Here is a 56,011-nt window from a genome sequence, read left to right on the forward strand (position 1 = left end):
GTCGCGAGGATCTGCGCCAGGCCTTTGCCCGTGCCGCCATCCTCTCCAACGAGAAATTCCGTGGTGTGCGTCTCAATCTGCAGGAAAACCTGCTGCGCATCACCGCCAACAACCCGGAACAGGAAGAAGCCGAAGAGCTGCTTGACGTACAATATGCCGCTGGCGAGATGGAGATAGGCTTCAACGTCTCTTATGTGCTGGACGTGCTGAATACGTTAAAATGTGACCAAATCCGGGTCAGTCTGAGTGATTCCGTCAGCAGTGCCATTATTGAGGATTTTGACAATCAGGATGCTCAGTATGTGGTAATGCCGATGCGGATCTAGTCGTGTCTCTGGTCAAACTCCAGCTCAGCGACTTTCGCAATATCCAGCAAGCCAGTCTCAAGCTGTCACCCGGCCTCAACATCCTGGTCGGGTGCAATGGCAGCGGCAAGACCAGCGTGCTGGAAGCCATTCACTACCTCGGTCTGGGGCGCTCCTTTCGCACTCACCTGACCGGGCGGGTCATCCGCCAGGGGGAGAGGGCGTTTACCCTGTTCGCCCAGTGCGAACTGGAGGGGCGCCAGGTCCCCATCGGTCTCGCCAAGGACAAGAGTGGCGAGACCCAGCTCAAGATTGCCGGGGCCCAGGCCCAGCGTCTGGCCGATCTGGCCGAGCTGCTGCCGGTGCAGTTGATCCATCCAGATGGCTTCAATCTGCTGACCGGCGGGCCCCAGGCTCGCCGGGCCTGGCTCGACTGGGGCGTTTTTCATCAAGAGCCGACCTTCTTCGCCCTGTGGGGTCGAGTGCGGCGCCTGCTGAAACAGCGCAATGCGCTGCTGCGCCAGAGCACCCAGTATCGCCAGCTGGCGTTCTGGGATCAGGAGCTGGTGCGATTGGGGGGCGAGTTGGCGGCGTTTCGCGCCAACTATTGTCAGGCTATTACGCCCCTGATCAAGGAGATGACGGCGGACTTTTTGCCGGAATTCGATATCAGCCTAGGTTTCTATCGGGGCTGGGAGAAGGATACCCCCCTCAACGAGTTGCTGGAGGCGGGATTTGAGCGGGATCGGTCGCTGGGCTATACCGGCGTCGGTCCACAGAAAGCCGATGTGCGCCTCAAGGCGAACGGGGTGCCTGCTCAGGATATTTTGTCCCGGGGTCAGTTGAAGTTGCTGGTCTGTGCCATGCGGCTGGCCCAAGGGCTCTATTTGAATCAACATAGCAGCCGTGGCTGTATTTTTTTAATTGACGATTTTGCCTCTGAGCTGGATGTCGAGAAGCGTCGTTTGCTGGCCGCAAGGCTGAAGCAGTGTGCGTCCCAGGTGTTTATCACCGCCATCGACACCGGTCAGCTCGCAGACATGATGGATGCGAATGACTGCAAGTTGTTCCACGTGGAACAAGGCAAGATCTCCGAAACGTTAGAGAAGGCAGAGAGTAAGCTATGAGTGAAAATACTTACGACTCCTCGAATATCAAGGTACTGAAGGGCCTGGATGCGGTCCGCAAGCGCCCGGGGATGTATATCGGCGATACGGATGATGGCTCGGGCCTGCACCACATGGTGTTCGAAGTGGTCGATAACTCCATTGACGAGGCGCTCGCTGGCTACTGCTCCGAGATTCAGGTCAAGATCCATTCCGACGGCTCCGTCTCCGTCCGCGACAACGGTCGTGGCATTCCGGTCGATATTCACCCGGAAGAGGGCCGTTCCGCTGCCGAAGTCATCATGACGGTGCTGCACGCCGGCGGCAAGTTCGACGACAACTCCTACAAGGTATCCGGTGGTCTGCACGGCGTGGGTGTCTCCGTCGTAAACGCCCTCTCTGACAAGCTGCTGCTGACTATTCGTCGCAACGGTCACGTCTACGAGCAGACCTATCACCTGGGCGAGCCACAGGCACCGCTCAAGCAGATCGGTGATGCCACCACTACCGGAACCGAAGTGCGCTTCTGGCCGAGCCCGACCATCTTCAGCGACACCCTGTTCCACTACGAGATCCTGGCCAAGCGCCTGCGCGAGCTCTCCTTCCTCAACTCCGGCGTCTCCATTCGTCTGATGGATGAGCGTGATGGCCGTGAGGCTCACTTCTGCTACGAAGGCGGCATCAAGGCGTTCGTCGAGTACCTGAACCAGAACAAGACCCCGATCCACCCGAAAGTGTTCCACTTCACCACCGAACAGGACGGTATCGGCGTCGAAGTTGCCATGCAGTGGAACGACGCCTATCAGGAAGGGGTGTACTGCTTCACCAACAACATACCGCAGCGGGATGGTGGCACCCACCTGGTGGGCTTCCGTACCGCGCTGACCCGTACCCTCAACTCCTACATGGACAAAGAGGATTACAGCAAGAAGGCCAAATCTGCCGCCAGTGGTGACGACGTGCGTGAAGGTTTGATTGCCGTTATCTCCGTCAAGGTGCCGGATCCCAAGTTCTCCTCCCAGACCAAGGACAAGCTGGTTTCTTCTGAAGTGAAGACTGCGGTCGAACAGGCGATGGGCGAGAAGCTGGCCGACTTCCTGCTGGAAAACCCGGGCGATGCCAAAATCGTGGTCAACAAGATCATCGATGCGGCCCGCGCCCGTGAAGCGGCCCGCAAGGCCCGCGAACTGACCCGCCGCAAGGGTGCGCTGGACATCGCAGGTCTGCCCGGCAAGCTGGCGGACTGTCAGGAGAAAGACCCGGCGCTCTCCGAACTCTACATAGTGGAAGGGGACTCTGCGGGCGGTTCCGCCAAGCAGGGTCGCAATCGTAAGAACCAGGCCATCCTGCCGCTCAAGGGCAAGATCCTGAACGTGGAGAAGGCCCGTTTCGACAAGATGATCTCCTCTCAGGAGGTGGGCACCCTGATCACCGCACTGGGCTGCGGCATCGGTCGTGACGAGTACAACCCGGACAAGCTGCGCTATCACAACATCATCATCATGACCGATGCGGACGTCGATGGTGCGCACATCCGTACCCTGCTGCTGACCTTCTTCTATCGTCAGATGCCGGAAATCATCGAACGTGGCTATGTCTACATCGCCCAGCCGCCGCTCTACAAGGTGAAGAAGGGCAAGCAGGAGCAGTACCTGAAAGACGAAGATGCGCTGCTGCAGTACCAGACTGCCATGGCGCTGGATGGTGCGACCCTGCACGTCAACGAGTCCGCCCCGGCCATCGGTGGTGAGGCACTGGAGCGTCTGGTCAACCAGCATCGCGCCGTGACCCACCTGATCACCCGCATGTCCCGCCGTGCACCGGAAGCCGTGCTGACCCAGCTGATCTATCAGCCGGAACTGAACGAAGCCCTGCTGACCAGCGAGAGCGATCTGCAGGCCTGGTGTCAGAGCATGGAAGCTGTGCTCAACGAGAGCAACCAGGGCATCCAGTACCAGATGCAAGTGCGTCGTGACGAAGAGCGCAGCCTGTTTGTGCCGCACGCCGTGGTACGTCAGCACGGTGTCGACCGAGAATATCCGCTCAGCTACGACTTCCTGCAGTCCGGTGAATACCGCCAGCTGGTCTCGCTGGGCAAGGAGATCGCCAACCTGATCGAGGAAGGTGGTTACATCAAGCGTGGCGAGAAGGTGAAACCGGTCTCCAGCTTCGTTGAAGCGGTCGAGTGGCTGATGAACGAAGGCAAGCGCGGTATCTACATCCAGCGCTATAAAGGGCTGGGCGAGATGAACCCGGATCAGCTGTGGGAAACCACCATGGATCCGGAAGCCCGCCGCATGCTGCGTGTCACCATTGATGACGCCGTCGGTGCCGACCAGCTCTTCTCCACCCTGATGGGGGATGCAGTAGAGCCGCGTCGCGACTTCATCGAGACCAACGCCCTGCGGGTGGCCAACCTCGACGTCTAATTCGACGCATCAGTACGATATTAAAAAGCCGCTCCCTGTGAGCGGCTTTTTGTTTTCTGGGCGAAGGAAGTGGCACGTTCCACGTGGAACATTGAACCCGATTACCCCAGTTCAGGTGCAGGGCAGTAGAGGCGCAGACGATGGCCGTCCGGATCGAGGGCCATGCAGGTGTAGCCAAACTCCATCCGGGTCGGTGCCTGGATCAGGGTAAGCCCGCGTGCCTGCCACTCCGCAGACTGGCGATCGACGGCTGCATCATCGGGGAGGGCGAAGGCCAGCTCCATGGCCCCGGCAGTTTGGGTCACAGCGGGTTCGACCGTGGCGCTGGACCAGAGTGCCAGCCTGGCGCCTGACTCGAACACGAACATGGCAAAGGTGGGGGACTCTTCCACCGGTGAGCGGCCGAACAGCTCGCGGTAGAAGAGCGCATTGCGGGTCGGGTTGGCAACATAGAGGATGGTGAATTGGGGGACTAACATGGTGATGCTCCTTGCTGGTGAGATGGCGCATCGGCGCCGACCCCATCAGCATGGCGCCGCCTGCTGTCAGTTTCTGTCAGCAATGAATCTGGGTTGCGGGATCTGCTGGCTGGCGCGCCACTCCTTGAGCAACCGTTCCCGACTGCCAGGATAAGGTTGCGCCTCCAGTCGCATCGCGTTGATCCTGTCCACCCGAAAGTGGCGAAAGCCCTGGCGCAGCTCGCACCAGGCCACCAGTACCCGCACCTGATCGAAGTAGCCGAGGGCGAAGGTCCAGACGGTGCGCTCCGAACTCTCTTCCTTGTGATCCCGATAGTTCAGGGTCACCTTGCGCTGCTGGCGGATGGCGCTGCGCAGCGGAGCCTCATCGACGGGGCTGTCACCGCGAGCGGTGCCGATCAGCAGGGCATTGGCATGCAACTGTTGGCGATAATCGGCGGGCAGCACGGCCTCTATCTTGGCCAGCGCGCTGCTGGCGGCGGTGCTGAGGGCATGATCGGCATGGGCCGCCACCCAGCGTGAGCCCAGTACCAGCGCATCCAGCTCCTCTTCGCTGAACATCAGCGGCGGCAGCATGAAGCCGGGGCGCAGCACATAGCCGATACCCGCTTCCCCCTCGATGTGGGCGCCCTGTGCCTGCAGGGTGGCGATATCCCGATAGAGGGTGCGCAGACTGATGCCAAGCTGGCTGGCCAGCTCGCTGCCGGTAATGGCGTAGCGGTGGCCGCGCAGCAGTTGCAGCAGGGCCAGCAGGCGTTCGGAACGGGACATGATGTGACTCCTCAAGATCTCCGCTCAGGGTGCCATGTTTGTGGTCGAGGGAGAAAGCCCAATGAGGAAAAAGCCTGCAAATGGGCGGAGAGAAGATTTTTCGATCAGAGCCCTTGAAAGCCGAAAGCGGGCCCCTATATAGATAACAAGGCCGGAACGCTCGACAGAGGTTTCGACCAGGCGCCCGTCCATCAGGAGGGCAAACAATCCGTTATTGCTCAAAAGAGGATAATACTATGCGTTCTATCGACTTTTCTCCGCTCTATCGTTCTGCCATCGGTTTCGATCGTCTGGCCAATCTCATCGAATCTGCGGCCAGCAATGGCAATGCCGGTTATCCCCCCTACAACATCGAGCAGCTGGGTGACAGCGACTACCGCATCAGCATGGCGGTGGCGGGCTTTACCCAGGAAGAGCTGGAGCTGAGCTTCCAGGAAAATCTGCTGACGGTGAAGGGCAACAAGCAGGCCGATACCGAGCGTAACTACCTCTATCAAGGCATAGCAGAACGTGGCTTCGAGCGTCGCTTCCAGCTGGCCGACTATGTGCGGGTGAAGGGCGCCGACCTGAAAAACGGTCTGCTGCACATCGACCTGGTGCGCGAAGTGCCCGAGGCGATGAAGCCCCGCAAGATCGAGATCAACGGCTGACAGCCTGACCTCGTTGCATTGTTGATGTTTCCCGGGTGCCGATTGGGCCCGTGGAGAGTAAACCCTGTTGCTTTATAGAAGGATAGGATCATGCGTAACCTCGATTTTTCTCATCTCTATTCCAATGCCGTCGGCTTCGAGCGGATGGCCCGTGAGCTGGAAGGCCTGTTCGATCAGAAGACCTCGGCCTACCCCCCGTACAACATCGAAAAACGCGATCACGACAGCTACCTCATCACGGTTGCCGTGGCCGGTTTCGATCGCAATGAGCTGGAGCTGGAGACCGAAAACGGCACTCTCAAGGTGAAGGGGCGCAAGGTCGCCTCCATGGGCGAGCGCCAGTTCCTCCATCAAGGGATCGCCGAGCGGGACTTCGAGCTCGCCTTCAAGCTGAGCCAGCATGTAGAGGTGCAGGGTGCCAAGCTGGAGCATGGCCTGCTGACCATAGAGCTGGCCCGCGAGCTGCCGGAGGCGCTCAAGCCCCGCGCCATCCCCATCGGCAAACCCGAGCAGCTGGCGCTGCCCGGCTAAACAGTACCGCTGACCAGCTGATAGAAGAGAGGCCTGCATTTGCAGGCCTCTCTGTTTTTGTATCGCCGAACTGGCTTAGCCGGCGTAGAGGGTGTTGATCTCGTCAGCCAGGATGGCGATGCCGCGGCGCACCAGCTCCTCGCTCTGGGAGTAGTTGAGGCGGATGCACTCCCGGCTGTGACGCCACTCGGGATCGTCGATGCCGGGGAAGAAGTAGTGGCCCGGCACGATCAGCAGGTTCTTCGTCTTCAATCGCTCATACAGTTCCTGGCAGTGGATCGGCAGGTCTTCGAACCAGAGCCAGAGGAAGAGGGCGCCTTCCGGCTTGTGGATGTGGAAGCGCGGATCGGGGATGGCCTCGCGCAGCAGCTGCACCGCCAGCTCCGCCTTCTGCCGATAGAAGGGTTTCACCACCTGCTCGCTGAGGGCGATGATCTCGCCGCTCTCGATCATCGGAATGGTGATGGCGGGGCCCAGACTGCCCGGTGCCAGATTGATGATGCCGCTCAGGTTGGTGATGGCCTGAATGATCTTCTCGTCGGCGATGACGATGCCGCAGCGGGTGCCCGGCAACCCCAGCTTGGAGAGGCTCATGCAGAGGATGGTGTTGGCGTTCCAGAACGGCTTGGCCTCGCTGAAGATGATGCCAGGGAAGGGGACGCCGTAGGCGTTGTCGATCAGCAGCGGAATACCCTTGTCGCGGGCGATCTGATCGAGGTGCTCGATCTCTTCGTCGGTCAGCACGTTGCCGGTCGGGTTGGTGGGGCGGGAGACGCAGATCACCCCGATGTCGTCACCCACCTGCAGGCTCTCGAAGTCCACGTGATATTTGAACTGGCCGTCTGGCAGTTTCTCGATGGTGGGCTTGTAGGCCACGAAGTAGTCGTCTGCCAGTGCCGAATCGGCATAACCGATGTACTCGGGGGCGAGCGGGAACAGCACCTTCTTCTTGCGGCCATCGGCAAATTCGCCCGCCAGCAGGTTGAACAAATAGAAGAAGGCGTTCTGGCTGCCGTTGGTCAGGGCGATGTTGCGGGCGGAAATCTCCCAGCCCAGCTCCTTGCTGAGCAGGGCCGCCAGCGCCTTGGTGAACCTGTCCTTGCCCTGGGGGCCATCGTAGTTGGCCATCGCCTTCACCAGCTCACCGTTGTCGAGCAGGCTCTTGGCCTCGGCCTGAAAGCGTTCCAGCATGGCGGGGATGGGGGCCGGATTGCCGCCACCCAGCATGATGGCGTCCGGATTGGTCAGCCCCTGATTAAGGTCATCCATGAGTTGGGTAATACCGGCATGGCGAGTGAACTTCTCGCCGAACAAGGAAAATTCCATTCGGTGACAGATCCAGAGTCAGTTACGGGGGAGCTAGCACCATAGCTCAGTTTAAAAGCGAGTGTCGATCAAAAAGATGGGACGTTCCACGTGGAACAGCAGGCAAAATCTAGTGTGGTGAAAATAACCACTTGTTGGTTCAATCCTGACTACAGGATGTTTTCCAACTGGCGCCATTTATTATCTAAAAATAATTAATTTAAACAAAATCATGTTGTTATAGATGTGGCACAACAATTGGAATAGTTATCTGGTCATCTCAACCACACCGGAGCACACCAGATGAAAATCCTGATCGCAACCTTGATTGCCAGCAGCCTGAGCCTGAACGTCATGGCCGACGAATACCCCAGACCCGAACTGGACAGCGTCAAGCTGGAGCAGGAAATATTGGCCCAGCAGCAGCAGGCCTCCCATGCCGTGGTGGCGGAAGCCATTCACAACCTCAAGCCGCTGGCGCTGGATACCCTGGTGGTGGAGGCGAGCTCGGCCGATGCGACTCATCCCGAGAGTTGAGATAGCGCAAGGGGGTCTGCCCCGTGTGTTGCCTGAAGAAGGCGATGAAGGCACTGTCGCTGGCGAACTCCAGCGCAGCCGCCACCCGACTGATGGGCTCGGCTTCGGCCAGCAGCTCCAGCGCCCGCAGCAGTCGCCACTGCTGACGCCAGGCCTGGTAGCTCATACCGGTCTCCCGCATGAAGATGCGGCCTATGGTCTTGTCACTGGCACCCACCCGTTCGGCCAGCCGGTTGAGCCGATCGGGTAGGGCATCGCCCTGTTTCACCTCCTGCAGCCAGCCCGCCAGACGCACGTCTGACGGCAGCGGCAACTGCCAGGATTCCCGCGGCGCTTGCGTCAGCTCCTCTTTCAATAGTGCCAGCGTGCAGGTCTGCTCTGCCTCCGGCTTGTCCCACGGCCAGAGCGCCATCCGTTCGATGATCTCCCGCAGCAGCGGGTTGACCGCCAGCACCGCCATCTCGACCGGCAAGCCGGGCTCCGGCTGGAAGTAGAGGGAGCGATAGGCCACCACCCCGCGCATCAGCACCCGATGGGGCAGACCCGCCGGCAACCAGGCGGCCCGCGTCTGCGGCAGCAGGCAGACCTGATCGTCCAGCTCTATGGTCATGCAGCCGGCCTGGGCGAACAGCAGCTGATGGCGCCTGTGCTGATGGCGGCCAGAGTCGTGCCAGCCGAGGGCGGCGGCGATCCCGATGGCACTGCCGTCGTGCTGGTCCGGATCAAAAGGGTGATCGGGAAGAATAAAGGCCATGTGTCCGATTCTTGATGTTTATAGTCCTGCTTATTGTAATCGGACAATCGGCGTCACTCTAGAATGACGGCCTCTAGTGAAGGAGGTTTGTCATGAACAACAAGTTGCCACCGCTCTGGCTGGTGGTCGGACTGATGATGTTTCCGCAGATAGTGGAGACCATCTACAGCCCGGTACTGACCCATATCGCCACTGAGTTTCGGGTGAGCGAGGGGCAGGCATCCCAGACCCTGTCGGTCTATTTTCTGGCGTTTGCGGCGGGCGTGGTTTGCTGGGGTCGGTTGTGCGATCTCATCGGGCGGCGCCCAGCCATGCTGGCGGGCCTGCTGACCTATGGCGCCGGCACCCTGCTGGCGTTGCTGGCCACCCAGTTTGAAACCCTGCTGCTGGCCCGGGTCATTGCGGCCTTCGGCGCCGCCGTGGGTTCAGTGGTGACCCAGACCATGCTGCGCGACAGCTATCAAGGCAGCGATCTGGCGCGGGTCTTTTCGGTGATGGGCATAGCGCTCTCCCTCAGCCCAGTGCTGGGGCTGGTGAGCGGCGGCCTGCTGGCCGATGGTTTTGGTTATCTCGGGATATTTGGCGCCCTGCTGGCACTGGCAGTCGGCTTGTTGTTGATGGCCTGCTGGCAGTTGCCGGAAACCCGGCCGATCACCACCCAGCGAGTGGCACTCTGGCCGCTGGCATGCCGGATGGTGCGTGATAGCGGCTTGTGGCGCAGCGCCGCTTTGGTGGCCCTGTTCAACACCATGCTGTTCGGCTACTACAGTCTGGCGCCATTTCTGTTTGCCGGGCTGGGGCTGAGCGCGGGCGAGTTTGGTTACTCCGGTATCGTGCTGGCACTGGCGACCCTGGGGGGCAGTCTGCTCAACAAGCGTCTGTTGGGGCTTGGCTGGTCGCCTGCCTCGCTGATCCGGCTCGCCGCCGTGTTGGCGCTGGGCTCGGGTTGGCTGGTGTGGGCCAGCCAGGCTTCACTCTGGTTTCTGCTGCCCATGACGGGAGTGGTAGTGGCGTTCGGGCTGGCGATCCCCAATGTGCTGAGCCAGGCGTTGCTGGCCTATCGGGAGGTGGCGGGCAGTGCTGGCGCCCTGTTCGGGCTCGGTTACTACCTGTTGCTCAGCCTGGGGTTGGCGGTTGCTGCCAGCTTGCAGGATCTCGGTCTGCTGCTCGGTGGCTGCGGTCTGTTGGCCCTGTGTTGTTGCTGGCGTCGTTCCACGTGAAACATCAGCTGCCGATAAAGCGGTAGCCGATGCCGGATTCGGTCTCGATAAGGGCGGGGTCTTGAGGGTTATCCCCCAGCTTCTTGCGCAGGCTGGCGATGACGATGCGCAGGTAGTGGGTGTCCTCCTTGTGGCTCGGCCCCCAGATGTCGTTGAGCAGCTGGGTCTGCAGCACCAGCTTGCCGGGGTGGCACACCAGCGCCTGCAGCAGGGCGAACTCCTTACGGGAAAGGGCCACCTCTTCCTCCCCCAGGGTGACCCTGTGGCTGCTGCTGTCCAGGGTCAGCCCGCATTGGGGGAAGTGGCGCTGCTCGCCACTACTGACCCCGGCCCGCTGGCGCAGCAGCACCCGGATACGGGCCATCATTTCACCGACGCCGAACGGCTTGCTCATGTAGTCATTGGCTCCGGCATCCAGCAGGCGCACCTTCTCCTGCTCCGAGTCCCGCGCCGACAGCACCAGTACTGGATGCTGATGGTGCTCGCGAATGGCCTGCAACACCTGAAGACCATCCCCATCCGGCAGGCCCAGATCCAGGATCACCAGGTCGGGGTTGAGGTGGCGATACTGCGCTAGCCCCTCGTTGACGCCAACGGCCTCGCTGACCTGATGACCTTCGGCGATCAGGCTGATCCGCAAAAAACGGCGGATGGCCGCCTCGTCATCGATGACCAGTATGTGAGCCATTCAACCTCCAGCTCGCTGATGAAAAAGGGCGGCGACCATCAGGCCGCCGGTGCGTTGAGGGCCAGCGGCAGAGAGATGCGCATGCAGGTACCGTTGCCGTTGGGACCGGAAAAGGCCCAGATGCGGCCCCCATGGACCTCTATCATAGCGCGGGAAATGGCGAGGCCAAGCCCGGTACCACGGCTGCCGCAATCACCGACCGGCTGGGTGTAGAAGAGGTTGAAGATCTTGTCGCGGTCCGACTCGGCGATGCCAACCCCGATATCGATGATGTCGATGATGAGGTCGGGGTCCGCCAGCATCACCTTGAACTCGATGGGGGTGCCGGCCGGCGAGTAGCGGGAGGCGTTGTCGAGGATGTTGACCAGCACCTGCTCGATCAGGGCGCCGTGCACATAGAGCCGGGGGATCTGCTGATCGAAGTGCACCAGCAGCTTGTGCTGGCGCCAGGAGGAGTCGAGTCGGCGGCGGGCATTCTCCACCAGATCCGCCAGATCGACCCAGTCCCGTTTCAGCTGGAAGTCGGGTGAGCCGATGCGGGTCATGTCCAGCAGGTTCTGCACATAGCTGTGCAGGCGGCGCGCCTCCTCCTGCACCGAGTGCAACAGCTCGCTGCGGTCTTCGCTGCTGATCCGGTCACCATATTCCAGCAGGGTGCTGCCGGCCCCCATGATGGTGGCGAGCGGCGTCTTCAAATCGTGGGAGACAGAAGAGAGCAGGGCGGCGCGCATCCGGTCGGTCTCCGCCTGCAGCTGGCTGTCGGCCAGCCGCTCGTTGAGATCGATCCGCGCCAGCGCGGCGCGGATATCGGTGAGCAGCGCCTGCAGCTGATGCTCGGCCGAAGAGGCGAGCGGATTGGTCAGCAGTATGCCCAGCACCAGATCATCGCTGAGGTGGTGGTACTGGGCCTCGGCCGCGTTGAGGGTGGCGGTGTGGGCGCCAGCGCTCTGCTTCTGGGCCAGACACCAGTCGATGGCCGCCTTGTCGGTCTGCCCCGGCTTGTGCTCGGTCGAGCCGGCCCAGTACTGGTAGTGCCGATCGAGGGCAAACACTGGCTGGCCCAGCGCCAGCGAGATGGCCTGGCTCCCTTGCCTGAGCACCTCGACCGGGCTGCTGGCGGTGGCCAGCCCCTGGCTCAGGGAGAGCAGGGCGTTGCCCAGCTGCTGGGTCTCGCGCAGGCCGACCAGCTGCTGGCGCTGACGGGAGGCGAGCCGTCCGGCCGTGATGCCGACGATGAGCAGCACGAACAGGGTGAGCAGGTCGCTGTGGCTGGCGACGCTGAGGGAGAAGTAGGGGACGGTGAACAGCAGGTTGTGGCCGACGAAGCCCAGCACGGCGGCCAGGATGGCGGGCACCAGGCTGGTGGTGAGCGCGGTGGCCAGCACCCCCAGTACGAACAGCATGGGCAGGGAGGCGGGCGGCAGCCAGTGGGAGAGTCCCCAGACGGCGGCCGAGGTGGTCCCCATGATGACCACCGCCAGCAGGCTCTGGCGAATGTCCTTGGGGTGGAGCGGCTGCCACTTTAGGCCGGGTTTGCGCTTCTCTGTGTCCACCAAGGTGATCTCGAGCCCCTGCGCCTGCCTGAGCAGATGCTGCACCAGGGAGCGGCGCCACGGCGCCTTGTGAGGTTTGCCCAGCAGCAGTTGCGACACCTGCTGCTGCTCGGCCGTCTCCAGCAGGGCATCGGCCACCGACGGGCTGGAGAGGGTCAGCACCTTGGCCCCCAGCTGGGAGGCGAGCGCCAGCGCCTGCTCCTGTTCGGCGGAACGCTGCCCCTTGCTGTCGACGTGCACCACCAGCCAGGGCAGCTGACGGCGCTGGGCGAAGCGGTGGCCGTAGCGCACCAGGGCGGCGCCGTGCTCGTCGCCGAGGCAGACCATCAGCTTGCCCCGCAGTGGCAAGGTGGTCTTGCCGGCGGCCTGCCACTGCAGTTGCAGATCCCCCTCCACGTGGCTGGCGGCGGTCTGCATCGCCAGCTCCCGCAGGGCGGTCAGGTTGTTGAGGGAGAAGAAGGACTGCAGGGCGGCCTTGGCCTGGTGGGGCACATAGACCTTGCCCTCCTTGAGGCGGCCGAGCAGCTCCTTGGGGGGCAGGTCGATCAGCACCAGGCTGTCGGCCTCCAGCAGTACCTGGTCGGGCAGGGTCTCCTTGACCCTGACCCCGGTCAGCTGCCACACCAGATCGTTGAGGCTCTCCAGGTGTTGCACGTTGAGGGTGGTGTAGACGTCGATGCCGGCCCCGAGCAGCTCCTCCACATCCTGCCAGCGCTTCTCGTGGCGGCTGCCGGGGGCGTTGCTGTGGGCCAGCTCGTCCACCACGGCGATGGCGGGTTTGCGGGTCAGCAGGCCGTCCAGATCCATCTCCTCCAGCCGCTGCTGGCGGTGCAGGTGCAGCTTGCGCGGCTGGATGGCTAGCTTGTCGAGCAGGGCCAGGGTCTCCTGGCGACCGTGGGTTTCCACCACCCCGATCAGGATGTCGACCCCCTCCCTGGCCTGCTCCCGCACCGCCTGCAGCATGGCGTAGGTCTTGCCCACACCTGGGGCCGCGCCGAGAAACACCTTCAGCTTGCCCCTGTGCTCCTGTTCCAGGCTTGCCAGCAGGGCGTCCGCCCTCACTTCATCACGCATCCCCGCGCTCCCGTTGCATCGGCCGAACCGCGGCCGTGACCTCATTGCTCATGCTTGTCCCCGTTGTCGAACGAGAGCCTTCCCGAACGGCAAGGAGCGCCCTCAGGCGCCCTTTTGATGATCGAGTTGCAGGTTCAACTGGAGAATGTTGACCACCCGCGGGCCAAGGATACCAGCTTGTGTCGCCGACTTGACCAGCTCCGTCAGCCGAACGGGATCCAGCCCGCGTTGCCCGGCAACCCGCTCCACCTGAGCCAGCACCGCATCGAGCGGCAGATGGGGATCGAGGCCGGAGGCGGAGCGGGTCAGCAGGGCGGGGACCCTGGCCTCCGGCTGCGCCCTGGCCGCCGCTGCGGCAAACTCGGCCCGCAGCGGCGAGCTCATTCCCAGGTTGCTGGCGCCGCCACCTATGGTGGCGAAGTCGCTGGCGGAGGGGCGGGAGTGGAAGTAGTCGGCCCGCTCGAACTTCTGGGCCAGCAGGGCGCTGCCGACCACCTGCTGCTTGTCGTTGGTGAGCAGGCTGCCGTTGGCCTGCCAGGGGAAGAGCAGCTGGGCCAGCCTGGTGACGGTCAGCGGATAAGCCACCCCCAGCAGCAGGGTCAGGGTCAGCAGGGTTCTGATTGCTATCATGATTTTCTTGCTCCAAATACGTTGGTTGGATGCGGGTCTGCCCCGCATCCGGTGATGCCGTTACACCAGCCCCAGGCCGGTGATGACCAGGTCGATCAGCTTGATACCGATGTATGGGTGCACGATCTGGCCGTGGATACCATCGCGCTGCGTTTTCATCACACCAGCCCCAGGCCGGTGATGACCAGGTCGACCAACTTGATTCCGATAAAGGGCACGATCAGACCACCGACACCGTAGAGCAGCAGGTTGCGGCGCAGCAGGCTGGCTGCCGTGCCCTGCAGGCTGACCCCGCGCAGGGCCAGCGGCACCAGCGCGACGATGATCAGGGCGTTGAAGATGATGGCCGACAGGATGGCGCTCTCGGGGCTGCCCAGCTGCATCAGGTTCAGCGCCCCCAGCTCTGGATAGGCGGCGATGAACAGGGCCGGCAGAATGGCGAAGTACTTGGCCACGTCGTTGGCGATGGAGAAGGTGGTCAGGGCGCCACGGGTCACCAGCAGCTGCTTGCCCACCAGCACCACGTCCAGCAGCTTGGTGGGGTTGGAGTCGAGATCCACCAGGTTGCCTGCCTCCTTGGCGGCCTGGGTGCCCTCGTTCATGGCCAGCCCCACGTCGGCCTGGGCCAGCGCAGGGGCGTCGTTGGCGCCGTCCCCGCACATGGCCACCAGCCGGCCGTCTGCCTGCTCCTGGCGGATGTAGGCCAGCTTCTTCTCCGGTGTCGCCTCGGCGATGAAGTCGTCCACCCCGGCCTCGGCGGCGATGGCGGCGGCGGTCAGCGGGTTGTCGCCGGTGATCATCACGGTGCGGATCCCCATGTGGCGCAGGATCTGGAAGCGGGCCTTGATGCCCGGCTTGATGATGTCCTTGAGGAACACCACCCCCAGCAGCTTCTCGTGGGTGCAGACCAGCAGCGGGGTGCCGCCCTGGCGAGCTATGCTGTCGACCGACTTGAGGATGGGCTCGGGCACCGCCTTGCGATCGAGGGAGAGGTAGCGCAGCACGGCATCCACCGCCCCCTTGCGATAGTGATGACCGTTGCGATCCAGCCCGCTCAGCCGGGTCTCGGCGCTGAAGGGGATCAGGATGTCGCTCTCCAGCTGGCTCGGTCTGGTGTGGCTCTTGCCCGCCAGGGTCAGGATGGATTTGCCCTCCGGCGTGTTGTCACCCAGCGAAGCCAGCATGGCAGCTTGGGCCAGCAGGGCCGGATCGATACCGGGGGCCGGGATCAGTTCATCCGCCATCCGGTTGCCGAAGGTGATGGTGCCGGTCTTGTCCAGCAACAGGGTGCGCACGTCGCCGGCGGCCTCCACCGCCCGGCCCGACTTGGCGATGACGTTGAGCTTCACCAGCCGGTCCATGCCGGCGATGCCGATGGCGGAGAGCAAACCGCCGATGGTGGTCGGGATCAGGGTGATGAACAGGGCCAGCAGGTAGAGCCTGGGCACCTGGGTGCCGTTGTAGTCGAGGAACCAGGGCAGGGTGGCCACCACCAGCAGGAAGATCAGGGTCAGTCCCACCAGCAGGGCGTCCAGCGCCATCTCGTTGGGGGTCTTCTGGCGCTTGGCCCCTTCCACCAGCGCAATCATGCGATCCAGGGTGCTTTCGCCCGGATTGTTGCTGATGCGCACCCAGATCTCGTCGGAGACGACGGTGGTGTTGCCGGTCACGCCGCTGCGGTCGGTGCCCGACTCGCGGATGACGGGGGCGGATTCCCCCGTGATGGCAGCCTCGTTGACCGAGGCGATGCCGGCGACCACTTCGCCGTCGGCGGGGATCATCTCGCCGCTGCGCACCAGCACCAGATCGCCCTTGCGCAGGCTGGTGGCCGGCACCCACTCCCCCTTGTCATCCTGCGGATGGGTGACCCGGCGCGCCCTGAGCTGGCTCATGCCCGCCTTCAGGCTGTCGGCCCGTGCCTTGCCGCGCCCCTCGGCCAGGGTCTCGGCGAAGTTGGCAAACCAGAGGGTGAGCCAGAGCCAGGCGGTCAGCTGCCAGGCCAGTGAAGGGGCGACGCCGGAGACAGGCTGCCCCAGCAGGGATTCCACGCTGGCCATCACGGCCGCCAGCCAGAGGGTGAACAGGATGGGGCTGCCGAGCAGCGCCCTGGGGTTGAAGCGATAGAGGGCTTCCACCATGGCCTGCATGATCTGTGATTTCTGTTTCTTGCCCTTCACCTTGAGGGTGTCGGTGCTCATTGAAGCGGACTTGCTCATTGGAAAGCTCCCAGCATCGAATAGTTGACCACGGCGATCAGTGGGGTGTGCAGCATCAGAAGGCACCTCCCAGCAGGCTCAGGTGTTCCGCCACCGGACCCAGCGCCAGCACCGGCAGGAAGGAGAGGCCCCCCATCAGCAGTACGGTGACGATCAGCAGGGTGATGAAGAGCGGGCCGCTGACGGGGAAGTCCCCCTCGCTTCGCTCCTGGCGCGGGGCGCGGGCCAGCTGGCCGGCGATGGCCAGCACCGGAATGATGTAGCCGAAGCGGCCAAGCAGCATGGCCAGCCCGATGGCGATGCACTGCCAGTTGTCGGCGGCGGCCAGGCCGGCGAAGGCGGAGCCGTTGTTGCCGGCGGCCGAGGCGTAGGCATAGATCAGGCGGGACAGGCCGTGGGGGCCGTCGTGCCCGATGACAGTGGCGGAGTCCGGCATCAGCAGGGTAATGCCGCCGATCACCAATACCCCGACCGGCATCACCAGCATGCTGGCGACCACCCATTTCATCTCGGTGATGCCGAGCCGTTTGCCCAGATAGGTCGGGGTACGCCCCACCATCAGGCCGCACAGGAACACGGTCAACAGCACGAACAGCATCATGCCGTAGATGCCGGAGCCGACCCCGCCGAAGATGACCTCGCCGAGCAGCATGTTGATCATGCCGACCATGCCGCCGAGAGGTGTGAAGCTGTCGTGCATGGCGTTGACCGAGCCGTTGGAGGCGCTGGTGGTCGCCACTTCCCAGATGCTGGAGAGCAGGGGGCCGAAGCGGCTCTCCTTACCTTCCCAGTTACCGGCCATACTGCTGGCGTCAGTGGTGAACTGGGCGAGGGTGGGGTCCGGTTTCAGCTCCTGGGTGATGGAGACGAAGAGCCCGATCACCATCATCAGGGTCATGGCGACGAGGATGGCGCGGCTGTGGGCCTGGTCCTTCACGTAGCGACCCAGGGTGCAGACCATGGCAGCGGCCAGCGTCAGCAGGGCGACCATCTCCAGCCAGTTGGAGAGGGCGGTCGGGTTCTCGAACGGATGGGCCGAGTTGACGCCGAAGAAGCCGCCGCCGTTGGAGCCGAGCTGCTTGATGGCGAGCTGGGAGGCCGCCGGGCCGAGCGGCAACAACTGCTCCTGGCCTTCCAGCGCGTGGAACGGCAGGTAGGCAGACAGGCTCTGGGGTACCCCCTGCCAGACCAGCAGCAGCGCCAGGATCAATGCCATCGGCAGCAGCACGTAGAGGCAGAAGCGCACCAGATCCTGCCAGAAGTTGCCGAGGTGGGTGGTCTGCTGGCGGGCGATGCCGCGGAACAGGGCGATGGCGACAGCGGCGCCGGTGGCGGCCGAGACGAAGTTCTGGGTGGTGAGCCCTACCATCTGGCTGAAGTAGGAGAGGCTGGCCTCGCCGGAGTAGGCCTGCCAGTTGGTGTTGGTCATGAAGCTGACTGCGGTGTTGAAGGCAAGTTGCCAGTTCAGCCCGGGCAGCTGTTGCGGGTTGAGGGGTAGCAGCCCCTGCGCCAGCAGGATCAGGAACAGCAGGCCGAAGCCGGCACCGTTGAAGGCCAGCAGGCTGAGGGCGTAGGACTTCCAGTCCTGCTCGCGCCCGTCCGTGCCGCAGCAGGCCAGGGTGGCGCGCTCGACGGGAGCCAGCCAGCGACTCTTGCCCTCAAATACCCGATACAGGTAGTTGCCAAGCAGAGGCGCCGGCAGCAGCACCAGCAGTACGAACGCGACGGGATAGATGATCTCTTGCCACATATCCGGTTCCTCACTCATGGGTACGCGCGAGGGCGCGCAGCAGATAGCCCGCGAGGGCGAGGACCAGCAGCAGATATAGCCAATTCATATCGACTCCATTGGTGTAATTGACGACCAAATGGTAGGAATAACCGGCGTAAAGGCGCCATAAAGCCGGATTTGGCAGGCGTAAAATCGGCGTAAAAAAGCAGGTGTGGGCGCTATTTGGGGGAGGGGAAAGATCGAAAAACCCGGCCTGAGCCGGGTTTGGTAGCAAGTCGTTGAGACTCTGATATGCGGTTAGCGCATGGTGACAAACTCTTCCGCGCTGGTCGGATGGATGGCAACGCAGTTGTCGAAGTCCGCCTTGGTGGCGCCCATCTTCATGGCGACGCCGAAGCCCTGCAGGATCTCGTCCATGGCGAAGCCGATGCCGTGCAGGCCAACTACCTTCTCTTCCGGGCCGACACAGACCAGCTTCATCCGGGTAGGCTGGCGATGCTGGGTCAGCGCCGAGTACATGGCGGTGAACTGGCTGCGGTAGACCTTGACCTGATCTTCACCATATTCGGCGACGGCTTCCGGCTCGGTCAGCCCTATGGTGCCGATGGGTGGGTGGCTGAACACCACTGTCGGCACCAGATCGTAGTTGAGGTGCTCGTTCGGCTTGTTGTTGAACAGCCGCTCGGAGAGACGACGGCCCGCCGCGACGGCCACCGGGGTGAGCTGGATCCGGCCAGTGTTGTCACCCACCGCATAGAGGTTGGCGACGGCGGTATTCTGGAACTTGTCGGTCGGGATAAAGCCCTTCTCATCGAGCGTGATGCCGGTGGCGGCCAGGTTGAGGTTGTCGGTGGCTGGGATACGGCCGATGGCCCAGATCAGGCAGTCGACGGTGAGGTGGCGACCATCTTCCAGCTGCAGGGTCAGGCTCTCATCGGCGTTCTTGACCACGGCTTTCGGAATGGCGTGGGTGTGCAGCTTGGGCCCTTCCTGCGCCATGATCTCCACCAGAGTCTCGTGGATCATGGGGTCGAAGTTGCGCAGCGGTGCGTGCTTGCGTACCACCAGGTGGGTTTCGGAGCCGAGCGCCTGCATCACGCCGGCGATCTCCACCGCGATATAGCCGGCACCCACCACGGCGACCCGCTTGGGCTGTTCTTGCAACTCGAAGAAGCCATCGGAGTCGATGCCAAGTTCGGCACCCGGAATGGCCGGCACCTCGGGGCGGCCACCGGTGGCGATCAGTATGTGATCGGCACTGTACTGCTCGCCGTTCACCTCGATGGTGTTGCTGCTGACGAAGCGGGCGAAGCCCTTGATGACGGTGATCTGGTTCTTGCCCAGCACGTTCTGGTAGGACTGATGAATGCGGCCGATATAGGCCTGGCGGGACTCGACCAGCTTGGCCCAGCTGAAGTGGTTGAGAGTGGTGTCGAAGCCGTAGTCGGCGCCATATTTCAGGGCATCGGCGATCTGGCCGGCATACCACATGGCCTTCTTCGGCACGCAGCCGACGTTGACGCAGGTTCCACCCAACTCTTTGGCTTCAATCAGGGCAACTTTCTTACCGTACATGGCAGCCCGGTTGGCCGAGGCGATGCCGCCGCTGCCGCCGCCGATGGCGATATAGTCAAAATGCTGTGCCATTGCGAGGTTCTCCGCTCATTAAGAATGCAATCACAGCATGATGGGGATAAAGCGGCTGGCTCACAAGAGCCAGCACTCAGTTATGTTGGATTGGCAGGCGAATATGGAACTGGGCACCTTGCTCCGGTTCGCTGATGCAGTTGATGCGACCACGGAGCAGCTGCACTACCAGGTTGTAGATGATGTGGGTGCCAAGACCACTGCCGCCATGGCCCCGCTTGGAGGTGACGAAGGGATCGAAGATGCGGGGCAGAATGTCGGGCGGGATACCGCGGCCGTTGTCGCTGTAGTCGATCATCAGCTCTTCACCCTGCTGCTCCACCTTGATGGTGATCTTCTTCGGCTTGTCCCAATTCTCGAAACCATGGTTGATGGAGTTGAGGATCAGGTTGGAGTAGATCTGGGTGAAGCTGCCGGGGAAGGAGAAGATCGACAGCTTGGGATCGCACTGGATGTCCACCTCGCACTGGGCCTTCTTCAATTTGTGGCCGAGGGAGACCACTACCTGGTGCAGGTTATCGGCGAGGTTGAAGTTGTAGCGAGCCTCGGAGGATTGATCGACGGCCACCTGCTTGAAGCTGGCGATCAGCTCGGAGGCGCGGCGCAGATTGCCCTGCAGCAGCTGCATGGACTCATCGAGGTTGACGGTGAACTCGTTGAGGTAGGAGCGGGAGAGCTGTTTGGCCTCGATGTGCTGCTTGAAGTCGGCTACCCGCTCCTGCAGGTAGGAGGACGCGGTGACGCTGATACCGATGGGGGTGTTGATCTCGTGAGCCACCCCGGCCACCAGCGAACCGAGAGAAGCCATTTTCTCAGACTCAACCAGAGTCTGCTGGGCTTGCTTCAGGTCGTCGTAGGCCTTGCCAAGCTGGTCGTTGGCATCGCTCAGGCTGCGGGTGCGCTCCACCACCTTGCCTTCCAGCTGTTCGTTGAGCTGGCTGATTTCCCGCTCGATCTTCTTGAGGCGGGTGATGTCATAACCGAATCCGATCAGATACTTGAGGTTTAATCCCTCATAGAAAGGAGCGAAGGTCCACTGCAGCACCAGCTGGTGGCCCTGCTGATCCTGCATCATGACCTCTTTATCCTCGATATAGCCCTGGCTGGCGAGGGTCAGTGCCAGCTCCTCCTGCTGCTCCTTGCTGACGAACAGATCCAGCCAGTTGTGATGCAGAATCTCCTGCTGGTGATAACCGGTCAGCATGATGGCTGCCGGATTGATGCTGGCGATGGAGAGATCCGGCTTCATGCAGCAGATAACCATGTTGGCCGAGTTGATCAGGGTGGCGGAGAAATCCCGCTCCTGTTGCAGCTGTTCCGCCGCCTGATGGCGTGCGGCAAACTCGTCGTTTAGGCGGGTTCGCATCTGGTTGAGGGAGGCGACCAGAGTATCCAGCTCGTCAGGATTCTTGCGGGGCAGGGGGCGGCCTTCCAGCTCCAGCTCCATGTCGAGACTGTCCAGAGTGAATCTCTGGGCGTAGTGAACGATGCGATTGAGGTGTCTGACCACCATGTAGTAGATGATGGTCAGGATGCAGAATGAGACCACCAGGGTTTTGATGGTTTGGCTGACCAGGATCAGCACGGATTTTTCGATGAGGCGCTGGTAGATCTGCTCGAGGGAGGCGGCGACGAACAGCTTGCCGACCACCTCATCCTGGTAGGTGAGGTTGAACTCGCGGGAGATGTCGTAGCTCGGGCGCTCTACCCCCTGGGTCAGCAAGGGCACTTCGGTGTTGCCGAGCATCTCCTTGACCATCACGAACTGCATGTTGGGCAGGTTCATGATCCCTTCGATCTGTACCTTGACCTGCTCTTCGTCCAGGTTCCACAGGCTGGCGGCGATGGGCTGCAGGAAGGAGGCCTCAATCTGGCCGATGCTGTCCTCGATAACGGCCACATCTTTGCGATAATCCCAGGCGAGCTGAAGCGCCGTGATGATCATGGCCAATACGGTACTGCACACCAGAATATAAGAGAGCAGGCGGTATGAGAGCCCGTTGCGGCCAACGGCCTTGGCGGTCTTTAAGAAGAGTCCTGACATGGCGTCCTTGCGGTCTGGATGCGGTGTTGTTTAGTTTAACTGCTTCATGTACTTGTGTCGTCATTCCGGCGTGGCGTACGACCACTCCCGTGCTGCGTCCAACTTTCACGGAGGCTAACTCATCTGCTGCCGCCATGCTGCAGCATGGGGTCGCTTTTGTGACACAAGGATGAAAGAGGGCTCTTTTGCAGGAAATCGGGAGTCCGCTTTGTCCGTCCAGCAAAAACCCCGGCTTGGACCGGGGTTTCGATTATTCGCCTTTGGGGCCGAGCTGTTGTTCCAGCTGTGCCAGCTTGGCTTCGAGAGCGGCCAGTTTTTCCCGGGTGCGTAGCAGCACCTTGGTCTGTACGTCAAACTCTTCACGGCTGACCAGATCCAGCTTGTTCAGCTGGGCTTGCAGTACCTGACGAATTTTCTTGTCTGCCTCTTCACCCATGCTGCGGATGCCGGGGGGCAGGGCGTTGTGTACCTGTTTGGCGATCTCTTCCAGTTTCTTCGGGTCGATCATGACGTTCTCCTCAATCGTTGGCGGACATTCTACCGACAATTGCCTCGCTTTGCCGAGATCGGGACGGCGTTTGTTTATGTCAAATCGACTCAGGCTGGTTTGTGATGGCGATCCAGCCAGCCTTGCAGCAGACCCACCAGCAGGCCGACCAGATGAGCTGTGTTGGCGGTGTTGCCGAGCAGGTCGAAGAAGCCGAGGGCCAGCCAGAGTAGCATGAAGCCCATCAGCGCCGGCGGCATGACGAGGCCGCAGGCCGGTTGTAGCTTGCTGCGCATCCAGCTGTAGCCGAGAAGGGCATAGACCACGCCGGAGAGGCCGCCAAAGCGCGGACCGCTAACGAAGAACTCGGCGATGTTGGGTAGGGCGGCACCGACCAGCAGCAGGATCAAGAGCTTGCCGCTGCCGAGCCGTTGCTCAATCTGGCCTCCCAGATACCACCACCAGAGCAGGTTGAACACCAGGTGCAGTACCGAGAAGTGGATGAGGGCCGGGGTAAAGTAGCGCCACGCCTGCCAGTCGGTGAACTGGGCCAGGGTCGGGTGGAACGCCAGCTGATCGAAGATCGGCAGGCCGATGGCATCCAGTCCGTAGATGGCCAGGCAGGCGATGATGACCACCAGGGTCAGCGGGCCGGCCTGATGGAGGAAATCGGTGATCGGATCCGTCATTCCCTTGCTGTAGTCGATGCGGGCATCAGCCCGGCCGGATTGCCAGGAGGCCTCCATGTAACGGGGGTGGGTCGGCTCGGCCAGGAAACGCTTGACCTCCTGCTGGGCCTGGGCGAGGCGCTGCTCGTCCGCCAGCCAGACCGAGACACCAAGCTCGGACTGGGTCAGCTCGCACGAGATGCCCAGGGTGGCGAGATAGTCCACCAGCGCCTGGGCCATGCGGGCGTTGTCGAGCACCAGCAGCTGGATCATGCCTCGCCCGCCTCGACGGGGAACTCCCTGCGCCAGGCCTCGAAGCCGCCATCCAGGCTGTAGACCTCGTCGTAACCCTGTTGCAGCAGGTACTGGGCCGCCCCCTGGCTGCTGTTGCCGTGATAGCACATCACGATCACCGGGGTATCGAAGTCCACCTCGTTCATGAAGTGCACCAGGGTGCCATTGGTGAGGTGGAAGGCGCCGACCGCGTGGGCCGCCGCGAAGGATTGCGGGTCGCGAATATCGACCAGGCGGGCGTCACCGGCGGCGAGCTTCTGGTGGGCATCATGGGCACTGATATGGGCAAACTGGTCCATTGACATGTCCTGCGAATAGGTGGATTACCGGCCAGTGTACCGCAAGCCGGCGCCGCCGCTAAGCCCGCAAAGTGTCGGGTTATTGCCGCCGGCGATCGCAATTTCCTTCAATATCGTGCCGGAGCGGATGGCTAGGCTGGAGGCTCACTCTCTTGTTGGAAGGTATGCCATGGAAATGAGTCTGTTGCTGTCGATGGCCGGGTTTGCCCTGGCCATGTCCATCTCGCCCGGCCCGGTCAATCTGGTTGCCCTCGGCAGCGGAGCCCGTTACGGCTTTCTTGCCAGCCTGCGCCACGTGGTGGGGGCGACCCTGGGTTTCATCCTGCTGCTCCTGCTGATGGGGCTGGGGCTCGGCGCCGCCCTGTCGCAATGGCCGGTGGCGAGTGACGCCATTCGCTGGGGTGGCATCCTATTTCTCTGCTACATGGCCTGGCAGCTGGTGGCGGACAAGGGGGAGCTGGAGGAGGGGGGCGGAGTACCTCCCGCCATTTGGTACGGCGCCCTGATGCAGTGGCTCAATCCCAAGGCCTGGCTGGCGGCCAGCATGGGGATGGGAGTCTATGGTGCCGTCGGTGGGAGTGGGCAGATGATGCTGTTCACCGGTATCTATCTGGTTATCTGCCTTTGCTCCATCGCTTGCTGGGCCTATGTCGGCAGCTATCTGCAGGGGCTGCTGCTTTCCCCGGTCCGGCTGCGCTGGTTCAACAGGGCCATGGCGTTGTTGTTGCTGCTCTGCGCCGCCTATCTGGTGTGCTAGCCCGGCCGGGCCAGCTGACTGCGGTAGTGACCTGGGGTGGTGGCGACCCGCCGTTTGAACTGACGCTGGAAATGGGCCTGATCGGCAAAGCCGCTCGCCAGTGCCACCTCCGCCAGCGGCTGTCCCTGGCGCAGCAGGGTACGGGCGTGGCGGATGCGTTGATCGAGCAGATAGGCGTGGGGCGTCATGCCGTAGTGGCGGCTGAAGCTGCGCACGAAGTGGGACGGGGTGAGGCTGGCCACTGTGCTCAGCTGCTGCAGGGTCAGCATGCTGGCGCTGTCGTCTTGCATCAGCTCGGCTGCCCGCTGCAGGTGTTGCGGGGGGCGATCATCCCAGGTCGCCGGCGTCAGCCTGGCCAGCAGCTGGCGACTGAACTGGTGGCAGGCCACCTCCCGGACCAGGGAGTCATCCTCTTGAACCAGCTGGCGGTAAAGGCGCTGCAACCCTTGATACAGGAGGGGATCCCGGCTGGCAGTCATGTCGAAGGGGCGAAATTCGCTGCCCAATCCCGCCTCCTCCTGCTGGCTGCGCAGCCATTCCGTATCGAGATAGAACATCAGATAGGACCAGGGCTGGTCCGCGACCGGGTTGCAGGCGTGCACCTCTTCGGGGTTCATCAGCACCAGGCTGCCGGTGCTGACCTCCTGTCTGTTGCGCTGGTTGAGATAGTGACTGTGGCCACCGGTGATGGCGCCAATGGAGAAGTGGGGGTGGCTGTGCTTGTCGTAGCAGACGCGCCGGCCATCCTGTACCGCTCGCGCCTCGATAAAGGGCAGCGCAGGGTGCCCCCAGAACTGGTGGTGATCCTGCGCTGCCTTTTGCCTGCTCATCGGCCAGCCATTCGGACACGTTTGCCACGCGATCGCGTGACGGGTTGGTTCGGCGCTGGCCGCTGCAACTGGCTAGCCACCCAGATAGGCCTGACGCACCGCCGGGTTGGCCAGCAGGGCAGCCCCCGTGTCTTGCAGCACCACGTGGCCGTTTTCCAGCACATAGCCGCGGTCGGCCAGCTTGAGCGCCTGGTTGGCGTTTTGCTCCACCAGGAAGATGGTCATCCCCTTCTGGCGCAGCTGCTCTATGGTGTCGAAGATCTGCTGGATGACGATGGGAGCCAGCCCGAGGGAGGGCTCGTCCAGCAGCAGCAGACGCGGCTTGCTCATCAGGGCGCGGCCGATGGCCAGCATCTGCTGCTCGCCGCCGGACATGGTGCCCGCTCGCTGTTCCAGCCGCTCGTGCAGTCGCGGGAACAGGGTAAACACCTGATCCAGCAGGGCGTGTTGCTCGGACTTGTCGACGAAGAAGGCCCCCATCAACAGGTTCTCCTCCACCGTCAGGCGGGCGAAGATGCGGCGCCCCTCCGGCACCACGGCGATATCCTTGCGCATAATGCGGGCGGTGGATAGCGAGTCTATCTGCTCCCCCTCGAACCAGATGGAGCCGCTGCTGGGCTTGGGTTCACCGCACAGGGTCATCAGCAAGGTGGTCTTGCCAGCGCCGTTGGCACCGATCAGGGTGACGATTTCCCCCTCTTTTACCTCGACGCTGACGTCGTGCAGCGCCTGGATCTTGCCGTAGTGGGTCGATACGTTGCGAAGTTCTAACATCGTGACTCCTGTGTTTACGATTCGCCCAGATAGGCCTTGATCACCGCCGGGTTGTTGCGGATCTCATCCGGTTTGCCGTGGGCCAGCGGGGTGCCCTGGCTGACCACGAAGATGCGGTTGGAGATGCCCATCACCAGCTTCATATCGTGCTCAATGAGCAGCACTGACACACCGAACTCGTCCCGCAGGTTCATGATGAGCTCGTTGAGCTCGTCGGTCTCTTTCGGGTTGAGGCCCGCGGCCGGCTCGTCCAGCATCAGCAGCTCTGGACGGGTCGCCATGCAGCGGGCGATCTCGAGGCGACGCTGCTGGCCGTAGGCCAGGTTGCCGGCGGCGCGGTTGGCGAGATCCTTGAGCCCCACCTTGTCGAGCCAGAAGCCGGCCTGATCCAGTCCCTCCAGCTCGGCCCGGCGAAAGGCCGGGGTCTTGAACAGTCCGGCGAGGAAGCCAGTGTTGAGGTGCTGGTGCTGGGCGACCAGCAGGTTCTCCACCGCCGTCATCTCCTTGAACAGCCGCACGTGCTGGAAGGTGCGCACGATTCCCTTGCGGGCGATCTTGTGGCCGGGCAGCCCCTGGATCTCTTCACCCTTGTAGCGGATCACGCCGCCGCTCGGGCGATAGAAGCCGGTCAGGCAGTTGAAGATGGTGGTCTTGCCCGCCCCGTTGGGACCTATGATGGAGATCACCTCGCCCTTCTCGACATCCAGCTCGACGCCGTTGACCGCCAGCAGGCCGCCGAAGCGCATCGACAGATTGGAGACTTCCATTAACTTGTTGCTCATGGGCGCGGCTCCTCCGTCAGTTGGCTGAGTGCCGGACGGCGTGCCGATCCGGTCGGGGAGCCCATCGGCCGGGTTGAGACTTCCAACAATATGTTGCTCATTTGCGCAGCTCCAGGTGGGGACGGGTCATTGGCAGCAGTCCTTGGGGCCGCCAGATCATCATGAACACCATCAGCAGACCGAACATCAGCATGCGGTACTCGTTGAATTCACGGGCCAGTTCCGGCAGTACCGTCATCACGATGGCGGCCAGTACCACCCCGATCTGGGAGCCCATGCCGCCCAGTACCACGATGGCGAGCACAATGGCCGACTCGATGAAGACGAAGGATTCCGGGCTGATGAAGCCCTGGCGCGAGGCGAAGAAGCTGCCGGCAAACCCCGCGAAGCAGGCGCCTATGGTGAAGGCGGTCAGCTTGATGATGGTGGGGTTGAGGCCGAGCGACTTGCAGGCGATCTCGTCTTCCCGCAGCGCCTCCCAGGCACGGCCCAGCGGCATGCGCAGCAGGCGGTTGATGACGAACAGGGTCGCTACCACCAGCACCAGCGCCATCAGGTAGAGAAAGATCACCTTGTGGTTGGCGTTGTAGGTGATGCCGAAGAACTCGTGGAAGGTCTCGAAGCCGCCATCCTTGACGGTACGGTTGAACTCCAGGCCACCGAGCGTCGGCTTGGGAATGCCGGAGATACCGTTCGGGCCGCCGGTCAGGCTGGTCATGTTGTTGAGCAGGATGCGGATGATCTCGCCGAATCCCAAGGTGACGATGGCCAGGTAATCCCCCCGCAGCCGCAGCACGGGGAAGCCGAGCAGGAAGCCGAAGGTAGCCGCCATCAGGCCGGCAATGGGCAGGCACTCCCAGAAGCTCAGCCCGAAGTAGCTGTTGAGCAGAGCGTAACTGTAGGCGCCGACCGCGTAGAAGCCGACGTAGCCCAGATCCAGCAGGCCGGCGAGGCCCACCACCACGTTCAGGCCCAGCCCCAGCATGATGTAAATCAGGGTGAGAGTGGCCAGATCGATGGCGCCACGGGAGGCCATGAAGGGCCAGCTCACCGCGAACAGCAGCACCAGCACGGCGGTCAGGTTATAGAGCTTGGGCGCCTCTTCGGGGCTTGGCAGCACCAGTTTGGTGAAGCCGACCGAGAAGCCGCTGATGGAGGCCTGAAACAGGCGCGCGATCTGGCCGCGCAGCATCTGGAACCAGAACACCAGGGTGGCGCCTCCCAGCAGCCAGGCCAGCGACACATCGAGTCGGCTCACTACCAGCAGGCGGGAGCCATCGGTTTCGAGTTTGAAGCCGAGCAGCCAGAAGGAGAGCACCAGCAGCACCAGGCTGGCGATACAGGCATGGATAAATTGGTGTTTCATCATACCTTCTCCACTTCCGGTCGGCCGAGAATACCTGTCGGCATAAACAGCAGCACAAAGATAAGCAGGGCGAAGGCCATCACATCCTTGTATTCGGTGCTGAGATAGCCGGCGGTGAGCGCTTCCACCACGCCGAGCAGCAGGCCGCCAAGCACGGCGCCCGGAATGCTGCCGATACCGCCCAGCACAGCCGCAGTGAAGGCTTTCAAGCCGGCCATAAAGCCGAGGTAGGGGTTGATGACGCCGTAATACATGCCGAGCAGTACGCCGGCGACGGCGGCCAGTGCGGCCCCCAGTACGAAGGTGATGGAGATGACCACGTGGGTGTCGATCCCCAGCAGGTTGGCCATCTTGATGTCTTCCGAGCAGGCGCGGCAGGCGCGGCCCATGCGGGAGCGGCCGATGAACTGGGTCAACGCCAGCATGGTGATGAAGGTCACCACGAAGATGATGAGCTGCATGTAGGAGAGGCTGGCCTGGAAGCCGTCGGCTTCACCCAGCGACCAGCCGCCGGAAATGAGGCTGGGCATGGCGATGTCGCGCGAGCCCTGGGCCATCCGCATCATGTTTTGCAGGAAGATCGACATGCCGATGGCGGAGATGAGGGGGATCAGGCGGTTGCCGCCCCGCAGCGGCCGGTAGGCGACCCGCTCTATGCTCCAACCATAGGTGCCGGTGATGATGATGCTGACCAGGAAGGCGCCCCCCAGCAGCAGGAAGGTGCTGTCGATGCCCATCATCATGAGCCCCGCCATCACCATGAAAGCGACATAGGAGCCGATCATGTAAACCTCGCCGTGGGCGAAGTTGATCATGCCGATGATGCCATACACCATGGTGTAACCGATGGCGATCAGGGCATAGGTGCTACCTATGGTCAATCCGTTCAGCAGCTGCTGAACCAGATAGAGAAAGTGTTCGGACATACTGCGTTCCCTGTACTTGCCCGCAAAGAGAGGAGGGGGTGAACAGGTTCACCCCCGGATCGGCAGATTATTTGACTTGGCTGGAGGAACCGTCGGCGTGCCACTGGAAGACGCCGAACTCGAAGCCTTTCAGGTCACCATTCGGTGCCCAGGTCAGCGGGCCCATGACGGTATCGATCGGTGCGGCCTTGATGGCGGCGGCGACGGCAGCCGGATCATCTTCACCCGCCTTGGCGATACCGGCAGCCAGGGTCTGCACCGCGGCATAGGTGGTCCATACGAACGGGCCGGAGGAGTCCTGGCCCTTCTCCTTGAACGCGGCAACCAGCGGGGCGTTGGCCGGCACCAGGTCATACTTGTTCGGCAGGGTGACCAGCAGGCCTTCGGAAGCCGGGCCACCGATGGCGGAGATGTCCTTGTTACCCACCCCTTCCGGACCCATGAACTTGGCCTTCAGACCCTTCTCGCCAGCCTGGCGCAGGATCAGGCCCAGCTCGGGGTGATAGCCGCCGTAGTAGACGAAGTCGACGTTCTCTTTCTGCAGCTTGGCGATCAGGGCGGAGAAATCCTTGTCACCGGCGGTGATACCCTCGAACGCCACCACCTTGACGCCCGCCTTGTCCAGCGCCGCTTTCACGCTGGAGGCGATGCCTTCACCATACTGCTTCTTGTCGTGGATGACGGCCACGCGCTGGGGCTTGACCTGCTCGATGATGTACTTGGCAGCTGTGGGGCCCTGATCGCTGTCCAGACCGATGGTACGCAGTACCAGCTGATAGCCGCGTTCGGTGATCTTGGGGTTGGTGGAGGCCGGGGTCACCATCAGGATCCCTTCATCTTCATAGATGTCGGAGGCGGGCAGGGTGTTGTCGGAGCAGAGGTGGCCGACCACGAACTTGACGCCGTCATTGACTACCTTGTTGGCGACCGCGACCGCCTGCTTGGGATCGCAGGCGTCGTCATAGATGACCGCCTCGATCTGCTTGCCATTGATGCCGCCAGCCTTGTTGATCTGCTCGACCGCCATCTTGCCGCCGGTAAACTGCATGTCACCGTACTGGGCGACCGGGCCGGTCACCGGGCCGGCGATGCCGATCTTGACCGTATCGGCTGCATGGACCATTGATGCCGATCCAAACAGAGCCAAAGAAACCGCTGCTCTTACCGCCATTTTTCCGAAGTTATTCATTGATTCGTCCCTTAATCAGTGGATTGTTTCATTTCCATGTGCCATTCCGGATCCTGATCCTACCTGTCCGGCAATATTTAAGGTTCTATCATTCCTCACGGGGCAATAACAAGCTGTTAAAGATACTGACCAGAGTGGGCCGAAAGAGCTTATTTTGAAACAAATAACCTGTTTTAAATCTTGATTTGGAATTTAATATTGATATGTTGAGTTAACAACTGGGTAACAAGATGTGGTTGTGATGAAGTGTAGAGGATTAATCTGGCGATATTTTACTCTGATGCTGCTCCCATTTTGACCACAATCCGTTTGCGCAAATAGAAATGAACGCCTAAATTAGCCAGCATTGACAAATCGCTGGCAGTGCTCGTTAAAACCAAGCCTTTATTCGGGAAATCTGCTAATGTTCCGCCTTTGACAGTCAGGAGACAGAGATGGCCACTATCAAGGATGTCGCCTCCCGAGCGGGCGTATCCATCTCCACCGTCTCACATGTGCTCAACCACACTCGCCGGGTCAGCGAAGACGCGACCCAGAAAGTGCTTGAGGCGGTGGCAGAACTCAACTACGCGCCCAACTCGGTCGCGCGCAGTCTGAAAATCAATTCAACCAAGACCATAGGCATGCTGGTGACCACCAGCGTGAACCCCTTCTTTGCGGAAGTGGTGCAAGGTGTGGAAGCATACTGCTTCGAACAGGGTTACAGCCTGATCCTGTGCAACACCGAGAACCAGCCGCCCCGTCAGCAGCACTATCTGCGCATGCTGATGGAGAAGCGGGTCGATGGCCTGCTGGTGTTGGGAACCGACATCGACACTCCGTTGCGCGACATGCTGCGCATCCACAAGAACGTGCCCCAGGTGGTGCTGGATTGGGGAACCGAGTGCGATTTCGCCAACGTGATCAACGATAACGCCCGCATAGGTGCGCGCCTTGCGGTGCGCCACCTGCTGGAGCTGGGTCACACCGACATCGTCTGCATCACCGGACATCTTGCCAAACCCACCACCCAGCAGCGACTGGACGGGGTGCGCGATGCCCTGGGCGAGCGCGGCATGACCCTGAAAGATGAACAGATCTTCGAAGGGGATTACGAGAGCCAGAGCGGGTTCGACCAAATGCAGCGCATCCTGGCCCTCAAGCCGCGCCCGACTGCGGTGTTTGCCTTCGATGACCCCATGGCGATCGGTGCCATCTGCGCCGCCTGGGAAGCCGGGGTCAAGGTGCCGGACGACATCTCCATCATCGGCTATGACGACGTCGAGATGGCGCGCTTCTCCAGCCCTCCGCTTACCACCATCCGTCATCCCAAGGCGGAACTGGGCCAGCTGGCAGTCAAGCAGCTGGTGAGCCGGATCCGCAACAAGGAGCAGGAAGTGGAGTCGATGACAGTCGAGCCCGAGCTCATCGTCCGCCGTTCGGTGAAAGCCCTGCGCTGATCAGCTGTCCTGTGTCGACACCACGAAAAACCCCCTCGCCAGCGAGGGGGTTTTTGTTTGTGGCGATGGCACTTCATGTGGTGGCGGGTAGTTTGGGATGAATCTCTTCCTCTGCCCATGCAGATCAAAATAATCAAACCAGATGTTAGTTACCCTGTTCCCCTTGTCCTGATGTGCGTAGTGGGGGAAGAGTGAGCCTGATCGAAGCCGTGACCCTGGCCTGTGGCCTGATCTATCTGGTGCTGTTGCAGTGGCAGGAGAGGGCCGGTCGATCCTGGTTCTTCTCTCTCTCCCTGCTGGCTGCCGCCTGGCTGGTGGCGGCGGATGTCACCCTCTGGTTCGCACTGGGGCTGGTGGTTGCGGCGCTCGCCTTGCTCAGCCGAACCCGGCTATTGCCACTTCTGGGTCAGCTCGACGGCCAGTTGCTGCGGGCCTGGACTCGCCACCTGCTGCTGCTCTCCTGGGGGCTGGTGACGGTGCAATATGGCCTTTATATCTGGCAATTGGGGCAGGGAACGCCTCCCTGGTTGATGCGTCCGGATGTGGTGGATGGTTTCTTGCCCATCGCCGGCGGGCTCGGGCTGCGGGCCTGGCTGAGCCAGGGCATCATGGATCCCCACCATCCGGCCGCCACCGTCACTGTGCTGGTGCTTAGCCTGTCGGCCCTGTTGCTGGGGCGGGCCTTCTGCGCCTGGTTCTGCCCGCTCGGCCTGGCGGGGGAGTGGCTGCATCGGCTGCGCAGCCGACTGTTGCCAGGGGAGTGGACGCCGCCGCGCTGGCTGGATCGGATCCTGCGTGGCCAGAAGTTTCTGGTGCTCGGTTTCCTGCTGTTCATCGCGCTGCTCGCGGTACCGGATGCCGCCCTGCCCGGCTACTTCGCCAGCCCCTACCACCAGGCGGCGGACATGAAGATGGGGGCCTTCTTCTTCAACCTGACCCTGATCTCAGGCCTGTGCCTCGGCTGGGTGTTGCTGCTCACTGCCGCTTTCCGTCAGGGTTTCTGCCGCTATCTCTGCCCTTATGGTGCCTGGCTCGCCCTGCTGGGCATGCTGGCGCCCCTGCGCATCCGCCGGGATCCGGCCCGCTGCCTGCGAAGCGTCGGTCACGACTGTGACAAATGCAGCCGTGCCTGCCCGTCCCGCATCCAGGTGCATCAGCTGATCGCGGTGCGCAGCCTCGAATGCACCAGCTGCCTGAGTTGTGTGGCCGCCTGCCCGAAGCGGGCCGATGCCCTCGCGCTGGGCACCCGGCGGCGTCGGATCATGCCTCGCTGGCTGCTGGGCCTGCTTTGTCTGTTGCTGCTGATCTTGCCGCTGCTCACCTATGGCGTGCTGGGATTCTGGGTCAGTCAGACCCCGCTGGAGGTGCGCGGCCATCTGCTTCAAATCCTGCCGCAACTTAGCCATTGAGTGGCCGGGGCGAGTGCTCTGCCTTCGAATAGGGCACGGGATTTGATACCTGACGGGCTGGCAGGTAAAGTCGCACGGGTGAAACGTTGAGCAGGGGCGTTGAAACGTTTTCGAACGAGCCCGCTTTATGTTTCATCTTCTTTATGAAAACAACATCTTGTCGCCTGCCAGCGCGCGGGCGGCCGTCAGGGCGTAGTCATGGCTGCGCCATTTCTTTGCAGTGCAAACAGGGCAGGAGTAAAGGGGATTTATGGAACACAAACCATCCTTGGTGGGCGGGGCATGCATCATTGCCGGCGTCTGTGTGGGGGCCGGCATGCTGGGCTTGCCGAGTGCCGGAGCGGGTGCCTGGACCCTCTGGTCCCTGCTTGCGGTGGCGCTGACCATGGTGGTGATGACGGTGTCGGGCTGGATGCTGCTCGAATCCTACAAAGGCTATCCGCTGCGCGTCTCCTTCGATACCGTGACCCGGGATCTGCTGGGAGAGAAGGTCAACGCCCTGAACAACCTGAGCGTCTACTTCGTCGGTGGCATCCTGCTCTACGCCTACATCACCTCGTCCGGCCTCATCATCCAGGAGATGACGGGGATCGGCAGCCACGTCGCCTCAATACTGTTCACCCTGGTCTTCTCGGCCCTGGTGTGGCACTCCACCCGGGCGGTGGACCGCATCTCGGTGCTGCTTATCATCCTGATGATGCTGAGCTTCGCCTTCGGCATCTCGGGTCTGTCGATGAAGATTAGCCCCGAGCTGCTGTTTGACCGGATGAGCGAGCACGCCAGCTACGCCCCCTACGCCCTCGGCATGCTGCCGGTGGCGCTCACCTCGTTCGGCTATCACCACTCGGTGTCGTCGATGCGCGCCTACTACGGCGAGGAGCGCCGCGCCAGCCGCGCCATCCTGGGCGGTACCGTTATCGCCCTGGCCTTCTACACCGTCTGGCTGCTGAGCGTGTTCGGCAATCTGCCGCGCAGCGAGTTCGGCCCGGTGATCGAACAGGGCGGCAACGTAGACGCCCTGCTCAAGGCGCTCGGCTCGGTGATCGAGTCCAAGGCGGTGGCGAGCGCCCTCAACGCCTTCTCCATGGCGGCGATCCTCTCCTCCTTTATCGGGGTAGGGCTCGGGGTGTTCGACTACCTGGCGGACTTGTTCAAGTTCGACAACAGCCGCAGCGGCCGCGCCAAGTCCTGGGCGGTGACCTTCCTGCCGCCGCTGGTGCTCTCGCTGCTGTTCCCGTTCGGCTTCCTGGTGGCCATCGGCTACGCCGGCGCCGTCGCGACCCTGTGGACTTGCATCATCCCGCCTCTGCTGGCGTGGAAGGTGCGCGCTGGCAAGGGTCAACAAGGGGGCAAGCACGAGGGCTTCCGTGCCCCGGGCGGCATCGTCATGATCGCCCTGGTGATCCTGTTTGGTGTGCTGACCGCCGCCTTCCACCTGCTCAATATGGCGGGATTGCTGCCTGCCTATACCGGCTAGGTCACGGACATGGAAAGAGAAAAACGGCGCCTGCGGGCGCCGTTTTTTATGGCTTAAGCACAGCAGGCCGGTTACTGGATGCTGACTGACAGGGTGTGGGGCACCTGCTCGCCGCGGCGGGCGGAGGCGCGCATCTGATAGACCTGGATCAGGTATTTGCCCGAGGTGGGCAGGGTCGATTGCCACTGACCATTGCCATCATTGCGACCCAGCGCCTCGGCCTGACCCGGGATGGCACCGGGAGCGAAGACATTGAAGTTGGCGTTGCTGCTGCCGCCGATCTTGACCGTCATGGTCTGGCCCGCCTTGGCAACCAGGGTGTAGTGGATGGTGTCGTAACCGGAGAAGTTGCCTTTTACCTGGGCGCTGTGGGCTCCCTTGGCAAACTGCACCGGTACCGTAGTGATTTTGTCGGCGGCCTGCGCACCGGTGGCGGCCATGGTGACGGCCAGCAGGGCGGCCTGGATTGCTCGTTTCATCGTTGCACCTCGTGAAGGGGCCCTGTCACCCAGGCAGAGCCGCCCTGACAAGATATGACTAAATCGTCGAGCTGCCTATACGCACCGCAGCGGTTCTCGCTTTGTTTTGCGTTTTGTTTTGGGACACCCACCTATGGAAGATATTGGGATTCCTGTTTCGGGACATCCACCTTGAGGGAAGGTGAATAACCGGAAGAGGCGCGTTTGCAAGTTGGCTGATTTGAGGGTCGCTGAGCATGGAACATCATCGAGGGAGAGCGGCGACAGATAGGATCGATTGGTTGAAGTATGGGAAAGGGCAACCCGGCGGCAAGGGATTATTGCGCCTTGGCACGGGACCCAGGCTGTATTCAGAAGTTCATCAAGGTGTGCACCAAGCTGATGTCATAAATGGGGTTGGTAACATCGGGTCTGGCCGCAATGCTCGGCGTAACGTTGACAGCAGACTCTGTCACCAACCGCCCGGATGCCGTGGCGTCGAAACAGAGTGACGTGTCCCAACCATTGCTCCTCATGCATGCCCAGGCGTTGCAAGACGGGGGCAAGATGATGCGGGATATGGCCACGTTTATCCAGACGGATCGCTCGTCCTGTCCAGTCCACCAGGGTCAGGTAGTCGGCAAAACTGCAGGGAAGGGCTTCATTGCCTTCCTTGGCAAAAGGCAACAGCAATGGGGTCGGATTGACGGGGTCCGCTGTCTGTTCAATTCGTTGCTGGATGCTGGTGAAATGGCTCTCTTCCGGCGTAGTGGCAATGCCGGCCCGAATGGGGTTGAGGTCAACATAGGTCATGCAGGCCAGTAGTGCCGATTCGGTGAGCAGGGCCTGGCTCTGAGCCTGTAAATCCAATTGTGTAACCGCCCACGAATAAGTAACTTTTTCAAAAGGATACCTTCGTGGGTAAGCAAATGGACCAAGACAAACTCAAAGCACTGGCCGCTGAGCTGGCCAAAGACATCAAGTCTGAAAAAGATCTCGGCACCCTCACCCAACAGCTGATCAAGCTCACCGTCGAGACCGCGCTCAATGCCGAGATGGACGAACATCTGGGCTACGAGAAACACGCCCCACAAGGCCGCGGGACCGGCAACAATCGCAATGGCTATTCCGCCAAACGCCTAAAAGGGCAGCACGGAGAGGTCACTATCCAGGCGCCTCGTGACCGTAACTCGTCCTTCGAACCTCAGTTCGTCCGCAAGGGCCAGTCCCGCCTGACCCAGATGGACGACCAGATCCTCGCCCTCTACGCCAAGGGCTTGAGCACGCGGGATATCGTTGACGCATTCAAAGAGATGTATGACGCCGACATCTCGGCGGGGCTGGTATCGAAGGTGACCGAACGTGTCATCGAGCAGGTCCACGAATGGCAAAACCGGCCGCTGGATCCGCTCTATCCCATCGTTTATCTGGACTGCATTGTGCTGAAGATCCGCGCGAACCAGAGGGTGATCAACAAGTCGCTCTATCTGGCACTGGGCATCAATATGGAGGGGCACAAGGAGCTGCTGGGCCTGTGGCTGGCCGAGACCGAAGGGGCAAAGTTCTGGCTGTCGGTCCTGACCGAGCTGAAGAATCGCGGCTTGGAAGACATCCTGATTGCGTGTGTGGACGGTCTCAAGGGCTTCCCTGATGCGATTGCTGTGGAGTATCCCCAGACCAAGGTGCAACTGTGTATCGTCCACATGGTGCGCAACTCGCTGCGCTATGTCTCCTGGAAGGACTACAAGGCGGTGACGGCGGATCTGAAGCAGATCTACCAGTCTGCGACGGAACGTGAGGCTCAGCAGGCGCTGGCGGCCTTCGGCGAGCGCTGGGATAGCCAGTACCCGCAGATAACGCGCTCCTGGCAGGGCAACTGGGATAATCTGATCACACTGTTCGAGTATCCCCCCGCCATCCGGAAGGTGATCTACACCACCAATGCTATCGAGTCGCTGAACAGCGTGCTGCGCAAGGCGACCAAGCAAAGGAAGCTCTTCCCGACCGACGACTCGGCGCTAAAAGTGGCGTACCTCGCGATACAGCAGGCTTCAAAGAAATGGACCATGCCAATCCAGAATTGGAAGCTTGCCCTGAATCGCTTTATTATCGAGTTCGGTGATCGTCTGAACGGTCACCTGTAATGGAGTGGGCAGTTACACAGAATTATTTACAGGCTCCCTGGCTCTTGAAGCGTCCCTCCCAGAAGTGCCCCTTGCAACCGTCTTCCTTATTGGCCTGGCGGGCCAGCGCCTCATTTAGCAGGCGCACCAGCCAGCTGATGGAATAGAGGCGCTCCCGCCACTGGGCTATCAGCTGGTGCACCACGTCCAGCTCGGGCTCTATCAGTTCATCACCCTGATACCAGCGCCTTACCAGCAAGGGCCACTGAAACAGGCGAGCCCAGCGCTCTGCCACCTCCCGCTCGCTCCACTCATTGGCAATATCGGCCTGCACCTTGAGCACGAGATGATAGTGGTTGCTCATCACGGCATAGGCGCAGATGCCGATGGCAAAGACTTGCGACAGCTGGCCCAGCTTGTCGGCAACCCATTGGCGCCTGTGTTCGTAGCTTTGGCCGGAGTGCTCATCCTGACCGCAGAGAAAGGCCCGCCGTACACAGCGGCTGACCACATGGTAATAGGGTGTATCGGCGAGGCTGATCTGGCGTGAACGGGCGATGGTCATGGCAACTTCCTCGGCAGTGATGTATCAAGCCAAGCAGCCAGTTATGTGGTTGTCAAAGAGGTGGGTGTCCCAGCTTTTGATTGTTCATCACCCTGATACCAGCGCCTTACCAGCAAGGGCCACTGAAACAGGCGAGCCCAGCGCTCTGCCACTTCCCGCTCGCTCCACTTATTGGCAATATCGGCCTGCACCTTGAGCACCAGATGATAGTGATTACTCATCACGGCATAGGCGCAGATGCCGATGGCAAAGACCTGCGACAGCTGGCCCAGTTTGTCGGCAACCCATTGGCGCCTGTGTTCGTAGCTTTGGCCGGAGTGCTCATCCTGACCGCAGAGAAAGGCCCGCCGGACACAGCGGCTGACCACATGGTAGTAAGGCGTATCGGCGAGGCTGATCTGGCGTGAACGGGCGATGGTCATGGCAACGTCCTCAGCAGTGATGTATCAAGCCAAGCAGCCAGCTATGTCGTTGTCAAAGAGGTGGGTGTCCCAGAATCTGTCCCAGCCGGAGAGGAAATTCGGTTGGCAATTATGGCGGGAGAAACCATTTACGCGAACGTCCGATTACGCCTGCGGCTAATCGAACCTACGGGTCTATTCCATTTTTTTAATTTGTTGCATAATCGCTAATGACTTATAGCTTAATAATTTTGTGGAGGTCAGTGATGAGTTGGCTTGATAATCTACCAGTTGATAAAGTATATGATGACTTGGCTAGCGGTGCATTTCGGGAGGTTGGTGATTTAGCAAAAAATACCGTTAAAGCAGCTCGTTGCATACTGGCACCGATAGATTATCTTGCCACACAGCAAGATAGGTTTCAGCGTTATCTTAAACGCATCAATGATAAGGTTCCCGAAGCGCAGCAAATTAATGCACACCCACAGATATCTGGGCCTGTTATGGATAATCTAAAGTATGTAGAGGAATGTAGCATTATTACAGAAATGTTCCTGAATTTGCTTGCTAGGGCAATTGATAAGGAACGTGTAAATGAGGCTCATCCTGCTTTTGCTAATATAATTGGGCAGTTATCACCAGATGAGGCAAAAATTCTTTATTATTTTGATAAGAAGAAATATGAGTTAAAACAATACTCAACTTTCTACCCATCAACTAATACTTTTGGACCTAGAAGTACAACTTATAATGAGTTTCCAACAAGTAAGTTGATGTATCCACAAAATTATTTTATGTATTTAGACCATTTACACAGTCTAAACTTGGCTGGTATTTGGCAGAAGGGTAATCAACAACCAACATTCTCTGGTGGGCAACAAGATGGTGTTGTCATCAAGAGTGAGACAAATTTGACGACGTTTGGTGAGCTTTTTATAAAAGCATGTGTGCCGGAGAATATCGATTTCTTCGAGTAATTTTTATTGGTTAGTGAAATTAAAAACGGCGCCTTAACGGCGCCGTTTTTTATATCACTCAACCCAGCCAAGATCACTGCAGCAGGGAGATATCCGCGACTTGCAGGAACAGGTTGCGCAGGTTGTTCAGCAGTGCCAGACGGTTGGCCTTGAGGGCCTCGTCGTCGGCCATCACCATCACTTCGTTGAAGAAGGTATCGACCGGCTCGCGCAGGGCGGCCAGACGGGTGAGGGCGGCCTGATAGTCACCGGCAGCGAACAGCGGGGCCAGTTCGGCTTGCAGGGCGGCAACCTGGGTGGCCAGCGCCTTCTCGGCGGCATCGACCAGCAGTTCCGGTTTGACGGCGGTCGGCAGTTCGCCTTCGACCTTGGCCAGGATGTTGCTCACGCGCTTGTTGGCGGCAGCCAGAGCCAGGGCAGCATCCAGAGTACGGAAGTGGCTGACGGCCTTGACCCGGCGATCGAAGTCGAGCGGGCGGGTCGGGCGGCGGGCCAGTACGGCCAGCACCACATCGGCACCGATGCCTTCGTCCTGATAGGCGGCGCGGAAGCGGCCCAGCATAAAGTCGACCACGTCGGTAACGACGGTTTTGTTGGTCAGCTTGTCGCCGTAGACGCGTACCGCTTCTTCAACCAGTTCAACCAGATCCAGGTCCAGCTGCTTCTCGGTCATGATGCGCAGGGCACCGATGGCGGCGCGACGCAGGGCGAACGGGTCCTTGTCACCCTTCGGCAGCATGCCGATGCCGAAGATACCGGCCAGGGTATCAAACTTGTCGGCCAGCGCGACGGCGCAGGCAACCAGACCGGACGGCAGGGCATCGCCGGCAAAGCGCGGCATGTACTGCTCGTTGAGGGCCACGGCCACCGCTTCGTTTTCACCATCGTGACGGGCGTAGTGCATCCCCATGACACCCTGGGTGTCGGTGAACTCGCCGACCATGTTGGTCATCAGATCACACTTGGAGAGCAGACCGGCACGCTTGGCCTGAGTGACATCGGCGCCGATACGCTCGGCGATAAAGCCGGCGACGGTCTCGATGCGCTCGACCTTGGCCTTGACGGTGCCCAGCTGTTGCTGGAACAGCACGGTTTCCAGGCGCGGCAGGCGGGAGGCCAGAGTCTGCTTGAGGTCGGTCTTGAAGAAGAACTCGGCGTCAGAGAGACGGGGGCGAACCACCTTCTCGTTGCCGCTGATGATCTGGCTCGGGTCTTTGGACTCGATGTTGGTGACGAAGATGAACTTCGGCAGCAGCTTGCCGTTCTTGTCGTAGACCGGGAAGTACTTTTGGTCACCCTTCATGGTGTGCACCAGCGCTTCAGCCGGCACGGCCAGGAACTTCTCTTCGAAGTTGGCGGTCAGCACCACCGGCCACTCTACCAGGGCGGTCACTTCTTCCAGCAGGGCGTCGTCCAGATCGGCAACGCCACCGAAGGCAGCTGCGGCCGCTTCGGCGTCAGCCTTGATCTTGGCCTTGCGCGCCATGAAGTCGGCAATCACCATGCCGCGCTCCTGCAGGATCTGCGGGTACTGGCTGGCGTTGTCGATGGTGAATTCGCTCTCGCCCATGAAGCGGTGACCGCGGATGGTGCGAGCAGAGTCGATACCCAGAATGTGAGCGGGCACCAGATCCCCATCCAGCAGCAGGGTCACGGTGAAGACCGGGCGCACGAACTGGATGGTCTTGTCGCCCCAGCGCATCATCTTCGGGATCGGCAGTTTGGCCAGCGCCTGGCTAACCAGCTCACCCAACAACTCTTTGGCCGGACGGCCTTCGACCTTGGCGGTGTGAACCAGCCACTCGCCCTTGTCGGTGACCAGACGCTCGGCCTGCTCAACGGTGATGCCGTTGCCACGGGCCCAGCCTTCGGCAGCCTTGGTCGGCTTGCCTTCGGCATCGAACGCTTGCGCCACGGCCGGGCCGCGCTTCTCGACGCTCTTGCTCGGCTGCTCGCCAGCCAGCGCGTGTACCTTCAGCGCCAGACGGCGCGGGGAGGCAAACCACTCGACGTCGCCAAAGGCCAGATCGGCCTTGGTCAGCTCGGCTTTGAAGTTGTCGGCAAAGGCTTCGGCCAGGGAGCGCAGGGCTTTGGGCGGCAGCTCAGCAGTACCGATCTCTACCAGAAATGTATGTTGTGCCATGTCCGTTCCTTAACCTTGCTTGTTCTCACTGCGCTGACACATAGGGAAGCCCAGCGCTTCGCGGGAGGCGTAGTATGCCTCTGCCACGGCCTTGGTCAGGGTGCGAATGCGCAGGATGTAGCGCTGACGCTCGGTGACCGAGATGGCCTTGCGGGCATCCAGCAGGTTGAAGGAGTGAGCGGCCTTGAGGATGCGCTCATAGGCAGGCAGCGGCAGCGGTTTTTCCAGTGCCAGCAGGTTCTGGGCTTCCTTCTCGTACTGCTCGAAGCAGTGGAACAGGAACTCCACGTCGGCGTGTTCGAAGTTGTAGGTGGATTGCTCCACTTCGTTCTGGTGGAACACGTCGCCGTAGGTGGTCTTGCCCAGGGGGCCGTCAGACCAGACCAGATCGTAGACGCTGTCTACGCCCTGGATGTACATGGCCAGACGCTCGAGACCGTAGGTGATCTCGCCGGTGACCGGCTTGCACTCGAGGCCGCCAACCTGCTGGAAGTAGGTGAACTGGGTCACTTCCATGCCGTTCAGCCACACTTCCCAACCCAGACCCCAGGCACCCAGGGTCGGGTTTTCCCAGTTGTCTTCCACGAAGCGGATGTCGTGGATCTCGGGATCCATACCCAGCTCTTTCAGGGAGCCCAGATAGAGTTCCTGAATGTTGTCGGGGGAAGGCTTGATGATCACCTGGAACTGGTAGTAGTGCTGCAGGCGGTTCGGGTTTTCACCGTAGCGGCCGTCAGTCGGACGGCGGGACGGTTGCACGTAGGCGCAGGCGATGGGCTCCGGGCCCAGGGCACGCAGACAGGTCATGGGGTGAGAAGTACCGGCACCCACTTCCATATCCAGCGGCTGAATGATGGTACAGCCCTGGCGGGACCAATAGTCCTGCAGCTGCAGGATCAGGCCCTGAAAGGTTTTGACATCGAATTTTTGCATAATTTTTTTCGCGCGAAATGAAATCAGAGCAAGATTTGCTGAATGTGAACCGAAGGAGTATACCGTCTGGCATGGTCGGATAATAGGCGAAATTACAGCGGATTAATGTGATGACGCTGCGCCGGGCCTGGGCGAGAGGGGTTGTCGGCACTCCCACGCCCGGGTTGGCATCGACCCCGGGGATTGGATGAAATGACAGGAGAGAGGGAATGGAGTTGCGTTGCGCCTGGGTGACCAAAGACCCGGAATACATTGAATACCATGACAAGCAGTGGGGAAGGCCGGTCCATGACTCGCGCGAGCTGTTTGCCAAGCTCTGCCTCGACGGCCAGCAGGCGGGGCTGTCGTGGATCACCATCCTGAAGCGCACCGAGAGCTACCATCGCGCCTATGCGGATTTTGATCCGGTGCGCATCGCGCAGTTCGACGAGCAGGACGTGGAGCGGCTGATGCAGGATACCGGCATCATCCGCAACCGGCTCAAGGTGCAGTCGATCATCAAAAACGCCCGCGCCTATCTGGCGCTGGAGGTCGAAGGCATCGACTTTGTCGATTATCTGTGGGGCTTCGTGGGTGGCGCCCCCATCGTCAACCAGCGCCAGGGCAACGGCGACATTCCGGCGACCTCAGCGGAGTCGGATGCCATGTCGAAGGCGCTCAAGAAGCGCGGCTTCACCTTCGTCGGCAGCACCATCTGCTACGCCTTCATGCAGGCGGTGGGGATGGTGAACGATCATCTGGTGACCTGCCCCTGCCACGCCGAGTGCCAGCAGGTGATGAGGCCCGCTGATCAGGTCCGCGGGTAGCCAGCCGCGTGGTGGCCTCACTCGGTTTAGTATAAAAAAACAGCACTCTCGCCAGCCGTTCAGGTCTGCGTCAGACAATGGCGCGATGGCACGCTACAATCCGGCCCCCGGCATGGTGCCGGATTGTTTTTACAGAGGTTTTTTCATGCGAGCCAAGATTCTGGTGCCAGCTCTGGCGCTGACCGTTGCCCTGAGCGGCTGTACTACCAACCCCTATACCGGTGAATCCCAGACTTCCAAGGGCGCCTGGGGCGCGCTGGCGGGTGCGGCGGCCGGGGCGGCCGTGGGGGCACTCTCCTCCAGCAAGGGCGATCGCAAGAAGGGCATTTTGACCGGCGTGGCCGCCGGCGCCGCCTTGGGCGGTGGTATCGGTTACTACATGGACGTACAGGAAGCCAAGCTGCGCGAGAAGTTGCAGGGCACCGGTGTCAGCGTGACCCGCAACGGTGATCAGCTGATCCTCAACATGCCGAACAACGTCACCTTCGACAGCTCCAGTGCCCAGCTGAAAGCGGCCGGTGCCAACACCCTGTCCGGCGTGGCCATGGTGGTCTCCGAGTTCGACAAGACCCGCCTGAACGTGGTCGGTCACACCGACAGCACCGGCTCCCGCGAGCTGAACATGCGTCTCTCCCGCGAGCGTGCCGACGCCGTCGCCGCCCAGCTGATCGGCCAGGGCGTGAGCGGTAGCCGCATCTCCACCTACGGCGTGGGTCCGGATCAGCCGATCGCCACCAACAGCACGGCCGCAGGCAAGGCTCAGAACCGCCGGGTGACCATCACCCTGACCCCGATCGGTTAAGCGGTCCGGTTGTCGTCTACGAAAAGGCCCCGCCAGCGATGGCGGGGCCTTTTGTTATCCAGTGGCCGGATGGGCGGCCCGGCGGATACTGTGTCGTCGGGTCAATGTCGTCCCGGATCAGATCGCAGCGGTCAGCTGCACTTCCACCTTGTAGCCTTCATGGGCCAGGCGGGCCTGGACGCAGGCGCGAACGGGGGCGGTACCTGCCGGGATCCAGGCATCCCACTGCTCGTTGAAGGCGGCGATGTCAGCGATGTCTTTGAGATAGATGTTGGCCATCAGGATCTTGTCGACGCCGGAGCCGTTGGCTTCCAGCAGGCGTTGCAGGCTCTCAAGCACCTCGCGGGTCTGCTGGTGGATGTCGGCCTCTTCGCTGGCAGGTACTTCCACCACATAGAGGGTGCCGTTATGGATGACCACGTCTGACCAACGCTGGGTCGTGCCGATACGGGTAATGGTTGTCATGGTGTGCTCCTGTGCAGGATTCACTGACCCTTGCGGATCAGATAGCGATAGGGGGCCTGTTCTGTCTCGCTGGCGATCAGGGTGTGATCCATGAAGCGGCAGAAGCTGGGAATGTCGCGGGTGGTTGAGGGATCATCGGCACTGACCAGCAGGGTCTCGCCCTCGGCCATCAGGCGTACTTTTTTGCGCACCATCATCACGGGTTCCGGACAACGGAGCCCGATCGCGTCCAACTCATGGTTTGCGTCGCAGAATAAATCACTCATCTCTTGTTAACCTTCAACCAATTCGGCTGCCAATGATACTCAGGGCTAAAAAATAAGCAAATTATCGGCCTTTTCTTGGCACATGTAACTGAAATGTTGTCACGGGCCTACCCACCTTGCGCCGGATGAGTAATATAAAAATTGCACCATATTCAACAAGGAGGTGAATATGCAAGTCTCCTACGGCAGATTGCAGGCCTACGCAGGCATGGGGTTCTTGTCTTTCGCCATGATAGTGATGGGCAGCCCGATCGGGAACACAGGCACCTGGTTCGGTTCTCTGGTGATGGTTGGATTGGGGCTCTGGATCGAGCTCAGCGATTACTACGACGAAGATGAGGACGAGAACGATCAACCTTGAACCTGATGCAGGGTTCACCACAAAGGCGGAGCAATTCCGCCTTTGTCATTTCCGCCGTCCGGTGGTTTATCAGCGGGTCGAGCGCATGGCCCGCTCCAGATGCTGCGCCGTCAGCTGCGGGTTGGCTCTGGGGTCGTTGAAGAAGTTGCTCAGCACATCGAAGATTGCCTGGCGCATGTTGGTGGAGGTGGCCATCCCCTCCGCCATACTGGGCAGCAGGTTGTGCTGTTTCTCGGCTTGCAGGAAGTCCTGATAGGAGCGCACCGCGCAGCGATCGAACTTGCTCATGTCCGGGTTGACCAGTGCCGGGATCGAACCCTTGACCCGGTTGAACTCCTGCTGGAAGGAGGGGGTCATCAGCAGGCTGGCCAGCTCGCCCTGGGCCTGCAGCTGGGCCGGATCCCGCTGCTTGAACATGGCGATGGAGTCCAGGTTGTAGCTGAACAGTCCCTCGCTGCCCGGGCTTGGCAGGCAGGCCACATCCTCGCCAGGCCGGTAGTTGCCGGCGCTCAGTTCCCCCTTGACCCAGTCCCCCATCACTTGCATGGCGGCGCCACCGCTCTCCAGCAAGTTGGTGGCCTGGTGCCACTTCAGTCCGGCGTATTTCTCCGGCACATAGGCGCGCAGCTGCTGGAAGCGGGTCAACACCTTCACCATCACGGGGCCGGTCAGGGTGTCATTATCCTGTTCGATAAAGGCCTTGCGGTAGAACTCCTTGCCCCCTTCACCGAGTGCCACCGTTTCGAACAGTACCGCCAGCTGCCAGGGTTCGTTGCCAATGGCCAGCGGGGTGATCCCGCGCTTTTTGAGCCGTTCTGCGACCGCCACAAACTGGGCCCAGTCGGTGGGTGGGGTGAGCTGGTACTTGTCGAAAATCTTGCGGTTGAGCCATAGCCAGTTGACCCGGTGGATGCCGGTGGGCACCGCCATCAGGGCGCCGTTCTGGCTGAGGGTCTCCCGCACCATGGGGGGCATGCTGTCATACCAGCCGAGGTGCTCGGCCATGGGGGAGAGATCGCGCAGGAAGCCGAGACCGGCCCACTCCTTGAGCTCGAATCCCTTGAGGTGGGCCGCCTCCGGCGGATTGGCCGCCAGCGCCCGGCTTTTCAGCACCGTCATGGCGCTCTTGCCGCCCCCCCCCTGTACCGCGAAGTCGTTCCACTCGTTGCCCTTGGCGATCCACTCGGATTTGAGCACTTCGACTGCTTTTGCCTCGCCCCCGGATGTCCACCAGTGCAGCACCTCCACCTGGGAGGCGTAGGCAGAACCGGACAACAGAGCAAACAGAGTGAGGGGAAGCCACTTCATGGGAGTACTACCTTGGCAGGGAGAGGGTGGCCTGCAGGCCGCCTTGCGGACGATTTTCCAGCACCAGATCGCCGCCGTGGGCATGGGCGATGTTGCGGGCAATGCCGAGCCCGAGGCCGGTCCCTGCCTGATCCGTGCTGAGTCGGTAATAGGGCTCGAAGATGCGTTCGAACTGATCTTCCGGCAGTCCGGGGCCCTCATCCATGATGAAGAGGATTAGCATCTCCTCGTCGTCCATGATGATGATGCGCACCTTCTGGCCATATTTGATGCCGTTGTCCACCAGGTTGCCGATGCAGCGCTTGAGGGCCAGCAGCTTGCCACGATAAGGCCATTTGCAGTGCCCTTCTATGGTCAGCCGCTCGTCGTGCAGGTTCATCGACTCGGCCATCTGCTCCAGCAGGGCGTTGATGTCGATCTCTTCGATGTTCTCGTGGATGTCGGTCTCTTTCACCGTCTGCAGCGCCCCCTTGACCATCAGCTCCAGCTCGTCGAGATCCTTGTTGAACTTGCCGATCTGGACTTCGTCGTCCAGCAGCTCGACCCGCAGCCGCAGCCGGGTGATGGGGGTCTTGAGGTCGTGGGAGATGGAGCTGAACAACCGCTCCCGGTCATCGATATAGCGCCGGATGCGGTGCTGCATGATGTTGAAGGCGCGGGTGGCGGCGACGATCTCGGAGGCGCCTTCCTCCCGAAGGGGTGGCTGGTCGATATCCTTGCCGAGGTTGACCGCCGCCTTGGCGAGGCGGCGCAGGGGCCGGGTCTGCCAGCGCACCAGCATGAAGGTAAAGAAGCAGAGGAACACTGTCATCAGGGCGATGAAGCGCACCTGGTTGCTCGGCATGACGGTGTCATCCAGCGTCATGTAAGGGGCCGGCAACAGGGCTGCCAGATAGAGCCACTCGCCCGGCTCTATCTCGATCTGGGTCACCAGCACCGGGGGGTTGATGGGTTCCAGCGACAGGGTATAGCGGGCCCAGGAGGAGGGCAGATCCGCCAGCAGGGTGTCGTTGTTGAAGACGTGGAGATCTTCGGGCCGGGAGAAATCCACCTTGATCGCCATGGCGTCGGAGAGCTTGCGGCTCAGCACCCCTTCGACCTCCTGCAGCACCAGCATCTTGCGCTCGCTGTCGGGGATGGCGCTGATGTGGATCTCCTCCTCGTTCAGGGAAACGAAGAAGCGGCTGCCCCCCATGTTGCGCAGCTGGTCCAGGGCGATGTGGCGATACTGCAGCGGCAGCGACTTGAAGAAGTTGACGGTGGAGGCGGCCGATAGCGCCAGGTTGCGGGTGGTGCTGAGCATCCCCTCCAGCTCCCGCTTCTGGATCTGTTGCATCCAGATGCCGGTGAGAATGGTTTGGGAGAGCAGGATCGCCAGCAGCAACAGCAGCAGCATCCGCGATAGCAGGGAGCGGGGCACCAGTATCCCCCAGGACCATTTATTGGTCATGGCCGTTCGTGCCTGTGGTTGATCAGCATGCTGTTGCTACCTGTCTGCTCTTCATGGGAGCTCGTGAACCTCGGCGATCAGCATGTAGCCGCTGCCGCGGATGGTCTTGATGATGCGCGGGCTCTTGCCGTTGTCACCCAGCTTCTGGCGCAGCCGGCTGATCTGTACGTCGATGCCGCGCTCCATCGGCAGGCTCTCGCGGCCACGGGTCGCATCGGAGATGGTGTCGCGGTCGAGCACCACGCCGGGTTGCTGCAGGAACATGCCGAGCAGCATGGCATCGCTGCCGGAGAGATCCAGCAGGCTGCCATCCTCGTGGGTCAGCTGGTGGCTCAGGGTGTCCAGGGTCCACTCGGCAAAACGCAGCCGGCGGCTAGGTTCTTTCTCTTTCTCCGGCTGGCGGAATTCGGCGCGGCGCAGCAGCGCCTTGATGCGGGCCTGCAGCTCGCGCGGGCTGAACGGCTTGGCGATGTAGTCGTCGGCACCGAGTTCGAGACCGATCACCCGATCCGCCTCGTCGGAGGCCGCCGTCAGCATGATGATAGGAACCTGGGAGTCGCGACGGATCTGCTGGCAGAGGGTAAAGCCGTCGTCGCCGGGCATCATGATGTCCAGAATGATCAGGTCCGGGCTGTGCTGGGCGAGTTGCTGGCGCATCTCGTTGCCCTCCGCTGCGGTCAATACCTCGAAGCCTGCCCGGGTCAGGTACTCGTTGAGCAGCTCGCGGATCTCTTGGTCGTCATCGACGATCAGCAGTTGTTTGCTCATTGACATATGTATGTGCATCCACCCATTTTTTTGTGCAGATTGAACCTGTCGGGGGAGCAAAAAGCAAGCAAGCCCCCCATCTAATGTGAGGTTAGGGGCAATATCCGCGGGTCGGGAAGAGGAAAACAAAAAAAGGCCGACCCAAACGGGACGGCCCATAACCAGTTTCTGACGTCAGGTCGCCACCCCGTGTGGCGGCGACCACAGATCTGAAAAGGGGCCAGTCAGACTGGCCCCGAAAGGGACAACGTTCAGTAGTACAAGGATGCCGGTATTACACCCGCTCGAACACGGTGGCGATGCCCTGACCCAGACCGATGCACATGGTGGCGACCCCCAGGGTGGCGTCCTTCTCCTCCATCAGATTGATCAGGGTGGTGGAGATGCGGGCTCCGGAGCAGCCCAGGGGGTGACCCAGGGCGATAGCACCGCCATTCAGGTTTACCTTCTCGTCCACCAGGTCTTGCAGACCCAAATCCTTCACACAGGGCAGGGACTGGGCGGCAAACGCCTCGTTCAGCTCGAACAAGTCGATGTCGCCGACGGTCAGGCCGGCACGCTTGAGCGCCTTCTGGGTTGCCGGCACCGGGCCGTAACCCATGATGGCGGCGTCGCAGCCGGCGATGGCCATGGCTCGTACCTTGGCGCGGGGCGTGAGGCCGAGCGCCTTGGCGCGATCCGCACTCATCACCAGCATGGCGGCGGCGCCATCGGACAGGGCCGAGGAGCTGCCCGCGGTGACGGTACCGTTGACCGGGTCGAACACAGGGCGCAGCTGGCTCAGGGTGTCGACTGTGGTCTCGGGGCGGATCACCTCGTCATAGTCGTAGAAGAAGCGGGCGCCGCTGGCGTCGTGCCCTTCCAGCCCGACGATCTCCCTGGCGAAGCGACCCTCCACCGTGGCGGCGTGGGCACGGCGGTGGGAGCGGGCCGCAAACTCGTCCTGCTGTTGACGGCTGATGCCGTGCAGCTTGCCGAGCATCTCGGCGGTCAGCCCCATCATGCCGGAGGCTTTGGCCACCGACTTGGCCATGCCGGGGTGGAAGTCCACCCCGTGGCTCATGGGCACGTGACCCATGTGCTCGACGCCACCGATGATGAAGATGTCGCCGTCACCCACCTGGATGGCGCGGGAGGCATCGTGCAGCGCCTGCATGGAGGAGCCGCACAGGCGGTTGACGGTGACCGCCCCCACCTGTTTCGGGATGCCGGCCAGCAGGGCGGCGTTGCGGGCGATGTTGAAGCCCTGCTCCAGGGTCTGCTGCACGCAGCCCCAGTAGATATCCTCGATCTCGTTCGGGTCGAGGTTGGGGTTGCGCAGCAGGATGGACTTCATCAGGTGCGCGGACAAGTCTTCTGCACGCACGTTGCGGAAGGCGCCACCCTTGGACCGGCCCATGGGGGTCCGGATACAGTCGACAATGACTACGTCTTTCATGAATGGATCTCCTTTCCGCAATCAGTAGAAGGTTTTGCCCTGGGCGGCCATCTCACGCAGCTTGTCGCTGACATGGTAGAGGGGGCCCAAATCGGCATACTGGTCGGCCATGGCGACATAGCGATCCAGACCGATAGTGTCCAGATAGCGGAACACGCCGCCGCGGAAGGGAGGGAAGCCCAGACCGTAGACCAGCGCGATATCGGCTTCGGCTGGCGTGGCAACTATGCCCTCTTCCAGACAGAGCACCACCTCGTTGATCATCGGGATCATCATGCGGGCGATGATGGCCTCCTTGTCGAAATCCTGTTTCGGCTTGGCGATGGGGGTCAGCAGCTCGTAGCTGGCGGCGTCGGCCACCTTCTTCGGCTTGCCCTTCTTGTCGGCCTCGTAGGCGTAGAAGCCCTTGCCATTCTTCTGACCGAAGCGGCTCGCCTCATACATCACGTCGATGGCGGTGCGGCCTTCCTTGGTCATGCGGGCCGGGAAACCCTGCGCCATCACATCACCGGCATGGTGGCCGGTGTCGATGCCGACTACGTCCAGCAGGTAGGCGGGGCCCATGGGCCAGCCAAACTCCTTCTCCATCACCTTGTCGACGGCGGCGAAGTCGGCGCCGTCGGCAACCAGCTTGTTGAAGCCGAAGAAGTAGGGGAACAGCACGCGGTTGACGAAGAAGCCCGGGCAGTCGTTGACCACCACAGGTGACTTGCCCATGGCGGCGGCGTAGGCCACCACGCGATTGATGGTGTCGTCCGAGGTTTGCTCGCCGCGGATGATCTCCACCAGTGGCATGCGGTGCACCGGGTTGAAGAAGTGCATGCCGCAGAAGTTCTCGGGGCGCTTCAGGCTCTTGGCCAGCAGGGAGATGGGGATGGTTGAGGTGTTGCTGGCGAGCACGGCGTCATCGCCGATCACGCCTTCCACTTCACTCAGCACGGCCGCCTTCACTTTCGGGTTTTCGACCACGGCCTCGACCACCAGATCCACATGCTTGACGTTGTCATAGCTGAGGGTCGGCGTGATGGCGGAGAGCACCTGGCCCATCTTGATGCCGTCGATGCGACCCTTTTCGAGCTGGCCGTTGAGCAGCTTGGTGGCCTCATTCATGCCGAGCGCCAGCGCCTTCTCGTTAATGTCCTTCATCACCGCCGGGATGCCCTTGCTGGCGGACTGGTAGGCGATGCCGCCCCCCATGATGCCGGCACCCAGCACGGCGGCATGGCCGGTGGCCTTGTTCGCCTGCTTGGCGGCCTTCTTGGCCAGCGCCTTGATGTGCTGATCGTTGAGGAAAATGCCGACCAGCGCCTTGGCCACGTCGGTTTTCGCCAGCTTGATGAAGGTGGCGGCCTCGGCGGCCAGCGCCTCGTCCCGACTCATGCCGGCGGCGGCTTCCACCGTCTTCACGGCGGCCATCGGTGCCGGATAGTGTTTGCCCGCCACGGCGGCAACCATGCCGGCGGCGGTGGAGAAGCTCATCATGGCTTCCAGTTTGGAGAGGCGCAGCGGGGCCTTCTTGGCGGCGCGGCGGCCCTGCCAGTCCAGCTTGCCCGCGATGGCGTCCTTGATCATCTGCACGGCGGCGCTCTGCAGCGCATCCGGGGCGACCACGGCATCGATGGCGCCGACCTTGAGAGCGTCATCGGCACGGACATCCTTGCCAGTGGTGATCCACTCCAGCGCGTTGTCGGCGCCGATCACTCGCGGCAGGCGGACGGTGCCGCCAAAGCCGGGCATGATGCCGAGCTTGGTCTCGGGCAGGCCGATCTTGGCTGTAGTGTCAGCCAGCCGGAAGTCGGTGGAGAGGATGGTTTCGCAGCCGCCGCCCAGGGCGTGGCCCTTGATGGCGGACAGGGTCGGCACTGGCAGATCCTCGATGGCATTGAAGATGTCGTTGGCCTTTTTCAGCCAGCCGAGCAGATCTTCCTGCGGCAGATCGAACAGTTCCAAGAATTCGGTGATATCGGCGCCGACGATGAAGGCGTCTTTGCCGGAGGTGAGGATCAGACCTTTTAGTTCACGTTCTTGTTGTAATGCGGCGATCGCTTCGCTCAGGGAGAGCAGGGTGGCGCGATCCAGCTTGTTGACTGAACCCGGTGCGTCGAACCTGAGTTCGGCAATGCCGTCTTCCAGGTAGCTGACCGACAGGGTTTCGCCTTGGTAGATCATGAGAGTGTCTCCTTGTTCCCACACAGTGGGGCGTGGTGCTCCTTTATCCCCAGCAGGGGGCGAGGCTCACTATTGATCCAAAAGGAGACATTTTCAACACCTATTTAAAACATTTGTTTAACAGTTTTTGTGGGGCGGCTCGTCATCACAAAACGGATAAAAAACAGGCGCCTTGCGGCGCCTGTTGTGAACTGAGATTTTTGTCAGCTGGCCAGCTCTACCCGATTGCGGTACTGGTTCAACACCTCGGGATCGGCGAGGGCGTGGGTGTTGTTGACGGGGCGGTTGTGCACCACTTCCCGTACCGCCAGCTCCACTATCTTGCCGGACTTGGTGCGGGGGATGGCGTCTACCTGCAGGATGCGGGCGGGCACGTGACGGGCGGTGCAGTGCTGGCGGATCTGCTGGCGAATGCGTTCGCGCAGGGCATCATCCAGCTTGAGGCCAGCCCTGAGCTTGACGAACAGCACCACTCGCTCATCCTGTTGCCACTGCTGGCCGATGACGATGCTCTCCTCCACCTCGTCGAGCTGCTCGACGTAGCGGTAGATCTCGCTGGTGCCGATGCGCACGCCCCCCGGGTTGAGGGTGGCGTCGGAGCGGCCGTAGAAGAGGATGCCGTCGGTCGCGGTCAGTTCGATCCAGTCGCCGTGACACCAGATGTTGTCGAAGCGATCGAAATAGGCTGCGTGGTACTTGTCGCCGCTCTCATCCCCCCAGAAGCCGATGGGCTGGGCCGGGAAGGGCTTGGTGCAGACCAGCTCGCCCTTTTCACCCTGCACTGGCTGGCCCGCCTCGTTGAACACCTGGACCGCGAGGCCGAGGCCGCGTCCCTGGCTCTCGCCGCGATAGACGGGGCTCAAGGGATTGCCGATGACGAAGCAGGAGCAGATGTCGGTGCCGCCGGAGATGGAGCACAGTTGTACATTTGTTTTTATCTGCTGATAGACGTAGTCGAACCCCTCCGGCGACAGCACGGAACCTGTGCTGCAGATAAGCCGCAACTGCGGCAACTTGTGGGTCTTGATGGGGGCATAACCCTGCTTGTGCAGCGCATCGAGATACTTGGCGGAGGTGCCGAACAGGGCAACCTCTTCGTCGAGGGCGAGATCCCACAGCACGTTACCGTCCGGGTAGAAGGGAGAGCCATCGTAGAGCACCAGGGTGGCGCCGGAGGCGAGCGCGCTCACCAGCCAGTTCCACATCATCCAGCCGCAGGTGGTGAAATAGAAGATGCGCTCCCCCGGCTTGATGTCGCAGTGCAGCTGATGCTCTTTCAAATGCTGCAGCAGGGTGCCGCCGATGCCGTGCACGATGCACTTGGGCTTGCCGGTGGTACCTGACGAATAGAGGATATAGAGCGGATCGTTGAAGGCCATGGGCTCGAACTGCAGACCGGCATCCGGCTGACCGGCCAGGATCTGACGCCAGTCGTGGCCAAGGTGCAGGGGGTGGTCCAGCAGGGGGATCAACACAGTCTGCTCTATGCTGTCGATCTGTCCGATGACCCCCGCCACCTTATCCTGGATGTCGATGGCCTTGCCGTTATAGCGATAGCCATCCACCGCAAACAGTACTCTGGGCCGGGTCTGACCGAAGCGCTCCACCACACTGGCCTCGCCAAAATCCGGGCTGGTGGAGGTCCAGATCGCCCCCAGGCTGGTGGTCGCCAGCATGGCCACCACGGTTTCCGCGATATTGGGCAGATAGGCCGCTACTACATCGCCACGGCCTATGCCCTGGCTGCGCAGCCACTGGGCCAGCCGGGCCACCTGATCTGCCAGCTCGCGCCAGCTCAGGGTGCGGCTGGCGCCTCCTTCGATGCGAGAGATGATGGCCGGGGTATCATCCTGGCGGCGCAACAGGTTTTCGGCAAAGTTGAGCCGGCTGTCCGGGAACCAGCGGGTGCGCTGCATATCCTGGCGGTTCTCCGCCACTATGTTGCCGAGCTCCCCCTTGACGCCACAATGCTGCCACACCAGCGGCCAGAAGCGGGTCGTCTTCTCCACCGACCATTGATAGAGCTGGGGATAGTCCTGCAGCTGCAGGCCATGGAAGCGATTGACCTCGGCCATAAAGCGATAGAGGTTGGATTGCTGCATCCTGAGCGGATCCGGTTGCCACAGGCAGAGGTTGTCCATGAGTGATCCCTGACTTCATGTTATCTACCGGCAGTGTATTGAATTGTTCCTCATTTGTTAATTATTGGTTTCCTGTTGATAACAAACGTTTTGTAACGTATGCGTTACCTCACGAAGCGGCAGCGTGACGGGTCGAGCCTCACCGTGCATGATGTTATGCTGCAATCACATTCATCTCGGAGCAAGACGCCATGAGCAGCTACAGCCAACTTTTTGCCCAGCACCTCGATACTTTGCAGCAGCGCACCCGCGACATTCTGCAACAGCAGGGGCTCAGCGGGCTGGCCATCCACTCCGGCCAGACGCATCGCATCTTCCTCGACGATCAGGATTACCCCTTCAAGGTGAACCCGCACTTCAAGGCGTGGTTGCCAGTGCTGGACAACCCCCATTGCTGGTTGCTGGTGGATGGCGTGAGCAAGCCGGTGCTGCTGTTCTATCGCCCGGTGGATTTCTGGCACAAGGTAGCGGACCTGCCCAACGCCTTCTGGGTCGACTTCTTCGAGATTCGTTTCATCACCCGGCCTGAGCAGGTGGCGGATCATCTGCCCGCCGACAAGCAGGAGTGGGCTTATCTGGGCGGACATCTCGAGGTGGCCGGCTTGCTGGGGCTGACCCAGCCCAATCCGGAGGCGGTCCTCAACTACCTGCATTATCACCGTGCCTACAAGACGGACTACGAGCTCGAGTGTTTGCGTGAGGCGAACCGGATCGGGGTGCGCGGCCATATCGCAGCCAAGGACTCCTTCATGGCGGGGGCAAGCGAGTTCGAGATCAACCTGGCCTACATGAAGGCGGTCGGGCAGGGGGCCAATGAGGCGCCCTACGGCAATATCGTCGCCATCAACCGCAATGCAGCCATCCTGCACTACACCCACCTTTCCGCCCTGCGGGTGTCGGATGTCGAGCGTTACTCCTTCCTCATCGATGCCGGCGTCGACTTTCATGGCTATGCCTCCGACATTACCCGTACCTGGGCGTGGCGCCGTGGCGAGTTTGCCGACCTTATTGCCGCGCTGGATGTGCAGCAGCAGGAAATCATCAAGGAAATCAAGCCGGGTCGCCGTTACAGCGAGCTGCACCTGCTGATGCACCACAAGCTGGCGCGCCTGCTGCAGGCCACCGAGCTGGTGGACATGTCGGTGGACGAGATGATCAACACAGGGGTGACCAATGTCTTCTTCCCCCATGGCCTCGGTCACTTCCTCGGTCTGCAGGTGCACGATGCCGGTGGCTTCATGCAGGACGAACGTGGCACCCATCTGGCGGCGCCCGAGCTGTTCCCCTATCTGCGCTGTACCCGGGTGATGGAGGTGGGCCAGGTGTTTACTATCGAACCGGGGCTCTACTTTATCGACAGCCTGCTGGAGCCGCTGCGCCAAGGCGAACAGGGCAAACGGGTCAACTGGAACAAGGTGGAAGCGCTGCGCCCGTTTGGCGGCATCCGCATCGAGGATAACGTGGTGTTGCATGCCGACGGGGTGGAGAACATGACCAGACAAGCAGGGCTCTGATGGCGGTTGCCTATTCCATTCCGGCTGCACCGCTGGAGCTCAGCGAAGAGATCAAGAAGAGCCGCTTCATCACCCTGATCGCCCATACCCCGACGGTGGAGGCGGCCAAATCGTGGGTGAACGAGGCCAAACGACAGCACCCAGCTGCCCGTCACCACTGCTGGGCCTTTGTGGCGGGCGACCCGCAAGACAGCCAGGTATATGGCTTCAGCGATGATGGTGAGCCCTCGGGGACGGCGGGCAAACCTATCCTGGCCCAGCTGATGGGTTCTGGTCTTGGCGAGATCTGCGCCGTGGTGGTGCGCTATTACGGCGGGATCCAGCTTGGCACCGGCGGTCTGGTCAAGGCCTATGGCGGTGGCGTCGGAACCGCCCTCAAGCAGCTGACCACTTTACTCAAGGTACCGCGCACCCCTTCTATCATCCACTGTGATTACGGTGATATAGGGGTAGTCGAAGCTTTGGTGGGCAACTACGGTGGCGAGGTGCTGGCGGCCGAGTATGGTCAACAGGTCTCCCTGCAGGTGGCCTGGGAATCATCAGTTTGGGCTCAGG

General features: G+C 61.4%; 50 protein-coding genes and 2 pseudogenes (2 of these 52 only partly in view). 18 read left to right on the forward strand and 34 right to left on the reverse strand.

Annotated features, from left to right (window positions below; all coding sequences use genetic code 11):
- The 3 genes in view from dnaN to gyrB are tightly spaced (at most 2 nt apart) and all read left to right on the forward strand, a layout consistent with a single transcriptional unit that may run on beyond the window.
- Positions 1–326 carry the final stretch of a DNA polymerase III subunit beta gene (dnaN, locus tag MRK42_RS00290; protein ID WP_026456354.1) on the forward strand. The gene continues 778 nt to the left of window position 1, outside the view, so the window shows 326 of its 1,104 coding nt (coding positions 779–1,104); its start codon lies beyond the left edge, outside the window; its stop codon occupies positions 324–326.
- A gap of 2 nt (positions 327–328) precedes the next feature.
- Positions 329–1,432 carry a DNA replication/repair protein RecF gene (gene recF, locus MRK42_RS00295; protein ID WP_042073481.1) on the forward strand — a complete coding sequence of 368 codons (1,104 nt, stop codon included), beginning with the start codon at positions 329–331 and terminating at the stop codon, positions 1,430–1,432.
- Positions 1,429–3,840, forward strand: coding sequence for a DNA topoisomerase (ATP-hydrolyzing) subunit B (gene gyrB / locus MRK42_RS00300; protein WP_026456353.1), 2,412 nt, complete (start codon positions 1,429–1,431; stop codon positions 3,838–3,840). Before recF ends, gyrB begins: the two co-directional genes overlap by 4 nt.
- A gap of 101 nt (positions 3,841–3,941) precedes the next feature.
- On the opposite strand, the gene MRK42_RS00305 is transcribed toward gyrB, so the two are convergent.
- Positions 3,942–4,319, reverse strand: coding sequence for a VOC family protein (locus MRK42_RS00305; protein ID WP_354688692.1), 378 nt, complete (start codon positions 4,317–4,319; stop codon positions 3,942–3,944).
- A 66-nt stretch (positions 4,320–4,385) separates the two neighbouring features.
- On the reverse strand, positions 4,386–5,090 hold the full coding sequence (locus MRK42_RS00310; protein WP_354688693.1) for a YafY family protein: 705 nt from the start codon (positions 5,088–5,090) through the stop codon (positions 4,386–4,388).
- Positions 5,091–5,326: 236 nt separating this feature from the next.
- Between MRK42_RS00310 and MRK42_RS00315 the strand changes: the two genes are divergently transcribed.
- Complete coding sequence (locus MRK42_RS00315; RefSeq protein WP_010635612.1) at positions 5,327–5,740, forward strand: Hsp20 family protein; 414 nt, start codon at positions 5,327–5,329, stop codon at positions 5,738–5,740.
- Between the two features lie 90 nt (positions 5,741–5,830).
- On the forward strand, positions 5,831–6,271 hold the full coding sequence (locus MRK42_RS00320) for an Hsp20 family protein (protein WP_042027063.1): 441 nt from the start codon (positions 5,831–5,833) through the stop codon (positions 6,269–6,271).
- Positions 6,272–6,346: 75 nt separating this feature from the next.
- Here the strand turns inward: MRK42_RS00320 and MRK42_RS00325 are convergent, their stop codons facing one another.
- Positions 6,347–7,597, reverse strand: coding sequence for a valine--pyruvate transaminase (locus MRK42_RS00325; protein ID WP_026456289.1), 1,251 nt, complete (start codon positions 7,595–7,597; stop codon positions 6,347–6,349).
- Between the two features lie 282 nt (positions 7,598–7,879).
- On the opposite strand from MRK42_RS00325, the gene MRK42_RS00330 reads away from it, so the two are divergent.
- Positions 7,880–8,113: a hypothetical protein gene (locus MRK42_RS00330; protein WP_005307116.1), complete on the forward strand. Its 234-nt coding sequence runs from the start codon at positions 7,880–7,882 to the stop codon at positions 8,111–8,113.
- On the opposite strand, the gene MRK42_RS00335 is transcribed toward MRK42_RS00330, so the two are convergent.
- Positions 8,043–8,867: a helix-turn-helix transcriptional regulator gene (locus MRK42_RS00335; protein ID WP_354688694.1), complete on the reverse strand. Its 825-nt coding sequence runs from the start codon at positions 8,865–8,867 to the stop codon at positions 8,043–8,045. The genes MRK42_RS00330 and MRK42_RS00335 overlap by 71 nt on opposite strands.
- A 92-nt stretch (positions 8,868–8,959) precedes the next feature.
- Here MRK42_RS00335 and MRK42_RS00340 point away from each other — a divergent pair, with 92 nt between their 5' ends.
- Positions 8,960–10,087 (forward strand): multidrug effflux MFS transporter, encoded by a 1,128-nt coding sequence (locus MRK42_RS00340; RefSeq protein ID WP_354688695.1) that lies wholly within the window; start codon positions 8,960–8,962, stop codon positions 10,085–10,087.
- A gap of 4 nt (positions 10,088–10,091) precedes the next feature.
- Here the strand turns inward: MRK42_RS00340 and MRK42_RS00345 are convergent, their stop codons facing one another.
- From MRK42_RS00345 to glpE, 10 genes are all read right to left on the reverse strand, one after another.
- A complete protein-coding gene (locus tag MRK42_RS00345) occupies positions 10,092–10,775 on the reverse strand; it encodes a response regulator (protein ID WP_017766638.1) in 684 nt (227 codons plus the stop codon).
- A 38-nt stretch (positions 10,776–10,813) separates the two neighbouring features.
- Complete coding sequence (locus MRK42_RS00350; protein ID WP_354688696.1) at positions 10,814–13,402, reverse strand: sensor histidine kinase KdpD; 2,589 nt, start codon at positions 13,400–13,402, stop codon at positions 10,814–10,816.
- A gap of 102 nt (positions 13,403–13,504) precedes the next feature.
- Complete coding sequence (locus MRK42_RS00355) at positions 13,505–14,032, reverse strand: potassium-transporting ATPase subunit C (RefSeq protein WP_354688697.1); 528 nt, start codon at positions 14,030–14,032, stop codon at positions 13,505–13,507.
- A 158-nt stretch (positions 14,033–14,190) separates the two neighbouring features.
- Complete coding sequence (gene kdpB / locus MRK42_RS00360; RefSeq protein ID WP_354688698.1) at positions 14,191–16,248, reverse strand: potassium-transporting ATPase subunit KdpB; 2,058 nt, start codon at positions 16,246–16,248, stop codon at positions 14,191–14,193.
- Between the two features lie 55 nt (positions 16,249–16,303).
- On the reverse strand, positions 16,304–17,998 hold the full coding sequence (kdpA, locus tag MRK42_RS00365) for a potassium-transporting ATPase subunit KdpA (protein WP_354688699.1): 1,695 nt from the start codon (positions 17,996–17,998) through the stop codon (positions 16,304–16,306).
- Positions 17,999–18,277: 279 nt separating this feature from the next.
- A complete protein-coding gene (gene gorA / locus MRK42_RS00370; protein ID WP_354688700.1) occupies positions 18,278–19,627 on the reverse strand; it encodes a glutathione-disulfide reductase in 1,350 nt (449 codons plus the stop codon).
- 76 nt (positions 19,628–19,703) lie between these two features.
- Positions 19,704–21,671, reverse strand: a complete 1,968-nt coding sequence (locus MRK42_RS00375; protein WP_354688701.1) for an ATP-binding protein — start codon at positions 21,669–21,671, stop codon at positions 19,704–19,706.
- 250 nt (positions 21,672–21,921) lie between these two features.
- Positions 21,922–22,179 (reverse strand): accessory factor UbiK family protein, encoded by a 258-nt coding sequence (locus tag MRK42_RS00380; protein WP_042027076.1) that lies wholly within the window; start codon positions 22,177–22,179, stop codon positions 21,922–21,924.
- Positions 22,180–22,268: 89 nt separating this feature from the next.
- On the reverse strand, positions 22,269–23,099 hold the full coding sequence (glpG, locus tag MRK42_RS00385; RefSeq protein WP_354688702.1) for a rhomboid family intramembrane serine protease GlpG: 831 nt from the start codon (positions 23,097–23,099) through the stop codon (positions 22,269–22,271).
- Positions 23,096–23,419, reverse strand: coding sequence for a thiosulfate sulfurtransferase GlpE (gene glpE / locus MRK42_RS00390; protein WP_026458642.1), 324 nt, complete (start codon positions 23,417–23,419; stop codon positions 23,096–23,098). The genes glpG and glpE overlap by 4 nt, the downstream gene beginning before the upstream one ends.
- A 169-nt stretch (positions 23,420–23,588) precedes the next feature.
- Here glpE and MRK42_RS00395 point away from each other — a divergent pair, with 169 nt between their 5' ends.
- A complete protein-coding gene (locus tag MRK42_RS00395) occupies positions 23,589–24,176 on the forward strand; it encodes a LysE family translocator (RefSeq protein ID WP_354688703.1) in 588 nt (195 codons plus the stop codon).
- Here MRK42_RS00395 and MRK42_RS00400 read toward each other — a convergent pair.
- The 6 genes from MRK42_RS00400 to MRK42_RS00425 all read right to left on the reverse strand — a co-directional run bounded on the left by MRK42_RS00400 (position 24,173) and on the right by MRK42_RS00425 (position 30,043).
- A complete protein-coding gene (locus tag MRK42_RS00400; RefSeq protein ID WP_354688704.1) occupies positions 24,173–25,006 on the reverse strand; it encodes an AraC family transcriptional regulator in 834 nt (277 codons plus the stop codon). The two genes, MRK42_RS00395 and MRK42_RS00400, sit on opposite strands and share 4 nt — an antisense overlap.
- 72 nt (positions 25,007–25,078) lie before the next feature.
- The gene (locus MRK42_RS00405; RefSeq protein ID WP_026457081.1) at positions 25,079–25,780 is read right to left on the reverse strand and encodes an ATP-binding cassette domain-containing protein; all 702 of its coding nucleotides are present in this window, start codon (positions 25,778–25,780) and stop codon (positions 25,079–25,081) included.
- A 14-nt stretch (positions 25,781–25,794) separates the two neighbouring features.
- Positions 25,795–26,562, reverse strand: a complete 768-nt coding sequence (gene livG, locus MRK42_RS00410; protein WP_354688705.1) for a high-affinity branched-chain amino acid ABC transporter ATP-binding protein LivG — start codon at positions 26,560–26,562, stop codon at positions 25,795–25,797.
- Positions 26,563–26,659: 97 nt separating this feature from the next.
- Positions 26,660–27,928, reverse strand: coding sequence for a high-affinity branched-chain amino acid ABC transporter permease LivM (locus MRK42_RS00415; RefSeq protein WP_042027083.1), 1,269 nt, complete (start codon positions 27,926–27,928; stop codon positions 26,660–26,662).
- Positions 27,928–28,854, reverse strand: a complete 927-nt coding sequence (livH, locus tag MRK42_RS00420; RefSeq protein WP_042073454.1) for a high-affinity branched-chain amino acid ABC transporter permease LivH — start codon at positions 28,852–28,854, stop codon at positions 27,928–27,930. The genes MRK42_RS00415 and livH overlap by 1 nt, the downstream gene beginning before the upstream one ends.
- 67 nt (positions 28,855–28,921) lie before the next feature.
- Positions 28,922–30,043, reverse strand: a complete 1,122-nt coding sequence (locus MRK42_RS00425; protein ID WP_026457077.1) for a branched-chain amino acid ABC transporter substrate-binding protein — start codon at positions 30,041–30,043, stop codon at positions 28,922–28,924.
- Positions 30,044–30,477: 434 nt separating this feature from the next.
- On the opposite strand from MRK42_RS00425, the gene MRK42_RS00430 reads away from it, so the two are divergent.
- From MRK42_RS00430 to MRK42_RS00440, 3 genes are all read left to right on the forward strand, one after another.
- Positions 30,478–31,482, forward strand: a complete 1,005-nt coding sequence (locus MRK42_RS00430; RefSeq protein ID WP_042073452.1) for a substrate-binding domain-containing protein — start codon at positions 30,478–30,480, stop codon at positions 31,480–31,482.
- A 191-nt stretch (positions 31,483–31,673) separates the two neighbouring features.
- Complete coding sequence (locus MRK42_RS00435) at positions 31,674–32,891, forward strand: 4Fe-4S binding protein (RefSeq protein WP_354688706.1); 1,218 nt, start codon at positions 31,674–31,676, stop codon at positions 32,889–32,891.
- A 250-nt stretch (positions 32,892–33,141) separates the two neighbouring features.
- Positions 33,142–34,368, forward strand: a complete 1,227-nt coding sequence (locus MRK42_RS00440; RefSeq protein WP_354688707.1) for an aromatic amino acid transporter — start codon at positions 33,142–33,144, stop codon at positions 34,366–34,368.
- Positions 34,369–34,439: 71 nt separating this feature from the next.
- On the opposite strand, the gene MRK42_RS00445 is transcribed toward MRK42_RS00440, so the two are convergent.
- Both MRK42_RS00445 and MRK42_RS00450 read right to left on the reverse strand, forming a co-directional pair.
- Positions 34,440–34,847 (reverse strand): pre-peptidase C-terminal domain-containing protein, encoded by a 408-nt coding sequence (locus MRK42_RS00445; RefSeq protein WP_223379622.1) that lies wholly within the window; start codon positions 34,845–34,847, stop codon positions 34,440–34,442.
- Between the two features lie 384 nt (positions 34,848–35,231).
- Positions 35,232–35,696, reverse strand: a complete 465-nt coding sequence (locus tag MRK42_RS00450) for a hypothetical protein (protein WP_354688708.1) — start codon at positions 35,694–35,696, stop codon at positions 35,232–35,234.
- A 59-nt stretch (positions 35,697–35,755) separates the two neighbouring features.
- On the opposite strand from MRK42_RS00450, the gene MRK42_RS00455 reads away from it, so the two are divergent.
- Complete coding sequence (locus MRK42_RS00455; RefSeq protein ID WP_042657696.1) at positions 35,756–36,970, forward strand: IS256 family transposase; 1,215 nt, start codon at positions 35,756–35,758, stop codon at positions 36,968–36,970.
- A 37-nt stretch (positions 36,971–37,007) separates the two neighbouring features.
- On the opposite strand, the pseudogene MRK42_RS00460 reads toward MRK42_RS00455, so the two are convergent.
- Together MRK42_RS00460 and MRK42_RS00465 are read right to left on the reverse strand one after the other, a co-directional pair.
- Positions 37,008–37,514, reverse strand: a pseudogene (locus MRK42_RS00460) (alpha-amylase family glycosyl hydrolase); the annotation flags it as partial.
- Positions 37,515–37,600: 86 nt separating this feature from the next.
- Positions 37,601–37,936: pseudogene (locus MRK42_RS00465) on the reverse strand (alpha-amylase family glycosyl hydrolase); the annotation flags it as partial.
- 245 nt (positions 37,937–38,181) lie between these two features.
- On the opposite strand from MRK42_RS00465, the gene MRK42_RS00470 reads away from it, so the two are divergent.
- Positions 38,182–38,892: an Abi-alpha family protein gene (locus MRK42_RS00470; protein ID WP_354688709.1), complete on the forward strand. Its 711-nt coding sequence runs from the start codon at positions 38,182–38,184 to the stop codon at positions 38,890–38,892.
- A 73-nt stretch (positions 38,893–38,965) separates the two neighbouring features.
- Here MRK42_RS00470 and glyS read toward each other — a convergent pair whose 3' ends face one another.
- Both glyS and glyQ read right to left on the reverse strand, forming a co-directional pair.
- Positions 38,966–41,035 carry a glycine--tRNA ligase subunit beta gene (gene glyS, locus MRK42_RS00475; protein ID WP_354688710.1) on the reverse strand — a complete coding sequence of 690 codons (2,070 nt, stop codon included), beginning with the start codon at positions 41,033–41,035 and terminating at the stop codon, positions 38,966–38,968.
- A 9-nt stretch (positions 41,036–41,044) separates the two neighbouring features.
- Positions 41,045–41,968 carry a glycine--tRNA ligase subunit alpha gene (gene glyQ, locus MRK42_RS00480; RefSeq protein WP_005339464.1) on the reverse strand — a complete coding sequence of 308 codons (924 nt, stop codon included), beginning with the start codon at positions 41,966–41,968 and terminating at the stop codon, positions 41,045–41,047.
- A 209-nt stretch (positions 41,969–42,177) separates the two neighbouring features.
- On the opposite strand from glyQ, the gene MRK42_RS00485 reads away from it, so the two are divergent.
- Positions 42,178–42,774 (forward strand): DNA-3-methyladenine glycosylase I, encoded by a 597-nt coding sequence (locus MRK42_RS00485; RefSeq protein ID WP_216993382.1) that lies wholly within the window; start codon positions 42,178–42,180, stop codon positions 42,772–42,774.
- 145 nt (positions 42,775–42,919) lie between these two features.
- Positions 42,920–43,576, forward strand: coding sequence for an OmpA family lipoprotein (locus MRK42_RS00490; protein WP_124239956.1), 657 nt, complete (start codon positions 42,920–42,922; stop codon positions 43,574–43,576).
- Positions 43,577–43,693: 117 nt separating this feature from the next.
- Here MRK42_RS00490 and MRK42_RS00495 read toward each other — a convergent pair whose 3' ends face one another.
- Together MRK42_RS00495 and tusA are read right to left on the reverse strand one after the other, a co-directional pair.
- Positions 43,694–44,041 (reverse strand): RidA family protein, encoded by a 348-nt coding sequence (locus MRK42_RS00495; protein ID WP_216993383.1) that lies wholly within the window; start codon positions 44,039–44,041, stop codon positions 43,694–43,696.
- A gap of 20 nt (positions 44,042–44,061) precedes the next feature.
- On the reverse strand, positions 44,062–44,307 hold the full coding sequence (tusA, locus tag MRK42_RS00500; RefSeq protein WP_026456802.1) for a sulfurtransferase TusA: 246 nt from the start codon (positions 44,305–44,307) through the stop codon (positions 44,062–44,064).
- Positions 44,308–44,476: 169 nt separating this feature from the next.
- Between tusA and MRK42_RS00505 the strand changes: the two genes are divergently transcribed.
- On the forward strand, positions 44,477–44,668 hold the full coding sequence (locus tag MRK42_RS00505) for a hypothetical protein (protein ID WP_026456803.1): 192 nt from the start codon (positions 44,477–44,479) through the stop codon (positions 44,666–44,668).
- 69 nt (positions 44,669–44,737) lie between these two features.
- Here the strand turns inward: MRK42_RS00505 and MRK42_RS00510 are convergent, their stop codons facing one another.
- From MRK42_RS00510 to MRK42_RS00535, 6 genes are all read right to left on the reverse strand, one after another.
- Entirely contained in the window at positions 44,738–45,976 is a 1,239-nt protein-coding gene (locus MRK42_RS00510; RefSeq protein ID WP_216993384.1) for an ABC transporter substrate-binding protein, read from the reverse strand.
- 7 nt (positions 45,977–45,983) lie between these two features.
- Positions 45,984–47,426 (reverse strand): ATP-binding protein, encoded by a 1,443-nt coding sequence (locus MRK42_RS00515; RefSeq protein ID WP_042027102.1) that lies wholly within the window; start codon positions 47,424–47,426, stop codon positions 45,984–45,986.
- 51 nt (positions 47,427–47,477) lie between these two features.
- Positions 47,478–48,200, reverse strand: coding sequence for a response regulator transcription factor (locus MRK42_RS00520; protein ID WP_042073435.1), 723 nt, complete (start codon positions 48,198–48,200; stop codon positions 47,478–47,480).
- A 268-nt stretch (positions 48,201–48,468) separates the two neighbouring features.
- Positions 48,469–49,653 carry an acetyl-CoA C-acyltransferase FadA gene (fadA, locus tag MRK42_RS00525; protein WP_216993385.1) on the reverse strand — a complete coding sequence of 395 codons (1,185 nt, stop codon included), beginning with the start codon at positions 49,651–49,653 and terminating at the stop codon, positions 48,469–48,471.
- Positions 49,654–51,801, reverse strand: a complete 2,148-nt coding sequence (fadB, locus tag MRK42_RS00530; protein ID WP_354688711.1) for a fatty acid oxidation complex subunit alpha FadB — start codon at positions 51,799–51,801, stop codon at positions 49,654–49,656.
- A 203-nt stretch (positions 51,802–52,004) separates the two neighbouring features.
- Positions 52,005–53,942, reverse strand: coding sequence for an acetoacetate--CoA ligase (locus MRK42_RS00535; protein WP_354688712.1), 1,938 nt, complete (start codon positions 53,940–53,942; stop codon positions 52,005–52,007).
- A 191-nt stretch (positions 53,943–54,133) separates the two neighbouring features.
- Between MRK42_RS00535 and pepQ the strand changes: the two genes are divergently transcribed.
- Complete coding sequence (pepQ, locus tag MRK42_RS00540) at positions 54,134–55,456, forward strand: Xaa-Pro dipeptidase (RefSeq protein WP_354688713.1); 1,323 nt, start codon at positions 54,134–54,136, stop codon at positions 55,454–55,456.
- Positions 55,456–56,011, forward strand: the 5' portion of a protein-coding gene (locus MRK42_RS00545) for a YigZ family protein (protein ID WP_354688714.1). The gene runs 62 nt beyond the window's last position; the window shows 556 of its 618 coding nt (coding positions 1–556); it begins with the start codon at positions 55,456–55,458; its stop codon lies beyond the right edge, outside the window. Before pepQ ends, MRK42_RS00545 begins: the two co-directional genes overlap by 1 nt.

The organism is Aeromonas sp. 19NY04SH05-1 (genome assembly GCF_040581895.1).
Taxonomy (GTDB): Bacteria; Pseudomonadota; Gammaproteobacteria; order Enterobacterales; family Aeromonadaceae; genus Aeromonas; species Aeromonas enteropelogenes.

Excerpts from the sequence above, each read along its gene's own strand:
- MRK42_RS00430 (WP_042073452.1), top strand. The coding sequence starts at position 30,478 with ATGGCCACTATCAAGGATGTCGCCTCCCGAGCGGGCGTATCCATCTCC.
- MRK42_RS00505 (WP_026456803.1), top strand. The coding sequence starts at position 44,477 with ATGCAAGTCTCCTACGGCAGATTGCAGGCCTACGCAGGCATGGGGTTC.
- glyS (WP_354688710.1), bottom strand. The coding sequence starts at position 41,035 with ATGGCACAACATACATTTCTGGTAGAGATCGGTACTGCTGAGCTGCCG.
- pepQ (WP_354688713.1), top strand. The coding sequence starts at position 54,134 with ATGAGCAGCTACAGCCAACTTTTTGCCCAGCACCTCGATACTTTGCAG.
- MRK42_RS00350 (WP_354688696.1), bottom strand. The coding sequence starts at position 13,402 with ATGCGTGATGAAGTGAGGGCGGACGCCCTGCTGGCAAGCCTGGAACAG.
- MRK42_RS00375 (WP_354688701.1), bottom strand. The coding sequence starts at position 21,671 with ATGTCAGGACTCTTCTTAAAGACCGCCAAGGCCGTTGGCCGCAACGGG.
- glpG (WP_354688702.1), bottom strand. The coding sequence starts at position 23,099 with ATGATCCAGCTGCTGGTGCTCGACAACGCCCGCATGGCCCAGGCGCTG.
- MRK42_RS00340 (WP_354688695.1), top strand. The coding sequence starts at position 8,960 with ATGAACAACAAGTTGCCACCGCTCTGGCTGGTGGTCGGACTGATGATG.
- MRK42_RS00510 (WP_216993384.1), bottom strand. The coding sequence starts at position 45,976 with ATGAAGTGGCTTCCCCTCACTCTGTTTGCTCTGTTGTCCGGTTCTGCC.
- gyrB (WP_026456353.1), top strand. The coding sequence starts at position 1,429 with ATGAGTGAAAATACTTACGACTCCTCGAATATCAAGGTACTGAAGGGC.
- kdpA (WP_354688699.1), bottom strand. The coding sequence starts at position 17,998 with ATGTGGCAAGAGATCATCTATCCCGTCGCGTTCGTACTGCTGGTGCTG.
- MRK42_RS00490 (WP_124239956.1), top strand. The coding sequence starts at position 42,920 with ATGCGAGCCAAGATTCTGGTGCCAGCTCTGGCGCTGACCGTTGCCCTG.
- MRK42_RS00515 (WP_042027102.1), bottom strand. The coding sequence starts at position 47,426 with ATGACCAATAAATGGTCCTGGGGGATACTGGTGCCCCGCTCCCTGCTA.
- MRK42_RS00380 (WP_042027076.1), bottom strand. The coding sequence starts at position 22,179 with ATGATCGACCCGAAGAAACTGGAAGAGATCGCCAAACAGGTACACAAC.
- MRK42_RS00415 (WP_042027083.1), bottom strand. The coding sequence starts at position 27,928 with ATGAAACACCAATTTATCCATGCCTGTATCGCCAGCCTGGTGCTGCTG.
- MRK42_RS00325 (WP_026456289.1), bottom strand. The coding sequence starts at position 7,597 with ATGGAATTTTCCTTGTTCGGCGAGAAGTTCACTCGCCATGCCGGTATT.
- fadB (WP_354688711.1), bottom strand. The coding sequence starts at position 51,801 with ATGATCTACCAAGGCGAAACCCTGTCGGTCAGCTACCTGGAAGACGGC.
- MRK42_RS00320 (WP_042027063.1), top strand. The coding sequence starts at position 5,831 with ATGCGTAACCTCGATTTTTCTCATCTCTATTCCAATGCCGTCGGCTTC.
- tusA (WP_026456802.1), bottom strand. The coding sequence starts at position 44,307 with ATGAGTGATTTATTCTGCGACGCAAACCATGAGTTGGACGCGATCGGG.
- MRK42_RS00400 (WP_354688704.1), bottom strand. The coding sequence starts at position 25,006 with ATGAGCAGGCAAAAGGCAGCGCAGGATCACCACCAGTTCTGGGGGCAC.
- MRK42_RS00395 (WP_354688703.1), top strand. The coding sequence starts at position 23,589 with ATGGAAATGAGTCTGTTGCTGTCGATGGCCGGGTTTGCCCTGGCCATG.
- livH (WP_042073454.1), bottom strand. The coding sequence starts at position 28,854 with ATGTCCGAACACTTTCTCTATCTGGTTCAGCAGCTGCTGAACGGATTG.
- MRK42_RS00440 (WP_354688707.1), top strand. The coding sequence starts at position 33,142 with ATGGAACACAAACCATCCTTGGTGGGCGGGGCATGCATCATTGCCGGC.
- MRK42_RS00535 (WP_354688712.1), bottom strand. The coding sequence starts at position 53,942 with ATGGACAACCTCTGCCTGTGGCAACCGGATCCGCTCAGGATGCAGCAA.
- MRK42_RS00470 (WP_354688709.1), top strand. The coding sequence starts at position 38,182 with ATGAGTTGGCTTGATAATCTACCAGTTGATAAAGTATATGATGACTTG.
- MRK42_RS00520 (WP_042073435.1), bottom strand. The coding sequence starts at position 48,200 with ATGTCAATGAGCAAACAACTGCTGATCGTCGATGACGACCAAGAGATC.
- MRK42_RS00485 (WP_216993382.1), top strand. The coding sequence starts at position 42,178 with ATGGAGTTGCGTTGCGCCTGGGTGACCAAAGACCCGGAATACATTGAA.
- MRK42_RS00355 (WP_354688697.1), bottom strand. The coding sequence starts at position 14,032 with ATGATAGCAATCAGAACCCTGCTGACCCTGACCCTGCTGCTGGGGGTG.
- MRK42_RS00345 (WP_017766638.1), bottom strand. The coding sequence starts at position 10,775 with ATGGCTCACATACTGGTCATCGATGACGAGGCGGCCATCCGCCGTTTT.
- MRK42_RS00445 (WP_223379622.1), bottom strand. The coding sequence starts at position 34,847 with ATGAAACGAGCAATCCAGGCCGCCCTGCTGGCCGTCACCATGGCCGCC.
- glyQ (WP_005339464.1), bottom strand. The coding sequence starts at position 41,968 with ATGCAAAAATTCGATGTCAAAACCTTTCAGGGCCTGATCCTGCAGCTG.
- gorA (WP_354688700.1), bottom strand. The coding sequence starts at position 19,627 with ATGGCACAGCATTTTGACTATATCGCCATCGGCGGCGGCAGCGGCGGC.
- glpE (WP_026458642.1), bottom strand. The coding sequence starts at position 23,419 with ATGGACCAGTTTGCCCATATCAGTGCCCATGATGCCCACCAGAAGCTC.
- MRK42_RS00405 (WP_026457081.1), bottom strand. The coding sequence starts at position 25,780 with ATGTTAGAACTTCGCAACGTATCGACCCACTACGGCAAGATCCAGGCG.
- MRK42_RS00315 (WP_010635612.1), top strand. The coding sequence starts at position 5,327 with ATGCGTTCTATCGACTTTTCTCCGCTCTATCGTTCTGCCATCGGTTTC.
- MRK42_RS00305 (WP_354688692.1), bottom strand. The coding sequence starts at position 4,319 with ATGTTAGTCCCCCAATTCACCATCCTCTATGTTGCCAACCCGACCCGC.
- MRK42_RS00330 (WP_005307116.1), top strand. The coding sequence starts at position 7,880 with ATGAAAATCCTGATCGCAACCTTGATTGCCAGCAGCCTGAGCCTGAAC.
- kdpB (WP_354688698.1), bottom strand. The coding sequence starts at position 16,248 with ATGAGCAAGTCCGCTTCAATGAGCACCGACACCCTCAAGGTGAAGGGC.
- MRK42_RS00455 (WP_042657696.1), top strand. The coding sequence starts at position 35,756 with ATGGACCAAGACAAACTCAAAGCACTGGCCGCTGAGCTGGCCAAAGAC.
- MRK42_RS00495 (WP_216993383.1), bottom strand. The coding sequence starts at position 44,041 with ATGACAACCATTACCCGTATCGGCACGACCCAGCGTTGGTCAGACGTG.
- MRK42_RS00425 (WP_026457077.1), bottom strand. The coding sequence starts at position 30,043 with ATGAATAACTTCGGAAAAATGGCGGTAAGAGCAGCGGTTTCTTTGGCT.
- livG (WP_354688705.1), bottom strand. The coding sequence starts at position 26,562 with ATGAGCAACAAGTTAATGGAAGTCTCCAATCTGTCGATGCGCTTCGGC.
- MRK42_RS00310 (WP_354688693.1), bottom strand. The coding sequence starts at position 5,090 with ATGTCCCGTTCCGAACGCCTGCTGGCCCTGCTGCAACTGCTGCGCGGC.
- MRK42_RS00335 (WP_354688694.1), bottom strand. The coding sequence starts at position 8,867 with ATGGCCTTTATTCTTCCCGATCACCCTTTTGATCCGGACCAGCACGAC.